General features: G+C 28.1%; 50 protein-coding genes and 1 riboswitch (1 of these 51 running past the window's edge). Of the genes, 40 read left to right on the top strand and 10 right to left on the bottom strand.

Features of this window, described 5'->3' with window-relative positions:
- Together I4V63_RS12625 and I4V63_RS12620 are read left to right on the top strand one after the other, a co-directional pair.
- Positions 1-605: the 3' portion of an NADP-dependent isocitrate dehydrogenase gene (locus I4V63_RS12625; protein ID WP_196001607.1), read on the top strand. It extends 592 nt beyond the left edge of the window; 605 of the gene's 1,197 nt are visible here — the last part of the coding sequence; its start codon lies beyond the left edge, outside the window; it ends in the stop codon at positions 603-605.
- A gap of 137 nt (positions 606-742) precedes the next feature.
- Complete coding sequence (locus tag I4V63_RS12620) at positions 743-919, top strand: small, acid-soluble spore protein, alpha/beta type (RefSeq protein WP_196001606.1); 177 nt, start codon at positions 743-745, stop codon at positions 917-919.
- Positions 920-1,035: 116 nt separating this feature from the next.
- On the opposite strand, the gene I4V63_RS12615 is transcribed toward I4V63_RS12620, so the two are convergent.
- On the bottom strand, positions 1,036-2,265 hold the full coding sequence (locus tag I4V63_RS12615) for an aminopeptidase (protein ID WP_196001605.1): 1,230 nt from the start codon (positions 2,263-2,265) through the stop codon (positions 1,036-1,038).
- A 626-nt stretch (positions 2,266-2,891) separates the two neighbouring features.
- On the opposite strand from I4V63_RS12615, the gene glsA reads away from it, so the two are divergent.
- The 7 genes from glsA (at position 2,892) to I4V63_RS12580 (ending at position 10,470) form a co-directional block, all read left to right on the top strand.
- Positions 2,892-3,812, top strand: coding sequence for a glutaminase A (gene glsA / locus I4V63_RS12610; RefSeq protein ID WP_196001604.1), 921 nt, complete (start codon positions 2,892-2,894; stop codon positions 3,810-3,812).
- 64 nt (positions 3,813-3,876) lie between these two features.
- Entirely contained in the window at positions 3,877-6,489 is a 2,613-nt protein-coding gene (gene polA / locus I4V63_RS12605) for a DNA polymerase I (RefSeq protein ID WP_196001603.1), read from the top strand.
- Positions 6,490-6,498: 9 nt separating this feature from the next.
- Entirely contained in the window at positions 6,499-7,095 is a 597-nt protein-coding gene (coaE, locus tag I4V63_RS12600; protein WP_196001602.1) for a dephospho-CoA kinase, read from the top strand.
- Positions 7,096-7,119: 24 nt separating this feature from the next.
- Entirely contained in the window at positions 7,120-7,662 is a 543-nt protein-coding gene (locus I4V63_RS12595; RefSeq protein WP_196001601.1) for a lytic transglycosylase domain-containing protein, read from the top strand.
- 215 nt (positions 7,663-7,877) lie between these two features.
- Positions 7,878-8,651 (top strand): flavin reductase family protein, encoded by a 774-nt coding sequence (locus tag I4V63_RS12590; protein ID WP_196001600.1) that lies wholly within the window; start codon positions 7,878-7,880, stop codon positions 8,649-8,651.
- Between the two features lie 17 nt (positions 8,652-8,668).
- On the top strand, positions 8,669-9,526 hold the full coding sequence (locus I4V63_RS12585) for a 50S ribosomal protein L11 methyltransferase (RefSeq protein ID WP_196001599.1): 858 nt from the start codon (positions 8,669-8,671) through the stop codon (positions 9,524-9,526).
- A gap of 290 nt (positions 9,527-9,816) precedes the next feature.
- Entirely contained in the window at positions 9,817-10,470 is a 654-nt protein-coding gene (locus I4V63_RS12580) for an NAD(P)H-dependent oxidoreductase (RefSeq protein ID WP_196001598.1), read from the top strand.
- A gap of 420 nt (positions 10,471-10,890) precedes the next feature.
- On the opposite strand, the gene I4V63_RS12575 is transcribed toward I4V63_RS12580, so the two are convergent.
- From I4V63_RS12575 to I4V63_RS12565, 3 genes are read right to left on the bottom strand one after another with little or no spacing between them, the layout of a single operon-like run.
- Positions 10,891-12,174: a serine hydrolase gene (locus tag I4V63_RS12575; protein WP_196001597.1), complete on the bottom strand. Its 1,284-nt coding sequence runs from the start codon at positions 12,172-12,174 to the stop codon at positions 10,891-10,893.
- 34 nt (positions 12,175-12,208) lie between these two features.
- The gene (locus I4V63_RS12570; protein ID WP_196001596.1) at positions 12,209-12,940 is read right to left on the bottom strand and encodes a type 1 glutamine amidotransferase; all 732 of its coding nucleotides are present in this window, start codon (positions 12,938-12,940) and stop codon (positions 12,209-12,211) included.
- A gap of 16 nt (positions 12,941-12,956) precedes the next feature.
- Positions 12,957-14,315, bottom strand: a complete 1,359-nt coding sequence (locus I4V63_RS12565) for a Mur ligase family protein (RefSeq protein ID WP_196001595.1) — start codon at positions 14,313-14,315, stop codon at positions 12,957-12,959.
- 419 nt (positions 14,316-14,734) lie between these two features.
- On the opposite strand from I4V63_RS12565, the gene I4V63_RS12560 reads away from it, so the two are divergent.
- From I4V63_RS12560 to I4V63_RS12550, 3 genes are all read left to right on the top strand, one after another.
- The gene (locus I4V63_RS12560; protein WP_196001594.1) at positions 14,735-15,685 is read left to right on the top strand and encodes an alpha/beta hydrolase; all 951 of its coding nucleotides are present in this window, start codon (positions 14,735-14,737) and stop codon (positions 15,683-15,685) included.
- Positions 15,686-15,760: 75 nt separating this feature from the next.
- On the top strand, positions 15,761-16,318 hold the full coding sequence (locus I4V63_RS12555) for a TspO/MBR family protein (RefSeq protein ID WP_347707732.1): 558 nt from the start codon (positions 15,761-15,763) through the stop codon (positions 16,316-16,318).
- A gap of 85 nt (positions 16,319-16,403) precedes the next feature.
- Positions 16,404-18,587, top strand: a complete 2,184-nt coding sequence (locus I4V63_RS12550) for a type IA DNA topoisomerase (RefSeq protein ID WP_196001592.1) — start codon at positions 16,404-16,406, stop codon at positions 18,585-18,587.
- A gap of 40 nt (positions 18,588-18,627) precedes the next feature.
- On the opposite strand, the gene I4V63_RS12545 is transcribed toward I4V63_RS12550, so the two are convergent.
- The 3 genes from I4V63_RS12545 to I4V63_RS12535 all read right to left on the bottom strand — a co-directional run bounded on the left by I4V63_RS12545 (position 18,628) and on the right by I4V63_RS12535 (position 22,092).
- Positions 18,628-20,784: a diguanylate cyclase gene (locus I4V63_RS12545; RefSeq protein ID WP_196001591.1), complete on the bottom strand. Its 2,157-nt coding sequence runs from the start codon at positions 20,782-20,784 to the stop codon at positions 18,628-18,630.
- A 206-nt stretch (positions 20,785-20,990) separates the two neighbouring features.
- Positions 20,991-21,695, bottom strand: a complete 705-nt coding sequence (locus tag I4V63_RS12540; protein ID WP_196001590.1) for an LrgB family protein — start codon at positions 21,693-21,695, stop codon at positions 20,991-20,993.
- Positions 21,696-21,699: 4 nt separating this feature from the next.
- A complete protein-coding gene (locus tag I4V63_RS12535; RefSeq protein WP_196001589.1) occupies positions 21,700-22,092 on the bottom strand; it encodes a CidA/LrgA family protein in 393 nt (130 codons plus the stop codon).
- Positions 22,093-22,323: 231 nt separating this feature from the next.
- On the opposite strand from I4V63_RS12535, the gene I4V63_RS12530 reads away from it, so the two are divergent.
- The 12 genes from I4V63_RS12530 to I4V63_RS12475 all read left to right on the top strand — a co-directional run bounded on the left by I4V63_RS12530 (position 22,324) and on the right by I4V63_RS12475 (position 34,514).
- Positions 22,324-23,358, top strand: a complete 1,035-nt coding sequence (locus I4V63_RS12530; protein ID WP_196001588.1) for an ABC transporter substrate-binding protein — start codon at positions 22,324-22,326, stop codon at positions 23,356-23,358.
- Positions 23,359-23,470: 112 nt separating this feature from the next.
- Positions 23,471-24,229, top strand: a complete 759-nt coding sequence (locus tag I4V63_RS12525; protein WP_196001587.1) for an ABC transporter ATP-binding protein — start codon at positions 23,471-23,473, stop codon at positions 24,227-24,229.
- Position 24,230: 1 nt separating this feature from the next.
- Complete coding sequence (locus I4V63_RS12520) at positions 24,231-25,022, top strand: ABC transporter permease (RefSeq protein ID WP_196001586.1); 792 nt, start codon at positions 24,231-24,233, stop codon at positions 25,020-25,022.
- A 172-nt stretch (positions 25,023-25,194) separates the two neighbouring features.
- Entirely contained in the window at positions 25,195-26,844 is a 1,650-nt protein-coding gene (locus tag I4V63_RS12515; protein WP_196001585.1) for a tetratricopeptide repeat protein, read from the top strand.
- 215 nt (positions 26,845-27,059) lie between these two features.
- Positions 27,060-28,160, top strand: coding sequence for a 6-phosphofructokinase (locus I4V63_RS12510; protein WP_196001584.1), 1,101 nt, complete (start codon positions 27,060-27,062; stop codon positions 28,158-28,160).
- Positions 28,161-28,410: 250 nt separating this feature from the next.
- Complete coding sequence (locus I4V63_RS12505; protein WP_196001583.1) at positions 28,411-29,190, top strand: serine hydrolase; 780 nt, start codon at positions 28,411-28,413, stop codon at positions 29,188-29,190.
- A gap of 189 nt (positions 29,191-29,379) precedes the next feature.
- Positions 29,380-30,300, top strand: coding sequence for an aspartate carbamoyltransferase (gene pyrB / locus I4V63_RS12500; RefSeq protein WP_196001582.1), 921 nt, complete (start codon positions 29,380-29,382; stop codon positions 30,298-30,300).
- A complete protein-coding gene (locus I4V63_RS12495) occupies positions 30,300-30,731 on the top strand; it encodes an aspartate carbamoyltransferase regulatory subunit (protein ID WP_196001581.1) in 432 nt (143 codons plus the stop codon). Before pyrB ends, I4V63_RS12495 begins: the two co-directional genes overlap by 1 nt.
- Before the next feature lie 5 nt (positions 30,732-30,736).
- A complete protein-coding gene (locus tag I4V63_RS12490) occupies positions 30,737-31,939 on the top strand; it encodes a dihydroorotase (protein ID WP_196001580.1) in 1,203 nt (400 codons plus the stop codon).
- A gap of 33 nt (positions 31,940-31,972) precedes the next feature.
- Complete coding sequence (pyrF, locus tag I4V63_RS12485) at positions 31,973-32,845, top strand: orotidine-5'-phosphate decarboxylase (RefSeq protein WP_196001579.1); 873 nt, start codon at positions 31,973-31,975, stop codon at positions 32,843-32,845.
- Between the two features lie 13 nt (positions 32,846-32,858).
- Entirely contained in the window at positions 32,859-33,596 is a 738-nt protein-coding gene (locus I4V63_RS12480; RefSeq protein ID WP_196001578.1) for a dihydroorotate dehydrogenase electron transfer subunit, read from the top strand.
- A 21-nt stretch (positions 33,597-33,617) separates the two neighbouring features.
- Complete coding sequence (locus tag I4V63_RS12475) at positions 33,618-34,514, top strand: dihydroorotate dehydrogenase (protein WP_196001577.1); 897 nt, start codon at positions 33,618-33,620, stop codon at positions 34,512-34,514.
- Positions 34,515-35,002: 488 nt separating this feature from the next.
- Here the strand turns inward: I4V63_RS12475 and I4V63_RS12470 are convergent, their stop codons facing one another.
- Both I4V63_RS12470 and I4V63_RS12465 read right to left on the bottom strand, forming a co-directional pair.
- Entirely contained in the window at positions 35,003-36,427 is a 1,425-nt protein-coding gene (locus tag I4V63_RS12470; RefSeq protein WP_196001576.1) for an alanine/glycine:cation symporter family protein, read from the bottom strand.
- Between the two features lie 213 nt (positions 36,428-36,640).
- A complete protein-coding gene (locus I4V63_RS12465) occupies positions 36,641-39,349 on the bottom strand; it encodes a transglycosylase domain-containing protein (protein ID WP_196001575.1) in 2,709 nt (902 codons plus the stop codon).
- Between the two features lie 93 nt (positions 39,350-39,442).
- On the opposite strand from I4V63_RS12465, the gene yunB reads away from it, so the two are divergent.
- From yunB to I4V63_RS12445, 4 genes are all read left to right on the top strand, one after another.
- Positions 39,443-40,117 (top strand): sporulation protein YunB, encoded by a 675-nt coding sequence (yunB, locus tag I4V63_RS12460; RefSeq protein WP_196001574.1) that lies wholly within the window; start codon positions 39,443-39,445, stop codon positions 40,115-40,117.
- A gap of 214 nt (positions 40,118-40,331) precedes the next feature.
- Entirely contained in the window at positions 40,332-41,183 is an 852-nt protein-coding gene (locus tag I4V63_RS12455; RefSeq protein ID WP_196001573.1) for an NAD(P)-dependent oxidoreductase, read from the top strand.
- A gap of 57 nt (positions 41,184-41,240) precedes the next feature.
- Entirely contained in the window at positions 41,241-41,468 is a 228-nt protein-coding gene (locus I4V63_RS12450) for a hypothetical protein (protein WP_196001572.1), read from the top strand.
- A gap of 203 nt (positions 41,469-41,671) precedes the next feature.
- Positions 41,672-42,313, top strand: coding sequence for a hypothetical protein (locus tag I4V63_RS12445; protein WP_196001571.1), 642 nt, complete (start codon positions 41,672-41,674; stop codon positions 42,311-42,313).
- 368 nt (positions 42,314-42,681) lie between these two features.
- On the opposite strand, the gene hpt is transcribed toward I4V63_RS12445, so the two are convergent.
- On the bottom strand, positions 42,682-43,209 hold the full coding sequence (gene hpt / locus I4V63_RS12440) for a hypoxanthine phosphoribosyltransferase (RefSeq protein ID WP_196001570.1): 528 nt from the start codon (positions 43,207-43,209) through the stop codon (positions 42,682-42,684).
- Between the two features lie 337 nt (positions 43,210-43,546).
- Here hpt and hflX point away from each other — a divergent pair, with 337 nt between their 5' ends.
- The 12 genes from hflX to I4V63_RS12380 all read left to right on the top strand — a co-directional run.
- Positions 43,547-45,343: a GTPase HflX gene (gene hflX / locus I4V63_RS12435; protein ID WP_196001569.1), complete on the top strand. Its 1,797-nt coding sequence runs from the start codon at positions 43,547-43,549 to the stop codon at positions 45,341-45,343.
- A gap of 296 nt (positions 45,344-45,639) precedes the next feature.
- A complete protein-coding gene (locus tag I4V63_RS12430) occupies positions 45,640-47,094 on the top strand; it encodes an alpha-amylase (RefSeq protein WP_196001568.1) in 1,455 nt (484 codons plus the stop codon).
- A gap of 46 nt (positions 47,095-47,140) precedes the next feature.
- The gene (locus I4V63_RS12425; protein WP_196001567.1) at positions 47,141-48,223 is read left to right on the top strand and encodes a polymer-forming cytoskeletal protein; all 1,083 of its coding nucleotides are present in this window, start codon (positions 47,141-47,143) and stop codon (positions 48,221-48,223) included.
- Between the two features lie 133 nt (positions 48,224-48,356).
- Complete coding sequence (locus I4V63_RS12420) at positions 48,357-49,769, top strand: PLP-dependent aminotransferase family protein (protein ID WP_196001566.1); 1,413 nt, start codon at positions 48,357-48,359, stop codon at positions 49,767-49,769.
- On the top strand, positions 49,757-50,404 hold the full coding sequence (locus tag I4V63_RS12415; RefSeq protein WP_196001565.1) for a YigZ family protein: 648 nt from the start codon (positions 49,757-49,759) through the stop codon (positions 50,402-50,404). The genes I4V63_RS12420 and I4V63_RS12415 overlap by 13 nt, the downstream gene beginning before the upstream one ends.
- A 94-nt stretch (positions 50,405-50,498) precedes the next feature.
- The gene (locus tag I4V63_RS12410; protein WP_196001564.1) at positions 50,499-51,239 is read left to right on the top strand and encodes a YebC/PmpR family DNA-binding transcriptional regulator; all 741 of its coding nucleotides are present in this window, start codon (positions 50,499-50,501) and stop codon (positions 51,237-51,239) included.
- Between the two features lie 576 nt (positions 51,240-51,815).
- Complete coding sequence (locus I4V63_RS12405) at positions 51,816-52,241, top strand: PIN domain-containing protein (protein ID WP_196001563.1); 426 nt, start codon at positions 51,816-51,818, stop codon at positions 52,239-52,241.
- A 32-nt stretch (positions 52,242-52,273) separates the two neighbouring features.
- Positions 52,274-52,359, top strand: a riboswitch (glycine riboswitch).
- Between the two features lie 139 nt (positions 52,360-52,498).
- A complete protein-coding gene (locus tag I4V63_RS12400; protein WP_196001562.1) occupies positions 52,499-53,119 on the top strand; it encodes a trimeric intracellular cation channel family protein in 621 nt (206 codons plus the stop codon).
- Between the two features lie 666 nt (positions 53,120-53,785).
- Positions 53,786-54,472: a TIGR00266 family protein gene (locus I4V63_RS12395; protein WP_196001561.1), complete on the top strand. Its 687-nt coding sequence runs from the start codon at positions 53,786-53,788 to the stop codon at positions 54,470-54,472.
- Positions 54,473-54,712: 240 nt separating this feature from the next.
- Positions 54,713-55,243, top strand: a complete 531-nt coding sequence (locus I4V63_RS12390) for an ECF transporter S component (protein WP_196001560.1) — start codon at positions 54,713-54,715, stop codon at positions 55,241-55,243.
- A complete protein-coding gene (locus I4V63_RS12385) occupies positions 55,236-55,817 on the top strand; it encodes a class I SAM-dependent methyltransferase (RefSeq protein ID WP_196001559.1) in 582 nt (193 codons plus the stop codon). Before I4V63_RS12390 ends, I4V63_RS12385 begins: the two co-directional genes overlap by 8 nt.
- Before the next feature lie 751 nt (positions 55,818-56,568).
- Positions 56,569-57,671 (top strand): ammonium transporter (locus I4V63_RS12380; RefSeq protein ID WP_196001558.1); only part of this gene is annotated, 1,103 nt, incomplete at its 3' end.

Below are 57,671 nucleotides of genomic sequence, written 5' to 3'. Positions count from 1 at the left end.
CATTAGATACTAAACAAGATTTATGGTTTGCATCAAAGGATACTATTTCAAAGAAATACGATCATACATTTAAGGATATATTTAATGAAATTTTTGAAAATGAATATAAAAATAAGTTTGAAGAGGCTAATATAGAGTATTTTTATACGTTAATAGATGATGCAGTTGCAAGAGTTATTAAATCTAATGGTGGTTTTATTTGGGCATGTAAGAATTATGATGGGGATGTAATGAGTGATATGGTAGCAACTGCTTTTGGATCACTTGCAATGATGACTTCAGTTTTAGTATCACCAGATGGATACTACGAATATGAAGCAGCTCATGGAACAGTTCAAAGACATTATTATAAGCACTTAAAAGGTGAAGAAACTTCTACTAATTCGATGGCTACTATTTTTGCTTGGACTGGAGCTTTAAGAAAAAGAGGAGAATTAGACAATAACTTAGAGTTAGTTTCTTTTGCAGACAGGTTAGAAAGGGCTTCATTACAAACAATAGAAGATGGAGTAATGACTAAGGATTTAGCTATGCTTACAGATTTAAAAGAAATAAAAACTGTAAACACATATGAATTCATTAAGGAAATAAGAAGTAGATTATAAATAAAAAGTATAGACTACGTTGTCACTAATACTTGTATTAGCAACGTAGTCTAAACCATATATTGGAGTTGAATATGAGGCATAATTTATTATAGGAAACATAAAATAAGCTTGAAAGCAAAGGAGGTAATAAATAAATGTCTCATAAAAATAATAAAAACTCAAAAGATAATAAGAAATCTGGACAAAAAACAAAGGCTGAATTACAAAAGATGAGAGTAGAAACAGCAAATGAGGTAGGTTATTCTAATGAATCAAGAAAATTAGGTAAGAATCAACCTAGACCAGATAGTGCTCAAAAAATAGGTCAATAGTCATCACTAAAATTTAATAATAAAACTTTAAAGATTAACAATATACATAATAAATGAATAATATAAAAAGAGTGTTTATAATTATAAACACTCTTTTTATATGTCAAATAATAACTTTAATAAGCCCAATTACCGTTAGTAAAGATTTGAATAGTTTCACCATTTTTATTAATTCCAGTGATTTCAAGATCTTTAGTTCCAATCATAAAATCAACATGGATAACAGAATTATTAACACCTATTCTTTCAAGTTCTTCTTCGGAATACTTATCAGCATCTTTTATACAAGATTCATAAGCTCTTCCAAAGGCCAAATGACAAGCGGCATTTTCATCAAATAACGTATTGAAGAAAATCAACTTTGAATTAGAAATAGGTGAATCATAAGGAACAAAAGCAACCTCACCTAAGTATTTAGCTCCATCATCACTATCAAGCATTTGTTTTAGAACATCATATCCAGTTTCAGCAGTGAAATCAACAGCCTTACCATCTTTGAAAGTAATTGAGAAATTATCTATTAAATTTCCACCATAACTTAAAGGCTTAGATGAATAAACTATACCATTTACTCCTGTTTTCTTTGGAAGGGTAAATACTTCTTCAGTAGGCATATTTGCATTAAATGGTATTCCATTAGCATCTCCTTCAGAGCCACCAGCCCAAATATGACCCTCTGGAAGTTCAATATTTAAATCAGTTCCATTTGAAGATTTTAAGTGTACGATTTTAAAGTTGTTATCATTCATAAATTTAATTTTTTCTTCTAAGTAAGCATTATGTTTTTCCCAAGCCTTTACTGGATTTTCAGTATCAACTCTTACTGTTTTAAATATAACATCCCATAATGACTCCATTGCGTTATCATCGCTTACATTAGGGAATACTTTTTTAGCCCATGATAGTGTTGGAACTGATAGTACACACCAACGACATTTATTAGACATTGAATTATCATAGTATTCTTTTAGTGCTGAAGTTCTAGCCTTTTGAGAAGCACCTATTTTTTCAACAGGAATACCTTTTAATCCATCAGGATCACTTGCAGCTATTGAAATAAAGCAAGCTCCTTGTCTAGCATAGTAATTATAACTTTCTGCTTGCCATTCTGGAACATTAGAGATGGTTTCTAGCGAACTATTTTCTAATTTTATTTTAGTTAGCTTTTGATCTCCGTAATGTACTATAACATCTTTAGCACCGGCTTTATATGCTTCTTCTGTAATTAATCTTGCAAATTCTGCAGTTTCAATTGGTGATGAAATAACTAATATATTATCTTTTTGAATATTAACACCTGTATTAACAGCTAGAGAAGCGTATTTTCTTAATAAATCATTATTCATATATGGTCCTCCTTAAAATGTGGAATTATAATTTATAAATATAGTATAACATCATTACGGAAAGTATAGTATTTTATCTTTTAAAAAGCATATATGTTATAAATAAAATAAGTAAAATTAATAAATAGTGTAGTTATATGTAATTTTATATTATGACATGCTTAGCTAGTAAATTTTTTAAAAGAAAATAAAAGTATTTTAATATTTAAATTAAAGAAGATATTATTTATTATTTACAGTATTATTAAGAGTTATTTATAAGACGAACAAAAGCATAGAGGATTATGCATTAAGCTGAATCAAGAAAAGAAGAAAAAGTGATAGGTTAGAAGGGAAATATATTTCTTTGGAAATATTGATCAATATTAGTGTGGAAATGGTAAAGATGAGGTTACAGAATAAATCTCTAATACTTCATTTTTATAAATTTAAATTATATAATAACTTGTAAGAAGTTAATAATATTAATATAATTATTACTGCAAAAATAAAATAAATTTGCTAACTTTTTTGATTAGTGAATTGATGCTGTACAATTTTTAATATAAGTTTAAAATTTAAAGTGTCAGCTAGGTTTATTATTCAAATAAAATAAAGAATTTTACTTAAATGAAAAGGATAAAAAAATGAAAAATTTATTAATTAACTTAGTAGAAAAAAATAAAAAATACACAGAAGAAGGAAAAGTAGCTTCTTATATACCAGCATTATTAAAATCTAAGAAGGAAGATTTAGGCCTTTGTGTATATGATATAAAAAATAATGAGGAATATTGGGCTGGACAAAGTGATGTTAAATTTACAATACAAAGTATTTCAAAGGTTGTTAGTTTAATAATTGCACTTAATGACAATGGAAGAGAAAATGTATTTAAAAAAGTAAACGTTGAGCCAACAGGAATGGGATTTAATAGTATAGTGAATCTTGAAATTAGAAATCAAGATAGACCATATAATCCTATGATTAACGCAGGAGCAATAGTAACAACTTCACTTATATTTGGAGAAAATGAAGAGCATAAAATTCAAAGAATATTAAATTTCTTAAGAAGAGCTACAAATAATCCTAATATCTCAATAAACAAGGAAATTTATGAAAGTGAAAAAGCTACTGGAGATAGAAATAGATCTTTGGCTTACTTTATGAAAAGTTCTAATATTTTAGAAGGAAATGTTGAAGATATATTAGATCTTTATTTTAAGCAATGTTCAATAGAAGCTACTGCAAAGGATTTAGCAAGATTTTCAGCTGTAATTGCAAATGATGGTATTGCACCTTGGAATGATGAAGTTTTAATTTCAAGAGAGATATGTAGAATAGTAAAGACTATTATGGTTACTTGTGGAATGTATGATGCTTCAGGAGAATTTGCAGTTCATGTTGGCGTTCCAGCAAAATCAGGAGTAGGTGGAGGAATAATAGCTGCAGTTCCTAGAAGATTTGGAATAGGTATATATGGACCAGCGTTAGATTCTAAGGGAAACAGTATTGGTGGAATACATATATTAAAAGATTTATCAGAAGAATTAGAACTTAGTATATTTTAATATAAATATGTTATAATTACTAAATAATAGTTAAAAATATAAAAGTAAAATACTGGAGGAAAGAATGGAAAGATTGCTGATTTTAGATTCAAACAGTTTATTAAATAGAGCATTTTATGCAATACCACCTTTAACAAATAGTGAAGGAATTCATACAAATGCTGTCTATGGCTTTACAAATATGTTATTTAAAATGAAGGAAGAAATTAAACCTGATTACATAGTTGCGGCTTTTGATAGAAAGGCACCAACATTTAGACATAAAGAATATGAAGATTATAAAGCTGGTAGAAAAAAGATGCCTCCAGAATTGGGAGAACAATTCCCTCTTGTAAAAGAAGTACTTAATTTATTAGCTGTTAATATATATGAGATAGATGGTTTTGAAGCAGATGATATAATCGGTACATTAGCTCAATTTGCAGAAAAGAATGGGATTGAAGTATTTATAGTTACAGGAGACAGAGATGCTCTACAACTTGCAAGTGATAATATTAAAGTTGTTATTACTAAAAAGGGAGTAACAGAGACTGCTGTTTATAATAAAGATGCATTTATTGAGGAGTTTGGAGTTACCCCAACTCAATATATTGATGTTAAAGGTCTTATGGGAGATAAGTCAGATAACATTCCAGGAGTACCAGGGGTAGGAGAAAAGACAGCATTTAAGCTTATTTCTACTTATGGATCAATGGAAGGCGTACTTTCACATATAGATGAAATTAGTGGTAAAAAACTTAAAGAAAATTTAGAAACTTATAGTGAACAAGCGATTTTCAGTAAAAAGTTAGCTACTATTATGACAGAAGTTCCAATAGATTTTGATTTAGAAGATATTAAAAGTCAAGAAAATTATAAAAGAGAAGAACTTAAAAAATTATTCTTTAAGCTTGGAATGAAGTCTTTATTAGCAAAACTTCCAGGAGATGATTTAGAAGTTGAAGAAGAAGTAGCAAAAATAGAAATAAATGAAGTAACTACAATAGAAGAACTTAAAGAAGTATTATCAGTAAAAGAGGGAATAGCTTTTATTTCTTATAGTACTTGTAACTCAAATATTTATTCTAAAATAGAATTAGATAAACTATATATAAACTATGGTGATAAAGTTAGTTTAATAGATTTCAAATTAATAAATATGGAAAATTCTAATGAAGCAATTAATGTACTTAAAGCTTTTATGGAAGATGAGAAAGTAGAAAAAGTAATTCAAGATGGTAAAAATTTAATCACAATATTAACAAAGTACAATGTTGAAGTAAAGAAATTTATATTTGATACAGTAGTTGCAGCTTATCTTATAGATTCAGCTAAATCAAACTATCCTTTAGAAGTATTAATAAATGAATATTTAATGAAAGAAGTAAAAGGTGAAGGTGATGAATTAATTTGTAATGCTATGGCGAGTATGAAAGAGCTTTACGAATATTTAAAGGATAGGATAGATAAAGAAGGAATGGATGAGCTTTATTATGAAGTGGAACATCCTTTAATATCAATTTTATCAAGCATGGAAGCTATAGGGTTTAATGTGAATAGAGAAAAACTTGATGAACTTGCAGTTAAGTTTAAAGAGGAAATATCTAGAACCGAAAAAGAAATATATGAGCTTTGTGAAGAAGAGTTTAATATAAGTTCACCAAAGCAATTAGGTAAGATTCTTTTTGAAAAGTTAGACTTACCAGTAATTAAAAAAACTAAAACTGGATATTCAACTAATGCAGATGTATTAGAAAAATTAATGGATAAGCATCCAGTGATAGAAAAGATTATTTATTATAGGCAAATAACTAAACTAAACTCTACTTATGTAGAAGGATTAAAGAATGTTATAGACGAAGATGGTGCTATTCATTCAAGTTTTAATCAAACTGTTACAACAACAGGAAGATTATCAAGTACAGAGCCAAATCTTCAAAATATACCTGTTAAGTATGAAATGGGAAGAGAAATAAGAAAAGTATTTATACCACAGGAATCTACTGATGTATTATTATCTTGTGACTATTCTCAAATTGAACTTAGAGTTCTTGCTCATATGTCAGATGATAAAAATATGATAGATGCATTTAATCATCATAGTGATATTCACACTAAAACTGCTTCTGAAGTATTTAAAGTACCAGTAGAAGAAGTTACATCTCTTATGAGAAGTAGAGCTAAAGCAGTTAATTTTGGTATAGTTTATGGAATTGGTGATTTTAGTCTGTCTCAAGATTTAAAAATAACTAGAAAAGAAGCTGCTGAATATATGGAAATTTACTTTGATAGATATCCAAAAATAAAAGGGTATTTAGAAAGTGTTCAGGAAGAAGCTAAAGAAAAAGGTTATGTTTTAACAGTATTAAATAGAAGAAGATTTATTCCAGAAATAAAATCATCAAATAAAATAGTAAAAGCTCTTGGAGAAAGATTAGCAATGAATGCTCCAATTCAAGGGAGTGCTGCTGATATTATTAAACTTGCTATGGTTAAGGTTTATAACAGAATAAAGAAGGAAAATTTAGCAAGTCAAATGATTCTTCAAGTACACGATGAACTTATTTTAAATGTTAAAGAAAATGAGTTAGAAACTGTTAAAGTATTAGTAAAAGAAGAAATGGAAAATGTACTAAAGATGTCAGTAATGTTAGAAGTAGATACGAATATAGGAAATACATGGTATGATGCAAAATAGGGGGTAGAGATGATAAAGATAGGATTGACTGGAGGAATAGGGTCAGGTAAAAGTACAGTTTCATTTATGTTAAAGGAAGCTGGTTTTGAAATAGTTGATGCTGATATTGTTGCTAAAGAAGTATTAGTAAAATATCCGGAGATTTTAGAAAAGGTTAAAGTTGAATTTGGTGCAGGTTTCTTTGATTGGAGAGGAGAGTTTCGTAGAAAAGAGTTTGGTAATCATATTTTTAGATTTCCAAAGCAAAGAAAAAAATATGAAGAAATAATTCTTCCATATATAAAGAATGAAATTAATGATAAACTTGATGAATTAGAAAAGAAAAAGAGAAGTATTGTAATTTTAGATGCACCTACTTTAATAGAGAATGATTTGCATAAAGATATGGATTATGTTATCTTAGTTTGGGTAGATAATAATACACAAATTCAAAGAGTAAGATCAAGAGATTCATTAATGAGAGAAGATGCAATTAATAGAATTAATTCTCAAATGCCTTTAGATAGAAAAAAAGATTTTGCTAATATAGTTATTGAAAATAATGATACATTATCAAAAACTAAAGAACAAGTTGATTTACTAATTGAATTTTTAAGGTCTATTTAATCTATTTCAAAGTAGGGAGAGGGAATGAAATTTAAAAAAATTATTATTTGGTTGATTGTTTTATTTGTATTATTAACTGGAGCGAGATATTTTGTAAAAGAATATATTTATCCATATAAATATAGTGATATAATAAATGAGTATAGTACCAAATATAACTTAGATCCATATTTAGTATTAGCGGTTATTAAAACTGAAAGTAACTTTAATGAAAATGCGGAATCTATTAAGGGAGCAAAGGGATTAATGCAAATAATGGATTCTACAGGAGAATGGATAGCCGGAAAACTTGAAATTGATAATTTTGAGCCTGAGATGTTATTCGAACCAGAGACCAATATTGAATTTGGATGTTGGTATTTAAATAATCTTCTGGTAGAATTTGATGACTTAAGCCTAGTGTTAGCTGCATATAATGGTGGGAGTGGGAATGTAACTAAATGGCTTAATGATCCTGAATACTCTAGTGATGGTGAAAACTTAACATATATTCCTTTTAAGGAAACTAAAAAATATGTTGATAAAGTAAGTACGAGATATAACGTATATAAATTTATTTATGAGTAAAAGGAAGCCGTAAGGCTTCTTTTTTAGTTAATAGTTAAGGAATAAATTTAGTTAAGCTGAATTTGAAAAAGTATATTATTAAGAAAGTTCCTTTGGGGTTTCCTACTACTATTAATTCTTAACTATAAACTCTTAGTTAAATATAAATTGCTTCGCAATTTATCCAAACTGTGTTATAATCGTTTAGATAATTTTTGAAAAAGGTGTGAAATGATATGAAAGAAAAGGTAGAGTTTAAAGGTAGTGTTATTTTAAACCCAGTACCAGTTGTTTTGATAACATCTAAAAATAAAGAGGATAAAGAAAATGTTTTTACTGTAGCATGGACAGGAACAGTATGTACTAAACCCCCTATGTTATCAATATCTGTGAGACCAGAAAGACTATCTTATGAATATATAAAAGAAACAATGGAGTTTACAGTTAATCTTCCAAGTAGTGATATGACAAGAGCTGTTGATTACTGTGGTGTTAGACCGGGACGTAAGTTTGATAAAATAAAAGAAATGAATTTTACGATGGTAGAGGGAACAAATGTTGATGTTCCATATATAAATGAATGCCCTATATCTATTGAATGTAAAGTAAAAAGTATAACTCCCCTTGGAACACATGATTTATTTATTGCAGAGGTAGTAGGATCACATGTGGATAAAGATTTAATGGATGAAAAAGGTAAAATTCATCTTGAAGAAGCTGATTTAATTACATATTGTCATGGAGAGTATTTCAAAATGGATACAGAAGCCTTAGGAAAATTCGGATATTCAGTAGCAAAAAAGCCGATACATAAAAAAGAAAGTTTAGGGAAAAAAGAAGTTAAAGCAAAAGTAGACAATATCGAAGAAAAAGAAGGCAAGCAAAGAGATACATCTAAAAAGAGTTTTAAGAAAAAATCTGTGAAAAATAACAAGAATACTAAGAATAAAGGAAAAAGGAATTTTAGTGTAACAAAAAATACAAAGAAATTAAATAGTAAAGTTAAATAAAGAAATGAGGATGAAAAATGTTTATAATATCATATAGACTTCCATATGAAAAATTAGATTCAACTATAGAAGAACTAGCAATAAATGACATATATAATGTTTTCTATGAAAATCCATTAGAAATTACTACTGATGATTATGGATATGGATATATAGAAAGAGAAGATGAAGAAATAATTTTAAAGGTTGCTTATGAAGAGCAAGAAGGCTTAGAAGAGTTTAAAGAAAAGTTAAAAGATATATTAAAAATGGATTATATAAATGTAGAAGAAAACAACAATGATTATACTACATTTGATTTTCCAGCTATTCATTTAGATGATAAGTATGTTATAGCTGCTCCAGAAGAAGAGTTTGAAGGGAAAACAAAGATTAACTTCATATCTCAAGGTGCTTTCGGAACAGGACTTCATGAAACTACTCAAGATATATTAAAGCTGATTTTAAATGAGCTAGAATTAAAAAATAAAACTGTTTTAGATATTGGAACAGGATCAGGTATACTTTCAATTGCTGCAGCTATAGCAGGGGCAGAAAAGCTTGTAGCAGTGGATATAAGAGATGTTGAAGATGAGGTAATGCTTAATGCTTCATTAAATAATTTAACTAATATAGAAGCTGTAGTAGGGAATATATTAGATGATACTGACTTGGTTAAAGAAAGTTTTGATTGGATATTCATAAATATCGGTGGAGAAGAAACTAAGATGTTTATGGAATACATAAAAGCTCATTTAAAAGAAGATGGAAATTTATTAGTTTCTGGACTTGTAGAGTGGAGTTTTGATGAAGTTAAGAGTAATGTTGAAAGTTATGGATTTAAGCTTATTAGTAAACATCAAACTAATGAATGGGTAACTGCAATATTTAAATAGTGATAACTTAAAAGTAACAAATTTCAAATTAATGAATAAATAAGCTTATATTGAATTGAAAATAGAAATTTTTTTTATTAGACTGCTGACACTTTGTTAACAGTCTTTAATTTTATACTAATATTTAATATAACTAAAAATATATTAATTTATTGCATAGAGTTTTTTAGAATGATAAACGAAAGAGGAGAAGTACAGCTGAAAAAATCCTACAGTAATTTTACTGCAGGATTTTTTAGTTATTAAATTTATATAAAAAGTAAATAATATTAAAGAAAAGAGGTGTATATATGAAGAAAAAATTATTATATATAAGTGTTAATTCAAAACCAGAAGAATTGTCAGCGTCCAAAACTGTAGCAAGAACTTTTATTAATAGTTTTTTAGAAAAGTATAGTGATTTTGAGGTAGAAGAAATAGATTTATATAAGGAACATATACCAAGATTAGAATATCAATATTTTAAAGATAGAAATTGCGTAATTAGTGAAGAAGATGCGAAGAAATTACCTGAAAAGGATCAGAAAGAAATAAGAAGAATAAGAGAGTTATGTGATCAATTTATAAGTGCACAAATGTATGTAATAGCAGCTCCAATGTGGAGTTTATCATTTCCAGCACCCTTAAAGGAATATATTGATTGTATAGTTCAAGCAGATAAAACAATTTCTTTTGAAGAAGGAAAAAAGCCAAAGGGATTATTAAATGATAAGAATAGAGCATTAGTATATATAGAGTCTTCAGGGGGAAATATACCTTGGATATTAGATTCTATAATGGATAATGGAGAAAATTACGTAGCTAAAATAATGAAGTATATTGGAATTAAACATGTTCAAGAACTTAAGGTAGATGGAACAGGTACAAGCGAAGAAGAACGAAAAAAAGCTATAAAAAATGCTGAGGAAAATATTAATTCAATATTAGTTGGAATAGATTTATAGTAATTAATGATTATAGTTTTTTATAAAAACTATAGTAGATATTAAAAAGACAGTGAGAGTATATAGGTTTGTGTTTTACACAAATCTACATACTCTCCCGAAAAGAAAGGATTCTATTATGATTTATATAATAGACAGTATTCATATTAATTCTATTTAAATTTTGAATTGTTTTTGTAAAAAGGTCTTAATGAATTTTTTATTTATTAATACCTTTCAGGGTGTTGAGAAAGTGTCAGTAGTTTTTAATTTTATACAAATATATAACATAATTTAAAATAGATTAATAATTTTGATTATATTTTGAAGCTTAATTTTTTGCACAACTAATAATAAAAAACCCCTCTGTTTTTTAAACAGGGGGTTTTCAATAAACTAATAGAAACTTTTAAGGAATTTTGATATTAACTTATTACTATTTTAGTATCTTGAGTATCTTCCTCTTCTATTTCTTCTACGTCTCTTAGAGTTCATCATTAATTTTATTGTAACAATTAGTAATACAATTATTAAAATAATTATTAATAAAGAAAGAACGTATATTCCTATATTAGCTTTTAATAGTTGCCCAGTACTTAGTGTGATAGACCCCTTAACAGTTTGAGTATAAGCACCACTAGTATAAGTTAAATCAACATTGTTATTTGAAGCAACTTTCCAAGCATTTAATTCGTCTATTGGTACTTCTAAATTAGAATGAGTATCATTAAAGCTATTTTGATAATACTCAATATTCTCATCTAAAACAACTGGAGCTGTAATAGTTTTTGTTGGACCAAAGAATCTAAATAATTTATAGCTTAATTCAACAGTAGATACTTCATCTCCAGCAGATTTATAAGTAGTTTTTTGTGCATCATAACTATAATCAGCAATTGATTGAGTATCATTAAATACGTTCATTCCATCAGCTCCATATAGAGAACCTAGAACTACAGTAATTAAATTTCTTCCATTTCTGTTATAGTATCCTACAAAACAATGTCCAGCCTTAGTTTCATTACCAGTTTTACCACCAATATTACCATCAACGCCAAGTATTTTATCTCTAGTTTCGATATAAATTGTTTTGCCGTCTAAAATAACAGAAGTTTTGTCTATTCCCATAGCTTCTCGTACCCAATTATTTGCATAAGCAGCTTTAGCAATTAAAGCTAAATCGTAAGCTGTAGTAACATTATGACTATTAGCGTCTATTTCTAAACCATTAGGATTAACGAAATTAGTGTTTACTGCACCAAGTTCTTTAGCTGTTTGGTTCATTAATTCTGTAAACTTCTCTACAGAACCAGAAACTGATTCAGCCATCATAACAGCAGCATCATTTGCTGAATAAACCATAACAGCATTCATTACTTCATTAGCAGTTAGGGTATCACCAGGTTTTGCAGTATTACCAATAAAGTTATTTAAAGTTGTCTCTCTTAGTGAAACTGAGTTTTCAGTGTAAGGAATTAAATCATCTTTACTTTTGCTTTCAGCAAATAGTAGTGATGTTAATAATTTAGTTGTACTTGCAGGTGAACGTTGTTCATCAGCATTTTTTGAATAAATAATTTCGCCTGTATCTAAATCCATAGTAATAGCAGATTCCCCAATTATTTGAGGTTCAGTTGCAGCAAATACATTAATAGTATTAAAGAAAGGTACTACTAATGATAAGCATAGTGTTAGAACAAAAGCTCTAAAAAATTTCTTTGACATATAATCTCCCCGTCCTTCTTATAAGTAAATATTATTATTTTTGTTTGTTATTTAACCTGTTAATCATTACTTCTTTAGCTTTTATTTCTAAAGAGTCATCTAGTCTTTCTAAAGCAACTTCTGAGTATTTCATTTCTAAAGCTGTTTTAATAAATCTATCTGCCAGTTCAGGATTTTTTGCAAGTAATGATCCATGGAAGTATGTACAATAAGTATTCTTATATATACAGCCTTCATATCCATCAGACCCATTATTACCATAACCATGAACACATTTTCCAAGTGGCTTTAACCCATTAACATAAGTTCTACCAGAATGATTTTCAAATCCAACATAAGTTTCATTGAAATCTTCATTGTAAATAACAGTATCTCCAATAAATCTAGTATCTCCAGCTTCAGTATAAATATCTAATATGCCTAAGCCTTCGATTCTTTCACCATTAGGAGCAGTATAGAATTTACCTAATAATTGATATCCACCACAGATAGCTATTAGAACTTTACCGTTATTTATATACCTTGATAATTCTGCTTTTTTATTATTCATCAAATCAGAAGATACAATTGATTGTTCAAAATCTTGGCCTCCGCCAAAAAATACTATATCATAATTATCTGCATTAAATTCATCATTAATTGAAACATTAATTATATTAACTTTAATTCCACGATTTTCAGCTCTGTGTTTTAAAATTAATATATTTCCAACATCACCATATACATTTAATAAGTCTGGATAAAGGTGACAAATATTTAATTCCATAATAGCCTCCTAAACACTACCAAAGGTTTTTTATATAACCCTTAGAATGTAAATACTTTCTGTAATTTATCATTGCTGTATAAGTTGCAAGGATATATATTTTTTTGTTTTTACCATTTTTTATTTGTTCAGTTAAGTTTTCGTATTCCTCTTCAATAACAAACTTAGATGGAGAAATACCAGCTGTTTTTAGTCTTACTGCCATATCAAAAGTTCTAAGCCCTGATATATAAACTTCATCTAGAGGTACATTATTTAAGTTTTCAAAATTAACATCCCAAATCCAAGAAACATCTCTACCATCAGCATAATTATCATTTAGTAAGAATACACAAGAGAAAGAATCTTTGTTTAAGCAAAGGGTATCTAAAGCTTGATTATATCCAGCAGGATTTTTAACTAAAATGATTTTTGCTTCTTTATCATCTATATTTATTATTTCTTGTCTTCCAAAACTAGAACTTTGATTTTCTAAAGATTTTTTTATACAAGCATCATCAATATTAAGTTCTTTTGCTATTGAATAAGCACAAAGGGCATTATAGATGTTATATACACCAGATTGACCTAAGAAAATTTCAGTGTTACCAAATTTAACAGTAGAACTTTCAGCTGTTAACTCTACAATTTCGTCTACACCATACTTAATAGCTGGATGAGTATAACCACAGCCTGTACAGTAATAATCTCCTAAATGATTATATGTAACAAAGTTATAACTATAAGGGGTTTTGCAGAATTTACAGAATTTTGAATCTGCATTAACATCAATAGTTTTATTTTCATTTATTGGTGTTTTAAATCCATAAAAAACTAATGGGTTTTTTACATCAAGCTTTCCAAGTAATGATTCATCACCGTTTAAGACTAGCTTACTTTCTGGCACAAGAGTTATACCTTCTAAAATTTTAGTTAATGTAGTATAAACTTCTCCATATCTATCAAGTTGATCCCTAAATAAATTTGTTACAGTAATTATTTCAGGATTAATATACTTTGTTATAAATTTTAAATTAGCTTCATCTACTTCTATAATTGCATATTTATTTTCATCCTTATTAAAGAACTTGTAGTTTTCAACAAAAGTAGTAACTATACCAGGGAAGAGATTGGCCCCTGTGTTATTAGTTATTACTGGATAACCTTTTTCTTTAATGATGTTATAAATCATGCTTGTAGTAGTAGTTTTACCATTAGTTCCTGTAACTAATACAACTTTATATCCTTTAGATACAGTTGCTAAAATATTATTATCTAACTTTAATGCAACTCTACCAGGAAAAGTAGTACCACCTTTTAAAATGGTTTTAGTAAGAAATAATGTGAACTTTGTTGCTAATATACTGAGAATTGACTTAATATTAATTTTCTTCACCACCTACAATAGTTTATTTACATTATTAACAATAATATTGAACTATAATCATTTAAAAGTAATATTATAGGAAATTCCTTAACCTATTAATTTAATAATAATAAAATTATATAATTGAAATTAACAAAATTGTTAAGGTATAAATTTCATTAATTAAAGTATACATTTAGTGTGTAGGTTAGGGATTTAGAGGACCAATTATAAGTTAAATTATAATATTACTATAAAGATTATATCAATACTAAAATAGTATATCATAAACTTACATTTTAACAAATGCATCTTAACAGGATATTTAAATTAAATTAAAAAATTTTAGGATAAATTATATAAATATGAATAATTGTTTAACAATCCACTATAAAATATTGACAGTGAATTTGTGTGAGAAGATAATATATTAGAAAACTAAATAGGAGATGATAGTTTTGAAGAAGTTTTCGTTTATCGACAAAGAAGGTAAAGAAATTAAATGTTATAAGTGGGAAGTTAAAGGTGAGGTAAAGGGAATAATACAGATTTCACATGGAATGACTGAGTATGCTTGTAGATATGATTATTTTGCAAATAAGCTTATAGAACATGGATTTATGGTATATGCACATGATCATAGAGGACATGGAGAAACTTCTAAGGAGGATGAAGAAAGAGGATATATAGCTAATAATGAAGGTTTTGATATGCTTGTTGAAAATGTTAAAGAGCTTACAGATATAATAAAAAAAGAAAATGAGGAGTTACCTTTAATATTATTTGGGCATAGCATGGGTTCTTTCGTAAGTCAAAGATATATTGAATTGTATGGTAAAGAATTAGATGGAGTAATATTATCGGGAACAAATGGAAGACCTGATTACATAACAAAATTAGGAATATTAATTTCAAAAGTTGAAATGATGATAAGAGGAAGAAAAGCCAAGAGTAAGATGATGGACAAGTTATCATTTGGAAACTTTAATAGAAGTTTTAAACCTAATAGAACAAATTATGATTGGCTATGCTCTGTTGATGAGGAAGTGGACAAATATATAGAAGACGATTATTGTGGATTTATTTGTACGACATCATATTATTATGATTTAATAAGAGGATTATGGAAGATTAATAAAAAAGAAAACTTAGAATTAATCCCTAAAGATTTACCAGTATTAATTTTTGCTGGTGATAAAGATCCAGTTGGAGATTTCGGTAAAGGTATAAAAAGATTATATGAATGCTATAAAGAATTAGGGATACATGACTTGAAATATAAATTATATAAGAATGGTAGACATGAAATGCTAAATGAAAGTAATAAAGATGAAGTTATTTTACATATATTAAATTGGACGAATAGAATCGTAAATGTTAATGAAAAAGTGACAAATTAAAAATTATATTACTCATAAACATTATTTACTGTTAAGCAACATATATTTTATTAGTAAATAAAAGGGGTGATGTTTGTGAGAAAAAAGAAGAAACCTAAAGTTAAAAAGTCGGTTAATAGAAGAAAGAATATATTTAAAGAGATATTTTGCGTTAATGGAAAGTTTGAATTTATAGGTTTATTAAAAAATATTATGATGCCTGTTATTGGGAGTTTGATAGTAGGATTTTTTACTAAAAATTCAATGAATATATATGATGCATTAAAAAAAAGTATTCTTACACCGCCTAATTTAGTTTTTAGGATAGTGTGGATTGTTTTATATACTTTAATGGGAATTGCTGCTTATAGAATATATATGCATAATAAGCAAGGAAAAGATGATCATGGGGGATATTTTGATTATTTAGTACAGCTTTTAATAAGTTTTTTGTGGGCAATTATATTTTTTAATTTAAGGTTATATGGTATTTCATTTATATTAATAAGTATTTTATTAATACTTATAATCATAACTACAATTAAATTCTTTAAAAATGATAGGATATCGGGAATATTGATGATACCTTACATTTTATGGATTCTATTTGCAGGATATTTATCATTTTATATTTGGATATTTAATGAAATGTAATTAATAAAGTTTGAATTATAAAAATAAATAGGATAAAATATAAATCTGGTAATGATGTAAATACGAATTTAAGGAGAAGAGTATTTTGAAGAAAGTAATAATAGCAGAAAAACCATCAGTTGCTAAAAATATAGCGGATGCATATAAAATAAAAACTAGAAGAGATGGGTTTTATGAAGGCGACGATTATTTAGTTACTTGGGCTTTTGGTCATTTACTTCAATTGTATGATGCAAAGGATTATGATGAAAATATGAAGGGATGGAGAATGGATAAATTCCCTTTTATTCCTGAAGGTTTTAAGTATAAAATAAAATGTGATAGTAGTAATAGGGAAGTTGTTGATAAGGGTGCAGAAAAACAAATAAATATTATTAAAGGATTAATTGACAGAGATGATGTTGATGGGGTAATTTCTGCAACAGACTTTGATAGAGAAGGTCAGGTTATTTCAGATGAATTATTTATCCATTATGATATAAAAAAGCCTATTTATAGACTTCTTCTTAATGAATGGACAGAAGATGAAGTTAAGAAAGGAATGTCAAATTTAAAGCTTAATAGTGAAATGAAACCACTTCAAGATGCTGGAATAGGAAGGCAGTTGGCGGATTGGACAATAGGTATTAATTTGACGTCTGTTGCAACATTAAGATATGGTGCAAGTGAAAAAAAGACAATTAATATAGGGAGAGTTTTATTACCTACTTTAAAGATAATTTATGATAGAGATAAAGAAATTGAAAACTTTAAGGAGTCTTCATATTATAAGTTATTAATTAATTTGAAATCTAAAGATAATATAGAATTTGAAAGTCTTTATTATGAAAATGCTTCTGAAAAGTTTGAGAAAAAAGAGTACTTAGACAATTTAAGTAAATTATTGAAAGAAAAACAAGCAGTAGTTGTAGAAAAAGAAATTGAAAAGAAAAGGGAATATCCACAAAGTCTTTTTAACCTTTCAAATTTGCAAGGATATATAACTAGTAAGTATAAAGGCTGGACTTCTGATAAGGTGTTAAAGGTGGCACAAGGGTTATATGAAAAGAAACTTATAACATATCCTAGAACTGCAAGCAGTGTTTTAGAAGAAAGTTTAGTTGATAAGGCAAAAAAGGTTCTTGAGACCCATAAAAAGGGGTTGCCTTATGAGGATCAAATAAAATTCATTCAATCTAAAAGAGTTTTTGATAATTCTAAGGTTGAGAGCCATAGTGCTATTACTCCTACATATGTAATACCAAAGGGATTAAGTACAGAGGAACAACATGTTTATAATGCTATAAAAAATAGATTTATAATGCAATTTATGCCTGTTGCGCAGTTTGAAGAAACAAAAATAACTTTAAAGGTTCATGATGAACAAATAAAAGGTGAATTTGTTTCTAAAGGGAAGGTAGAAATAGTTAAAGGATGGAGAGTAGTTGAGAAAATAGAAACTAAGGATACAATTTTACCTTTAGTTGAAAAGAATGAAAGCTTAGCTATAATTGATAGCAAGGTTAACAAAGTGACAAAGAAGCCACCTAAGTACCATACAGAAAAAACACTTTTAAGAGTAATGGAGACTTGTGGAAAGTCATTTAAAGATGATAAAGACGAAAGTTCAGATGATGAGAGTAATTCGGAAGAAATGATGCAAGCTATTTTAAGTGGTTTTAGTATTGGAACTCCAGCTACTAGAGCTGAAACTATAAAGAAGCTAAAGGATATTGGATATATCAAAACTAAAGGAAAAAGCCTAACTACAACAGAACTTGGAAGAACCATAGTAGAAATTTTCCCAGCAAAAGAGCTTTTAGACCTAGAATATACTGGAAGGCTTGAGAAAACATTATCTGATATTGAAAGAGGAAAATTTAAAAAAGAGGATTTTTTAAATTTAATTTATGATTTTACAAGAAGTTCAGTGGAGAAGATTAAAAATGATAGCTCAATGCTTCATAAGTTTAAAGTTGAAAAGCCTGAAGGGGTAGAGGAAATTGGTAAATGTCCTGTATGTGGAAATTCAATTATAGAAGGCGAAAAGGGATATGGGTGTGTTAATTGGAAAAATGGTTGTAAATATACTATTTGGAAAAATGATAAATTTATTGAATCCCTAGGTAAAAAAGTAACAAAGGAGATGGTTCAACTACTTCTTAAGAATGGTAAGGTTGGATTTAGAAATCTTAAAAGTAAAAAAGGAACTTTATTTTCTGCGTATTTAAGATATGAAAAAGATGAAAAAACAGGATATTACAATTGGAAATTTGAATTTATAAATTAAAAAAAGCTTTGGCAGTATTTAGCTGCTAAAGCTTTTTTTATTAAATATCTTTTGCAATAATTACTCTGTTTTTTCCCAGAGTTTTAGCCTTATATAGAGCTTTGTCAGCAATATTAATTATTTCTTTTAAAGTCATTTTAGATGGATTTAATTTTGCTACACCAAAGCTAGCGGTAACATTGATATTGTTTTCAACATTATTTTCTGTATATTTGATAAAAAGGTTTTCTATGTTTTTACGTATATTGTCTAAAGTTTCTAAGTAATTATTATTACAATCATTAATAAGAGCAATAAATTCTTCACCACCATATCGTCCTAAAACATCGTTGTCGCCAATAGACTTTCTTAAGGTACTTGAAATAGATATAAGAACATCATCGCCTGTTTGGTGACCATAAGTATCATTGATTTTTTTGAAGTTATCGATATCTATTAACACTAAATATTTATTATCTTCGTTAATAGTTAGCTTTGAATCATTACTAGATATATTAGTAATAGCCATTTCTTTAAGTAGCTTTAATTCAGTATATGATTTTTGAATTTTATCTAAAACAGTTCGTCTATTATATATTTTTGTTAGCATATCATAATTTGCATTGTATTGTATTTCATTATAATAGTGTGAATTAACTAAAGCAATTCCTAAATAATTTGAAATTATTTTTAATTTATTTACATCATTTAAGTCATATTTGTTTTTACAGTAGGATTGTATTGTTAATATACCTATTACATCTTTACTTGCAATAATTGGAACAAATATCATGGATTGTGTAGAAGTTGTGATTGAACTTGTTTGACTATAGGAAGAGTACTTTAATAGTTCATTATAATTATGTAAATATTTGTTACAATCCTTAGAAATATCGTTAATTAAGATATCTTGCTTGTTTTTAACCGAATAAATTCCTAAGCATATTTTATCTAATGAAGAAGAAGCAATTTCTACTCTTTTACCAAACTCTACACTAAGTTCATATTTAATAGAGTTATTATTAATTATACCAATTGATAATATATCAAAATCAAATAAAGTATTGACTTCTTTCTCTAAAATACTATAAATGTTTTCAAGTTTTAAAGAAGAAGCTAGCTTCTGGCCTATTGTATATAGAGCTTCAGTTTCATTAAAGAGTGTTTTATATATTTTATTTTCTTCATTTTGAACGGTCTTACTTATTATTTTAATACTTTCTAATTTTCTATTAGAAAAATCATTTTCTAGATTATTAAGCTTTTCTAAGTAGTAATATGCATTTTCATAGTTATTAAGATTCCTATAAGATAAATGTAGATTTTTATAAAGTCGTCTCATATTTCTTAATGAACTTACATTAACTATATTTCCTTCAATATTTTTCAATTTATTAATAATTTCAGTGTATTTTTTTTGTTTTAAAGCTAAATCTGACCAAAATATATATGTATCATTTAGAAAGAGTGAATAGTTTCCATCTATACATAGTTTAATACTTTCTTCAAATTTTTCCTCTGCAAGATCATAAATATCCGTTTCTGTATATATACGAGCTGATAGAAAATATATATATGGAACTACACTTATTCTATGTTGTTTTGCTAAAGGTAAAGCCTTTTTTAAATTAATCAAGGCTTCATCATATAATTTACGTTCAATTTGGCATTCGCTTAAGTTAACTAGCATAGATAATTCATTAGTTTTGTTTCCTACATTAGGTAGTCTTAAGGCTTTTTTAAATATATCCTCTGCTTCGGAATATTGTTCTATTTCTAAATAAAGAATTCCCATTGTACTTTTTATTGAACATAATCTTTGAAAGTTACCGGTAGATTCAGCTAAGTCTATTCCTATATTTGCATATTCAATGGCTTTATCAAATCTTTGGCAATTACTATAAAGCCCAATAAGTAAAGCTATTGAAGATAGGACTCCATCATCATCAGCTTGCTCCTTGAATAAAGTTATAGCTTTAAGATTTAACTTTATAGCAACATCAAAATTCCCTAAGTCATATTGAATCCAACTATAATTATAAAGTATGTTTGGATAAACTTTATTTAATCCATTTTCTATTGTATATGCTATTAAATAATCATAGATTTTTATAGCTTTTTTAGGATTTAAATTGCGAATTTTATTGCAAAGATTTAAAATAAATTCTTCAGCATTTTCAGTATTACCAAGTTTGTGAATTATGTTTTTTAAAGTCATTATATACCTCGTAATATATAATATTATACTATGTTAATAATTACTAAGATGATAACATATATAATATTATTTAACATTATGTTAATATTTTATCATAATATATATTTCTATAAAATATATAATTGAAATGTATTAATTAGATTGAATAAATTTATATAAAATAAGTCATAGTAATCAGCAGATACTATGACTTATTTTATATAAATTTATTTAATTAGTATTGAAAGCAGAGAATAACATAGAGGTGCTAAAAATACTGTTATTATACCAGCAACTCCGATAGATAATGAACTCATGGCACCTTCTTGTTCTCCAATTTCTAAGGCTTTTGAAGTTCCAACAGCATGAGAAGAAGTTCCTAATGAAATACCTCTAGCAATTGGACTATTAATTCTTAATATTTTAAAGACGGTAGGACCTACAATTGCTCCTATTATTCCAGATAATATAATAGCTAAAACAGTGATTGAAGTAACACCACCAAGTGTATTTGTAATTTCTATTCCTATTGGAGTTGTTACACTTTTAGCTAACAATGAAATTGTTAGACTATTATCTAATCCTAAGAAAAAAGAAATTGAAATAACAGATAATACACTAACTAAACTACCTACGAATATTCCCGAAAAAATAGGAAGAAAGTTTTCTTTAAGTAAATTAAGGTTTTTATATAATGGAACAGCTAGAACCACTGTTGCAGGTCCAAGAAAAATATTTATAAATTGACCACCTTGATTGTAAGTGTCAAAATCTATATTAAATATCTTTAAAAAGCCTATTACGATTATTGTAGCAATTAAAAGTGGGTTAAAAAGTGGAAATTTGGTTTTTTTATAAATAAATAAACCTATTTCAAATGCTATAAGAGATATAAATATTCCAAAAAACATGTTATTTGTAAATATATCCATTTGTTTATGACTCCTTTTTAGTAAGTTTATCGCCATTATCATTTGCTGATTTTTGTTTTTTCTTGCAAATAAATTCTACAGTGAGTGCTGTAACTGATAATACGATTATTGTTGTTAGTATACATAATAAAACTATTTTTAATATACTGCCTTTTAGATCACTAAATGAAGTCATTAATCCTACCGATGCAGGAATAAAGAAAAAAGCTAAATGATCTAAGAAGAAGTTAGAAAGTGTTTCAACCTTTTCAACTTTTAATATATTAGAAGTTAATAATAAAAATAGCAATATCATTCCAATAATGTTTCCTGGAATAGGAATATGAAATAGTCCTGAAATGATTTCACCAGCAAAATAAATTGAAAGGATCAAAATTGATTCTCTAAAAAATTTCATGAGTAATCCTCCTTATAAATCTAAGTATAAAATTTAAAAAGTTTATTGTTATATAATATAATATAAAGTAATGTTATGTCTATATGGTAAGAAGTATGTTTTATAATAGAGAAATCTTTGAAATTATGAAAAATAAATAGATGAAACGATTGCAGAAATTAACAAAAAATAATCATATATCATAATATAAATCATAATAATATAAACAATTTTATCTAAAAAGGAGTAGGTATGAATAAAACTTTTAAACGTTTTGCAGCTATATTCAGTATAGTTGCTTTAGTAGGATCTACATTTATTGGTTGTGGGAAAAATAATTCATCAAAAGAAAGTACTGATGATACAAAGTTACAAACTGTTAGATTAAATGAAGTTGTAAGATCTGTATTTTATGCTCCAATGTATGTTGCAATAAGTCAAGGTTTTTTTGAAGAAGAGGGACTTGATGTTGATTTATCTACAGGTCAAGGTGCAGATAAAACTATGCAACAATTATTAAGTGGAAACGCAGATATAGGCTTTTCAGGACCAGAACAAGTTGTTTATATTTATAATCAAGGAAGAGAAGATTATCCAGTTGTATTTGGACAATTAACACAAAAAGATGGCTCATTCTTAGTTGGAAGAGCAGCTGAAGAAAATTTTGATTGGTCAACATTGAAAGGTAAAGAAATAATAGGTGGTAGACCAGGTGGAATTCCAGAAATGGCCCTTGAGTATGTACTAAAAGAAAATGGATTAGATCCTGAAAATGATGTAAGCATGGTTACTAATGTTGATTTTACAGCTACTGCAGGTGCTTTCAAATCTGGCACTGGCGATTATGTTGCATTGTTTGAGCCAACTGCTACAATGTTAGAAAATGATGGTGGTGGTAGTATAGTTTCTTCAGTAGGAGAACAAGCAGGAAATATTGCTTATACTTGTTTCTATACAACTAAATCATATATGGATAAAAATCCAGAAATAATTCAAAAATTTACAAATGCAATTTACAAAGGTCAATTATGGGTTCAACAACATACAAGTGAAGAAATTGCTGACTCTATTAGTTCATTTTTCCCAGGAACTGACAAAGATGTAATAGTTAAAGTAATAGACAATTATAAGAGTATAGATGCATTTTCAGAAACTCCTGAAGTAAGTGAAGATGGTTTAAATAAACTAATGGATATTATACAAGGATATGATTCAAGCTTGATCCAAACAAGACCAGATTTTAATGTGATTGTAAATAACTCCTTTGCAGAAGAGGCAACAAAATAAGCTAATACTATAAATAGTTTAGTTAGTAGTTAAAAATTAGAAAAATTAATTTAAGAAAATAAACAAATAACTACTAACTATAACTATAAAATTATTATGGGGTGGTGGTAAAGTGAGTCTCTTAGAAATAAGGAATATAAATATGAACTATCATACTATGGAAGGAGTTACAGAAGCGATTAAAAATATTAGCTTTTCAGTTGATGATGGTGAATTTATAAGTATAATTGGTCCGTCAGGGTGTGGAAAATCAACATTGCTTAATATAATAAGTGGGATATTAACTCCATCAAGTGGAGAAATTAAATTTAATGATCCAGATGTGAAAAATAATCTAGATAAAATGGGATATATGTTTCAAAAAGATTATTTGTTTCCATGGTTATCTGTTAGAGAAAATGTATTATTAGGGCTTAAAGTTAAGAAAATATATACAAAAGAAAACATAGAATTTGCAGATGAATTACTAAAAAGTTATGGGTTGGAAAAATTTCAGTCGCATAAGCCAACACAATTATCTGGTGGTATGAGACAAAGGGTAGCTTTAATTAGAACCTTAGTTTTAAGACCCGAAATACTATTGCTTGATGAACCATTTTCTGCATTAGATTATCAAAGTAGATTAAAAATGACAGATGATGTTTATGAGATAATTAAGAAGGAAAAGAAAACAGCAATAATGGTAACACATGATTTAGGTGAGGCTATCGTAATGTCCAAAAGAGTAATAATTTTAACTTCTAGGCCAGCTTATATAAAAGATGATGTAAATATAGAATTTAAGAATAAAGATGCAACTCCTTTCGATAAAAGAAAGGAACCAGAGTACAATGAGTACTTTAGAAAGTTATGGGGGGAGTTGGATAATTAGTATGGAAAAAGAACATGAATTGTATTTAAAAAAAGTTAAGAGGGATAAGTGGAAAGTAAGAATAATAAGAGCATTAATTCTAGTAGCATTTATTGCACTATGGGAAATTGCCGCACAATTAAAGTGGATAGATCCATTTTTAACTTCAAGTCCCAGTAGAATTATAAAATCATTAGTTAGCTTTATAAATGAAGGTACATTATTTAGGCATATATGGGTAACTTGTTATGAAACTATAATTGGATTTACGCTAGGTACGGTTTTAGGAGTAGCAATTGCAATATTATTATGGGCATCAAAAACAGCATCAGAAGTACTTGATCCTTATTTAGTAGTATTAAATGCATTACCAAAAGTAGCACTTGCTCCAATAATTATCTTTTGGGTTGGAAATGGTACATCAGCAATCATAACAATAGCATTGCTAATTTCAATTGTTACAACAATAATAAGTGTTTTAACAGGGTTTAATGAAGTAGATAAAGGAAAAATGCTATTAATGACTACCTTTCAAGCATCAAAGTGGCAAAAATTAAGATATTTAGTTTTCCCAGCTTCTGTACCAGTTATCATTTCTGCATTAAAAATAAATGTTGGACTTTCTTGGGTTGGAGTTATCATGGGAGAATTTTTGGTTGCAAGAGAAGGATTAGGGTTCTTAATAATATATGGTGGGCAAATAGCTCAATTAGATATGGTTATGATGAGTATAGTAATTTTATCTGTAATTGCCTTTATAATGTACGAGATAGTAGCTGTAATAGAAAATAGATTAGTAAAAAAAAGACAATAATTTTATCTAATAATGGCAAATTAATTAATTAAAAATAAAGTATTTAATAATTTGCCATTTTTAATTACATAAATTAGTGGGAAATATCGAATTCATAAATTAATATTTGAAAAAAAACTAATTTTTTGTTAGAATTATTGTTAGGAATATTTATTAAACAAATGGAGGGATTATGGAAAACAAAAAAAATGACTCCTTAAATGTTAGTAAGAAGTCAAATAAAAACAAATATGTTGAACCAATAATTACGATAAGTCTTTCTATTTTATTTGCTTTTGTAGTGTTAATATCAATACAAAGCATGATGGGAACAAAGACAATTACAATAACGAATAATAAAGCAGAAGAATATTACTACGATGGTAAGTATGATGAAGCTATAAATGAATATATGACAATGCAAAAAGAAGATGCATGGCCAATTTGGACTGTAAGAGCAGCTGAAATATACTCTATCCAAGGCGATACAACTCAATCAAATAACTTATTGAAAGAAGCGATAGTAAAAAGAGATAAGTTAATACTTGAAAGCGGAGATGAGTATTTAGAACAGGATAAAGAATTAATTAATGAAGTAGTATTCACTTTTTATATGAATAATGAGTTAGAGCAAGCAGAAAGTTTTGGTGAATATTATTTAGAAACTTATAATACATATAAACCTTTATTAAAAACAATGTTTGCTATTTATTTGGCAAATGATCAAAAAGACTTAGCAAAAGGAATAGTAAACTCTTATCCAGTTGATAAGGATAGTGCTTATGATTTAGCTACTTTAGCTAAGATGCAAATAATGATTAATGATTATGATAATGGTTTAGAAAACTTAAGACTTTCATATGAAATTGATAAGAATGAAATAAAATTATATGATGTTATAATGGAAGTTTGTCAATCTGATAAAGAAAAGTTATTGAAGGAAGTAACAGAATTATCAGAAGAAAATCCAAAAGTTGAAGTTTATAAAATTTGGATTAATTTAATTAATTCATTTGATAAAAATGATATTGATTTTAGTAAAAATGTGATTAACGAAATAAAAAATAATATAAATACTGATGAATTAGAAGAAGATTCATATGTAGATTTATATAGTAAGGCTTGGGATAACTATAGTAAAGGTCAATATGATAAAGCAAAAGAATTTGCTAATGAAGCTATATTGGCTAATCAGCAGTATGAAAATACTTATGGAATATTAATGCCTAATATATTAATTGATACAGAAAATTCAGATAAAATTGAAAGTTATATTAGAATAGCTATATTTAATGAACCATATAATTATAATTTAATTATGAATATTGCTAAATTATATGAAGCTAAATTGCTTGATTTAGAGAAGGCTAAGTATTATTACGATTATGCGTTAACGTTGAATAAAAATAACACCGAAGTATATTATGATTTAGCATTACTAAACCTAGATATAGGAAAAGTTGATGATGCAATTTTAGAGTTAAATAAAGCAATAGATATCGATAAAGATAATGGAGATTATTACAGAGCTTTAGGTGCTATTTACTATAATGAAAAAGAATATGATAAAGCTATTGAAAATATAAGAAAAGCATATTCATTGAACGAAAAAGATATTTTAGCATTAAATAATGCAGCATGTTATTACATTACAGTAGATAAAGATGTATGGAGAGCATATTCAAATATTGAATCAGCATACAATGATATGCCAAGTTCCATAGATAGCGCATCAAAAGAATTAATTACAAATAATTATAATGCAATTAAAAAAGTATACGATAAGTATGTTAATGATGAAAATATAACAATAGATGTTCAAGGATTAGAATTAGCATATTAGTAAAAATGAGAGATAGTGTAAATACTATCTCTCATTTATTTTTGTAGAAAAGTACAAATTGAAAAAAACCCTTTCCAGTTATTTGAATATATGATATTATATTATAAGAGGAAATATTCTGAATTTTATGAAAAACTATGTAGTAATAGGTAGGCTATAAGGAAAAAATGCTGAAAGGTTATTAGTTTAAGTAGATGGGTAGGGAGGAATTTAAAATGGAACAAAAAATTAAAAAAATAGCGTTATTAACAGGTGGTGGAGATTGTCCAGGCCTGAATGCCGTAATTAGAGCCGTAACAAAAACAGCAATATTAAATTATGGTATCGAAGTAATAGGGTATAAATTTGGATATAGAGGATTATATAATAATGATTTTGTTTCTTTAAACTTAGATTCAGTAGCTGGTATACTACATAGAGGAGGTACCATTCTTTATAGTTCAAATAAAGATAATTTATTTGATTATCTCGTTGAAGAAAATGGGGTAATGGTAAAAAAAGATGTATCTGATGTAGCAGTTGAAAATCTAAAAAAAGAAGGTATTGATGTTTTAGTTGTAATTGGCGGTGATGGAACATTAACATCAGCTAGAGATTTTGCTAGAAAAGGTATCAATGTAATAGGTGTTCCTAAAACTATAGATAATGATTTAGCATCTACTGATGTGACATTTGGATTTAATACTGCAATAGATGTGGTTACAGAAGCTTTAGATAGACTTCATACAACAGCAGAATCACATCATAGAATCATGCTTTGTGAAGTAATGGGAAGAAATGCAGGATGGATAGCATTAGAATCAGGGATAGCAGGTTCAGCAGATGTAATTCTTTTACCAGAAATACCATATGATATTAATAAAATTGCAGCAAAAGTAAAAGAAAGAGAAGCGGAAGGAAGAAACTTTACTATAATAGTAGTAGCGGAAGGTGCGAAACCTAAAGATGGAGATATTGTAGTATCTAAAATAGTTGCAGATAGTCCAGATCCAATAAGATTAGGCGGAATAGGTAATAAGTTAGCTGATGATTTAGAAAAGCTAATTAAAGAACATGAAGTAAGATGTACTGTTTTAGGACATGTTCAAAGAGGGGGTAATACTTCTACTTATGATAGAATTCTTTCAACAAGATACGGTGTAGCAGCTGTTGAATTAATGATGGAAGGAAAGTTTGGAAGAATGGTTTGTTTAAAAGGAGATACTATCACTAGTGATACATTAGAAAATGTAATAGGGCAAAATACTAAGAAAGTAAATCCAGAGGGAGAATTAGTACAAGTTGCTAAAAAGATAGGAATTTCTTTTGCTGAATAATAAGTAAATATTAAAGTATATAAATAGTGACAAATGCAAAAAATGATTTTATAATGTACAATTATTTTTTGCAGAATTGTCACTATTTTTAAAATTAAGACTATAAGTATTAAAAATAAGTTAGATAGATTTGATGAGTGTACAAAAATGGAAAAAAATTTAAAGGAATACTTCAAAATATTCTGACAATATGATATACTTATATTAAAGCAAGAGAAATTTATTGAATCAGTGGATTTAGGAGGGTATTATGAAAGAAATAAAGAAATATTTAGAATCAAGAATCGGGAAATATAGTTTCTTTTTTGAAGATTTAAAAAGTGGTTATGTGTATGGATACAATGAAAACGTTTCTATGACTGCCGCAGGATGTATGAAACTTCCAATAGCTGTTTCGTTAATTAAAGCGGTAGAAGATAAGAAAGTAGACTTTATGGATAAAGTTAAAATCCAAAGTGGAGATAAGGTTTACGGAACAGGAATTATTCATGAATTTAATGAAAGAGAATATACAGTATTTGAGCTTCTTGTAATAATGCTAATACAAAGCGATAATACTGCAGCAAATAAAATTATAGATATAGTTGGAATGGAACAGATTAATGAAGATATAATTGCTATGGGATTAAAGAATACAAGATTAAATAGAAAAACGAATGATGAAAGGATTGTAATTACTGATGTTGAAAATATAACTACTGCATATGATTTATCAAGGATATGGAAACATTTAGCCAATGGAACATTCTTATCAAAAGATAATGGTCAGATGCTTATAGATATATTAAGAAGACAACAAATTAAAAATAAGTTAGCATTATACATTCCTGATGATTTAAAAATAGAAATATCAAGTAAAACTGGAGATAAAAAGGGTGTCGAGAATGATACTGCATATTTAGAATTACCAAAAGGAAAATTTACATTTACTGTATTATCTGAAGATATACCAAATAGTGTTTATGGAACAGTATCTTTAGCGAAATGTGGTAAAATGATGTGGGATGGGGTAATGAACAACTGGAATTAAATTGCATTGACAAAATTTGAATGTAATGTTATTCTAACAAAAAAGAACCTTTAAAGGAATCCGAGAGATTCATAAGGAAGTTGTAATAATACCCATATTATAAGATTACTATACCTTCCTTAAATTTTAAGGAAGGTTTTTTGTATTCTTTAAATTTAACACAGTGATGTTAAAAAGGAGTGACTATAAATGATAAATAAACATTTAATAAGCCCCATGGATTTTTCTAAAGAGGAGCTTAATGAAATTTTTGAATTAGCTGAAAAAATAATTTCAAATCCAAAAGAATTTTCGCACATCTGTGATGGTAAAATCTTAGCCGCACTTTTTTATGAACCAAGTACAAGAACTCGTTTTAGTTTCGAAGCTGCTATGATGAGATTAGGAGGGAAAATATTGGGGTTTTCCGAACCAAACTCAAGCTCTAGTGCAAAAGGAGAAACATTAGCAGATACTATAAGAATGGTTTCAATTTATTCAGATATAATTGCAATGAGACATCCTAAGGAAGGGTCAGCAAAGGTCGCAAGCATGTATTCATCAGTTCCAGTTATAAATGCAGGAGATGGTGGGCATCAACATCCAACTCAAACATTAACAGATTTGTTAACTATTAAATCACAAAAAGAAACATTAGAAGGACATACAATTGGATTATGTGGTGACTTAAAAAACGGACGTACAGTTCAGTCTTTAATCATGGCTATGTCTAGATATAAAGATACTAAATTCATACTTATATCACCAAAAGAATTGGTAATTCCAGAATATATAAGAGAAGAAGTACTAAAAAGAAATAATATATCTTTTAGAGAAGTAGAAAATATAGAAGAAGTAATCGGAGAATTAGACATATTATATATGACAAGAATTCAAAAGGAAAGGTTCTTTAATGAAGAAGAATATTTAAGATTAAAGGATTGTTATATATTAGATAATGAAAAAATGAAAAAGGCAAAGTCAGATATGATAGTAATGCATCCACTTCCAAGGGTAAATGAAATTGCAACAGAAGTTGATAGTGATGACAGAGCAGTATATTTTAGACAAGCAGAATATGGAATGTATGTAAGAATGGCTTTAATAGTTAAGTTGTTGGAGGTAATGTAATGCTACAAATAACTAGTATAAAAAATGGATTTATGTTAGATCATATAAAAGCTGGTATGGGTGTTAAAATATTTAGATATTTAAAGTTAGATGAACTTGGACATCAAGTAGCATTAATTATAAATGCTGATAGTAAAAAGATGGGGAAAAAAGATATAATAAAAATTGAAAATTTAGAAAAAATAAATTATACTGTGCTTGGGTTACTTTCTCCAGGTATCACAATAAATGAAGTGAGAGATGAGGTTATTGTTAGTAAGATTAAACCAGAACTTCCTGAAGAAGTTCAAGATATATTAATATGTGAAAATCCTAATTGTATTACTTCAGTAGAAAGTTATATACCACATAGCTTTAAGTTATTAGATAGAGAAAAAGGAAGCTATAAATGTGAATATTGTGAACAAATTATAAATCCAAGTGAGGTATAAAAGTTATGAATTTATTAATAAAGAATGCTGACGTGATAGATGCAAATGAAAATTTTCAAGGTGATATATTAATAATAGATGGAGTAATAAATCAAATTGGTAAAGAAATAAATAAAGATGGTATTGAAGTGATTGATGCAAAAGGATATACAGTGATGCCATCTTTTATAGATACTCATGCTCACTTTAGAGAACCAGGGTTAACTCATAAGGAAGATATAGAAAGTGGTTCTAAAGCTGCAGCAAAAGGAGGATATACTGGAGTATGCTTAATGGGAAATACTAATCCGATTTGCTCAACAAAGGAAGTAGTAGAGTATGTTAGAAATAGAGCTAAAGAAGTTGGATTAATTGATGTTCATCAATGTGTATCAATTACAGAAAACTTTTGTGGAAAGTCTATAGAGCACTTAGAGGCTTTTAATGATGATAAAGAACTAGTGGCTATAACTGATGATGGCGTTGGGGTTATGGACTCAAGTGTTATGATGAAAGCTATGCAAAAAGCAAAAGAAAATAATTGGATTATAATGTCTCATGCTGAAGATAAAACATTTTCTAAAATAGATATGAGAATTGCAGAAGATTTAATGACTATAAGAGATTTATATTTAGCTAAAGTAACAGGTGCAAGATTACATATGGCTCATGTAAGTACAGTTGAATCAATTAATGCAATAAGAAGAACTAAAAATGAAGGTGGAAATGTAACTTGTGAGGTTACACCACATCATATAGGATTAACAACAGATATAAGCAATTATAGAGTAAATCCTCCAATAAGGGAAAAAGAAGATGTTAATGCAATAGTAGACGGAATTAAAGATGGAACTGTTGACTGCATAGGGACAGACCATGCTCCTCATACTGAGGAAGATAAGCAAAAGGGTGCTCCAGGAATGGTAGGATTAGAAACTGCATTTAGTATTTGCTATACAGAATTAGTAAAAAATAACAATATTTCTATAAATAAATTAAGTGAATTAATGTCTAAAAATCCGGCTAATATACTTAAAATGAACAAAGGAACAGTTAATGTTGGAAAAGATGGAGATTTAGTATTAGTTGATTTAAATAAGGAAGTAATAGTTGATAAAGAAACATTTGTATCTAAAGGTAAGAATACTCCTTTCCAAGGAAGAAAATACTTTGGAGAAGTTATAAAGACTATAAGAGGCGGAAAAGTAATATATAGTAAAGAAGTTTAATGTTATCATAAGTGTAGAAAGGTGAAATTAAAAATGAAAAGTTTAATAATGGATAAATTATATAAAAGAGTTGAAGAAAGAGGAGTAGTATGCTTAGGATTAGATACTGCTGTTGAATACATACCTAAACATATTTTAGAAGGAAGATCAGTAGAAGAAGCAATAGTTGAATATAATAAAGCAATTATAGATGAAACTTTAGATGTTGTAGCATGCTTTAAAGTTCAAATAGCATATTATGAAGCTTTAGGATTAGCTGGTCTTATAGCATATAAGAAAACATTAGAATATTTAAGAGAAAGAGATGCTATTATAATTGCAGATATAAAAAGAGGAGACATAATGGCAACTGCAACTCAATATGCTAAAGGGCATTTTAGTGGAGATTTTGAAGCAGATTTTATTACATTAAGTCCATATATGGGAATGGATAGTATAGAACCATATATGCCATATATGGAAAGTGGAAATAAGGGTGTTTTCGTACTAGTTAGAACTTCAAATCCAGGTGCTGAAGATATAGAAAATATAGATACAAAAGATAATAGTAAGGTTTATAAAGTTGTAGGTGATAAGCTTACTAAGATGGGTGAAGCTGTAAAAGGCGAATGTGGATATTCAGCAATAGGTGGAGTTATTGGATGTACTCATGTTGAAGAAGGAAAGGAAATAAGAGAAAGATATAAAGATATGTTTTTCTTAATACCTGGATATGGTGCACAAGGTGGAAAGGCAGAAGATGTAGCTTTATACTTAAGAGATGGAAATGGTGGAGTTGTAAACTCATCAAGAGCTATTCTTTTAGCATATAAAAAGGAAAATAAACCAGAAGAATTTGCTGCTTGTGCAAGAAGAGAAGCTATAAGAATGAGAGATGAAATAAGAAACGCAGTTAATAGTCTTTAGGAGGATGGAGTTTATGAAGTACACACAAGGAAAAGTATTATTAAATCAAGAAATTCAAAATGGAATCTTTAAGATGATTGTGGAAGATAAGAATGAAGCAAAAGCAGGTCAGTTTTATATGCTTAAGCATAATGGAGCAACTCTTCTTCCAAGACCTATAAGTGTATGTGAAACTAATGGGGAAACACTAACTTTTGTTTATGCTGTTGTAGGTGCTGGGACTAAGGAATATGCAGAATTAAAAGTGGGAGATACAATAAGTTTAAATGGACCTTTAGGTAATGGATTTAACTTAGAAGAGGACTATGGGAGAGTTGCATTAGTAAGTGGAGGAATTGGTACAGCGCCAATGTTAGAGCTTTCTAAAAGGCTAAGAGAAAAAAATAAAGATATAAAAATGGATCTTTATGCAGGGTTTAGAGATGATGTGTATTTAATAGATGAAATAAATGAATTTGTTGATAAAAGCTTTGTTTCTACGAATACAGGGAAATATGGGCATAAGGGATTTGTAACAGAAATATTAGATTTAGATAAATATGATACAGTATTATGTTGCGGTCCTGAAGTTATGATGAAAAGAGTTGTAGAAATGTGTAAAGAAAAGCAAGTAAAAGTATATGTTTCAATGGAAAAACATATGGCTTGTGGCGTAGGGGCATGTTTAGTGTGTACTTGTAAGACTAAAGATGGAAATAAAAGAACTTGTAAAGATGGTCCGGTATTTGATGGATACTATGTAGAACTATAATAGACCAAAGGAGAAGATAAAATGTTAAAAGTTAATATAAATGGATTAGATTTTAAAAACCCAGTAATAGCAGCATCAGGAACCTTTGGTTTTGGAGCAGAATATAATAATTTTTATGATGTAGGAATTTTAGGTGGTATTTCATCGAAAGGATTAACTTTAAATGAAAAGGCAGGAAATGATGGAATAAGAGTGTTTGAAACACCATCAGGAATGATGAATTCAGTTGGACTTCAAAATCCAGGAATAGATAGATTTATAGCAGAAGAACTTCCAAAGATGAAAGCATTAGGAACTAACATTATTGCAAATGTTGGTGGCGGATGTATGGAAGATTATGAAATTGCATTAGAAAAACTTAGAGGAACAGATATTGATATGATAGAGCTTAATATATCATGTCCTAATGTAAAGAGTGGAGGAATGGCTTTTGGAATTAAATCAGAAGTTGCTTATGAAGTTGTTAAGAAAGCTAAAGAAATAGTTGATAAGCCACTTATGGTTAAGTTATCTCCTAATGCAGAGGATATAGTAGATATGGCTATTAAATGTCAAGAAGCAGGAGCAGATTCGTTATCTCTTATTAATACATTAAAGGGGTTAGCAATAGATCCATATAAGAGAAAAGCTGTATTTAATAATGTATATGCAGGGGTATCAGGGCCAGCAGTTAAGCCAGTAGCTCTAAGAATGGTTCATGAAGTTGCTAAGGCAGTGGAAATACCTATAATAGGTTTAGGTGGAATAACAACAGGGTTAGATGCTATAGAATTCATGATGGCAGGTGCATCAGCAATTCAAATAGGAACAGTGAACTTCTTTAATCCAATGGCAGGAAAAGAAATTATTGAAGAAATGGAAGCATTCTGCAGAGAACAAGGTATTAAAGATATTAATGAAATAGTAGGAATAATATAAAGTAACATAAAATAGAGCTATAGATGTAAATACATTTATAGCTCTATTTTAATAGTGTATTAGTAAAAGTTATTTTATTTTTATCAATTTCACATTTTTTTATTGTTTCAGAAATGTACTCTTTGAGCTCTGACTTCAAATTAGGTAAAAGTGATATTATAGTATGTTTAACAGTAATTTTAATAAATAAAAAATAAATACTATAGTAAAAAATTAATAATGCATATGATAATATATTGCCTATTGATTCGCCGAAATCCGTATATATGACCCATTTTTGTAATACAGTACAATTATACAGTAAATATTACATAATTTACATATAGTTATAAACAGATTAGTTTATTTAAGATGCTATTTAGTTCGGAGTAATTCAAATTGTGCAGTGGGGGATAAGAAAAAATAAATACATATAACATTATGCATAAGTGTATTTAGTAGTTGCTAAAAAAGCTTTATCAAAACTTAGGTTTTGATAAAGCTTTTCTTTATGCTATATATTCTTGATCATCTTTTTGCCATTCTTCAACTTCGTCACCAAGTTCTTTTATAGAAGAGGCATAGAATACAGGATCTTTTCCGGCTTTCTTTTGAGCTATATAATCATTAAATGCAGATATAGCAATCTTACTTAACATTACTATTGCAATTAAGTTTAAGATAGCCATTAAGCCCATAAATACGTCAGCCAAGTTCCAAACTAAATCCATTGATGCAATTGATCCAAATAGAACCATTGCAGCAACTAAGATTCTATAGATATATAAGTATATCTTCTTATCAGAGATAAATTGTATATTAGTTTCACCATAATAGTAATTACCTATAATTGAACTGAAAGCAAATAATAATATACAAATAGTTATAAATGTTCCACCCCAAGAACCAACTTGAGAAATTAATGCCATTTGAGTAAGTTCTATTCCTTTTACTGATCCATCTAATGGCGCTCCTGATAATAGAATAATAAAAGCTGTAGAAGTACAAATAATTAATGTATCAGTAAATACTCCTAAAGTTTGAATTAATCCTTGTTTTACAGGGTGAGATACTGTAGCAGTAGCTGCTGCATTTGGAGCAGATCCCATACCAGCTTCGTTAGAGAATAAACCTCTTTTTATACCTTGTAATAAAGCAGCACCTATACCACCACCAACTACTTGCTTAAATCCAAAAGCGCTTTCAAATATTGTTTTGAATAAGTTAGGTATTTCTTTGAAGTTAATCACTATAATGAATAATGCAATAACTATATAAGCAACAGCCATTACTGGAACTAAAATACTTGAAATTTTAGCTATTCTATTTACTCCACCAAATATTATTATTAATGTTAACACTGTTAATATAATACCGATTAGTAATTTGTTTGCATTAAATGATGAATTAAAGGCAGCTGCAATTGTGTTAGATTGAACAGAGTTAAATGCAAATCCAAAGCAAACAATAATAAGAACAGAGAATGATACACCCATCCATTTTTTCTTTAATCCCTTTTCCATATAGTATGCAGGGCCACCTCTAAAGCTATCACCATCTTTTACTTTATAGATTTGAGCTAAAGTTGATTCAATGAAGGCTGAAGCTGAACCAATTAGTGCAATAAGCCACATCCAAAAAACGGCTCCAGGACCACCTATAGCAATTGCAGAAGCAACACCAGCTAAATTACCAGTACCAACTCTCGAAGCAGTACCTATACAAAATGCTTGGAATGAAGAGACTTGTCCTTTAGTTTTTCCTTTTGAATTAGTACTTTCACTAAGTAATTTAAACATCTCTTTAAAATTAGTAAATTGAACAAATTTAGTTTTAAATGTGAAATATACTCCGATTGTTAAGAGCATTGCAATAAGAATATAAGTCCAAATAAAATCATTAATAGATAAGATAAACTCATTTATAAAATCCATATATTTTCCCCCTTAATTATAAGATAATTCCAGTTCTTTTCTATAGTATACAATAAAAAAAAGAAAAATGCAAGAAGGGAGATTGAATTATTCAAAAAAGCACTTTTAAAATACAAAAATGATATTATTATTGAAAAAAATGAATATAGATGCAGGATAAAATTCATAAAACTAAAAAATAAAAGCAGTACTTCGTACTGCCTTTATTTTTTATTAATTAAATATTCCGTTTATTATATCTGTTATAGAGTTTCTTTGTGCATCTGTATCAGAGTCAGGAGTAGTAGTAGCATCATCATTAGTAGTATCGTTAGTATCATCGTTATTACCAATATCCTCATCAGGAGTATTAGTAGTAGCTTTTATTTTAAGCTCTACAGTTTCACCAGATTTAATTTTTTCTGTATATGAAACTAGTGTGTATTGTCCTGATGTAATATTACCAGAAACTGAAAGACCATCGAATGAGTATTTAATTCCTCTGTTATTTAATATAACAATAGCATCTAATAAATCCATATTTGCTCTTAACCCTATTTGAGATAAGTCAATATATTCTTCTGCTTTTGTATTATCTTCTTCAGTTGGTACAACAAAAGGATAATCATCTGCATTTGGATTTGCATTAGGTTTTTTGATAAATACTTTATTTACTAGAAGGCTTGCAGGAGTATTTTTAGTAGCTAATTTGTTATTTGAGCTATTTACAGCAATACTAACGTGAACATCGCATACTGATTTTGGCTCAGTTCCTTTAATAAAGTATTCAGTTTTAACTCTGTTACCTCTTTGGTCCTGGTAGCATAAGTCAGTAGGAGACTTACCAGAATCCTTACAAACAGTAGCTTGAACTAGACCAGAAGGAGCTTCTATATCTGTATATTCTAAGCCTTCATGAGCTACAGCCATTATTTTTCCAAATAAAGATGCAGCGCTAGAGCTCTTACCACTCATTCTCTTTGGAGCATCATATCCAATCCAAACAGATCCAGAATAGTATGGAGTTACTCCAGCAAACCAGAAATTATCGGAAGAGTTAGTTGTACCTGTTTTACCAGCCACAGGAATATCACTAAATTCTGCACTACTAGAAGAACCTTTTAAAATATCATAAAGAATATATGATGTTTGAGGTGAGAATAAATTAATTGCCTCAGGTTCATTTTCTAATAATACATTACCACTAGCATCTTCGACCCTAGTGTAAAGTATTGGCTCATATCTTACACCATTATTTCCTAAAGCACCATATGCTGAAGCTAAAATAGTAGTATTACCACCATCTCTATTTCCTGTTGGTTGTTCAAATTGACCAAGTGCTAATGCTGACATTGTATGAGATTCAGGTGCATATTTAAGACCAGATTTTTCACCATAATCTATAGCAGTATCTAAACCTAGCATATCTACAGTCTTAATTGATGTTAGATTTTTTGAATATGTTAACGATTCTCTTGCAGTAACATATCCAGCCATAGAGCCATTAGCATTTTTAGGTATTACAGATCCAAAATTATACTTCTTAAGTATTTCATCAGAAACTGAAGTATCATCAAGTGGAGTACCTGCAGTTATTAGTTTTGTATCAATTGCAGGTCCATAAACTGTTAATGGTTTAGTAGTTGAACCGATAGATTTTAGATCAGAATAAGCTCTATTAAGTGAAGTTGGTGGTTGATCTCCACGACCTCCCACAAGTGCTTTAACTTGACCAGTTTTATAATCTATTATTGTAGCTGATGCTTGTAATAATGGAACACCGTAACTGTCAGTTTCATCAACAGAAGTATCATCTACTTGTAAGTTTGTTCTATCATTTAATATTTCTTGTACTGCATTTTGCATTTCAACATTTAGTGTAGTGTAAATTTTTAATCCGCCGTTTACTAATAATTTTTTTGCTTCGTCTTCTGTATACTTGTACTTTTCAATTAAATCATCTTTTACTTGTTCAATGGCAGGATATACAAACCATTCATGATTTACTTGAGAATCGGTATTTAGTTTTTTGAAATTAAAGTTATTAGCTTCAGCATCAGCATAAGCAACATCAAATTCTTCTTGAGAAATATAGCCTAACTCAAGCATTTTATTTAACACTGTTTTAGTTCTGTTAATATATCCATTAGGATAATTTGAAGCACCGGTATTATAAGCACTATAAGTAGTAGGGGCTTGGGTAATACCTGCAATATAAGCACATTCAAGTAGTGTAAGATCTTTAGCACTTTTACCAAAGAAATATTTTGAAGCAGCTTCTACACCATAAATATGACCACTTAAAGGGATAGTATTTAAATAAGTTCTAATAATTTCTTCTTTGCTTAATTCTTTATCTAATTGAACAGCTAAAACTATTTCTTTTATTTTTCTATTAATTCGATCTATCGGACTTGACTCTGTAGCAGCTTCTGATGATAAAAGAGTATTTTTTATTAATTGCTGAGTAATAGTAGAAGCACCATGTATTCCATTTTGCTTACCTAATATAACCATTACATCTCTGGCAGCAGCGCCTAAAATTCTCTTAATATCAATACCACCATGACTCATAAAACGTTCATCTTCTATTGATATATATGCATTAATTAAATTTTGAGGCATCTCATCATAAGAAATAATATATCTGATTTCAGTTGATGGTACGTCATCTATAAATTCACCTTGATCATCATATACCATTGATGGTTGATTTAAATTATAAATAGCATTTACATCTAATGAAGGTGTTGTTTTAATTACAGCGACTACATATCCAACGCCTACAACACCGATTAATAATCCTAGAATTAATATTGTAAGGAAAAAGTATTTAAAAAATCTTTTAATTTTAGATGGCTTCTTTTTTAAGGTTTTTTTCTTGTTTTTTGTTTTAACTACTTTTTCTTTTGGACTTTTTGATTTATTAGAATCTTTAGCCATTAGTTCCTCCTTTTATTTATATAAAATATAATATTCTATTCAATTATAGCATATTAATTGTAATAGTAAAATAATAACTATTAGGGTGAGAGTATGAAGTATTATACAAAAAAACCTAAATATCATTATAAAATAGCTACTAAGCGAAGTAAATTTCCATATGGACTGTTAATAATTGTTTTGCTTATTATGTTGTTTAATGGAGTTTTTTATATGTTTAGCAAAAGGATATTAACATCTGTACTTAGTGTTGGCGAAGTTAAGATGAAGTCTGAAGCAGTAAGAATTATAAATGAAGAAAGTGTTAAGGTTTTTTCTGATAATTTTAATTATGAGGATATTATAAATATAGAAAAAGATAGTGAAGGAAATATAACTATGATAAGAGCAGATACTGCTAAGCAAAATTATTTAGCGTCTCAAGTTGTATTAAATTGTGATGAAAAGTTATCTGAACTTGGTGATTTGGGGGTTAAAATACCATTAGGGTATTTAACTAATAATATTATGTTTTATAACATAGGACCTAAAATTACAGTAAAAATGCAACAAGTAGGTAATATAACTACATCATATGAATCAGAATTTGAAAGTGCAGGAATTAATCAAACAAGACATAAAATTTATTTAAATGTAGAGGCAAAAATAAGAGTTGTTGTACCATTCCATAGTGATGAAATAGAAGTTACAACTCAAATTCCAATTTCTGATACTATAATAGTAGGAAAAATTCCAGACACAGCAATAAATATGAATGGATCTAATTAAAAATAAAAAAGTGGTGTAATCCACTTTTTTATTTTTAAGAGATATACATATATTTGGTTATAAAAAATGTAGTATATTAAATTAAATAATAAATTTGAATATGATTTTAAGTTCTAATTAAATTTATTATTTAATTACTAAATTGATTTAATGAAATTTATGACATATAATAAAAAAGGAAATAAAAATGGAAATAAAAAGGAGGATTGGAAATGTGAATATAGCATGGATAGGAATAGGGGTCATGGGAAGTTATATGGCAATAAACTTAGCTAAAAATGGACATAATGTTTTTGCTTTTAGCAGAACAATTTCTAAGTGTGAACCTTTAAAAGAATTTGGAATTACAGTTACAAGTACTATTAAAGAATGTGTAGAAAATGCAGATGTAGTATTCACTATTGTAGGATATCCAAAGGACGTTGAAGAAGTATATTTAGGTGAAGAAGGTATATTTAAATACGCAAAAGAAGGTACATATTTAATTGATATGACAACTTCATCACCATTATTGGCTAAGAAAATATATGATTTAGGTGAGAAGTTTAATATTTTAGATGCGCCTGTTTCTGGTGGCGATATTGGAGCAAAGAATGCAACTTTATCAATAATGGTCGGTGGAGATAAAAAAGATTTTGATGAAATGTATGGTTTATTTGAATGTTTAGGTAAAAATATAATTTATCTTGGGGAAATAGGAAGTGGTCAAAATTGTAAGGCTTGCAATCAAATTGCCATAGCAGGAACAGTTGCAGCTGTGGCAGAATCTATTATTTATGCAAAAAAGGTAGGACTTAATACGAAAACTGTTTTAGATGCTATATCTAAGGGGGCAGCAGGAAGCTGGCAGATGCAAAATAATGGATATAAGATGATTGAAAAAGATTATGCACCAGGATTTTTCAATAAGCATTTTATAAAAGATATGAAAATTGCTAAGGAAGTAATGGATGAAAAAGGAGAAAATCTTCCTATACTTAATAAAGTACTTGAAATGTATGAGGAATTAGCTAAAGATGGGCTTGAGGATATGGGAACTCAAAGCATTATTGAAAAATATTTATAAATAAAGTGTAACAGAAAAAATAATATAAACATTTGAGAGGGACATAAAGCGATTTAAGTGGGAATAATTGGAGAAGATAGAGATATTCTGAATGAAAGTTATATTGCTAAAACTTTAAGAAGTGGAAAGTTAAGGGGGTATGCTACTCCTGCTGCATTACAAAGAGACCTTTACGTTAAGGGTTATTCATTGGATGTTATTAAAGAAGCTGTAAATGAATCAAATATAGACAGGCAAGATATTGCTTGTATAATAGCTGAAAACCAATATTATGATGAAAGATGAGGAATCAGGAATATAAGAAGCTATTTAGAAGAACAAAACTTTACTGACAAAGAAGTAAAAAACACAATGGAAGAACTAAAAAATACAATAGAAAAAAATAGAACAAATAACGAAGTTAACAATGTTTCAGAACCAACTCAAGAAGAACAAATTCAATATGGATTAAGTTCAGTTGGTTATTAAGATAGAAGGGGGATTTATTTATGAAACAAAGTGTTAAAGAAAAAAGTATTTTTGCAATAGGAGTAATAGCTATAATATTAAGTGCTATAATGATAATTTACGGAATTTTTATTGCTGTTGACTATCATAAAACCGATGCTAAAACAGAATATACAGAAGAATATGGATTATTTAGAACAGAAGCAAATCCAACAACAGGTGATGGGATTATAACTAATGAAGAAAACACAGAATTACTTTATGGTGATGATGGTTATTTAGTAACTTGTACTAAATGCGGAGTTTCTTTCTTTGACAATAGACATGATGAATGCCCAAAATGTGGTTCTTATAATTTTAAATTAGCAGTATTTTCAAGTGATGAATTATTATCTATTGAGCTTAAAGATTCTAATTTTAATACAATTCCTAATGATGAAAAAAGAATAGTAGTTCAAGGTATAGGTGGATATGATTTGTTGCTTAGAGATGTTAATGAAAATTGTAGAATAGTTGGCCATTTAATGAATGATTATACAAAAGCAGACTATCTTATTCAAAGCGAATATTACAAAGATTTTTTTAGATTTACCGAAGATTGGTACGAATATGATAGAGAAGATATGTTAGAAGTAATGGATAATGAGGTTCAAAGAAATATATATACTTTATTAGGGTTCTAAAATAAAGGGCTGGATCAGTTTCCAGCCTTTTATTTTTGTATAAGTAATTTAATATGCTTACCCTTCCACACTAATTTACTTTGTTTAATTAGATAGTCATACAACTCCATTTCTAGCTTACTTTCTTTGTTAAATGTTACTTCCTTCAAGAATTCAGCAGATAGCAAATGATTCATATAGGAGGCTAAAAAAGAATAGTGAACTAATCAAGATTTGGAATGAAGAATTTTATGGTCGTGAAGTAAATGAAAAGGGAAATTAATATATTTTTAGAAAAAGGGTACAAATTGGGTATAAATTTTAATGATAAGTGAGAATGAAAAGCTAGTGAAGTCATTGTAATCACTAGCTTTAACTATGTTTATTAATTATTTAGTTTCCCAGTTAAATACATAAGGAACATTTCTATAGTAACCTTCGTAGTCTAATCCATAACCAACTACAAATAAATCCTCTATTTCAAAGCAGCAATAATCAGGTTTTAAATCAACTTTTCTTCTAGAAGGTTTATCAAGTAAAACACAAGTTTTAACAGACTTAGCACCTAATTTTTTTACGTGGTTTATAACAAATTCCATTGTATATCCAGTATCGATAATATCATCAACTATTATTACATCAAGGCCTTCTATATTATCTGGAATATCATTAACAACAGTTACAGTACCAGTACTAACTTCACCATTGCCATAACTTGAAGTTGTCATGAATCCAACTTTTGCTTTTAAATCTAAAGCTTTAAAGATATCAGCTCCAAAAACAAAACTTCCTCTTAATAAAGGTAATATATAAACTTCTCTACCTTCATAGTCTTTTGTTATTTCTTCACCAAGTTCCTTTACTCTAGCTTTAATTTGTTCTTCAGAGAAAAGAATGTTACGTTTTTTATCTTCCATGTTAAAACCCTCCATTACGATATCATTACTACATTATTATATGAAAAAAACTATTCTAATAATCAGTTATTAAAAAGAAACTAAAAAATAAATTTTTTAGACAATATTTTTAATAATAATATAAATATTAGCAAGTTTTTATGAGTTTTGCAACTTAAAATTTGACAACTATTAAGAGATAGAATTATTTACATTTAAATTAGAATAAGATAAAATATAGTGAAATATGGAATTGAATAAAATTTCATGAAAAATTATATGTTTATATATCATGGGGAAACATATTAATGAGTTTACTTACCAGATATATAAACAATTTTTAAATTGAGGTGAAAATATGATATATGGAAATATAGATGGAGTAAAAAAATCTGCTATAGAAGAATTAGATAGATTATATAAAGTTAAATGTCCAAAGGATGAAGTTTGTTCAAGGGAAATAATTGAAGTTATTTCTAGAGTATCAGCATTTATTGAAAGAGAAGTAAGTGTTGCAATTGATAGAAGAGGAAACATAAAATCTATAGCAATTGGCGATTCAACATCTGTTGAAATTGAAACTTTAGATATTCGTGAAAAGAGGCTAGCAGGAGTAAGAATTATTCATACACATCCAAATGGAATGAGTAATTTATCAGCATTAGATATTAGCGCATTAATTAAATTAAAGCTGGATGCTATTGTAGCAATTGGAATTTATGAAGGTAAGATATTAGATTGTTCATTAGGTATGCTTACTGTAACAGATGATAAGCTAGATTATGAGGAAGATGGTAATATACCTCTTGATAAAATTACAAAGATTCATATTTTAAACAAAATAAATTATATTGACTCTTTAGTAAAAGAAAAGGAAATAATTGAAGATAATGAAGAAAAGGCAATCTTAGTTGGTTCAGATACAAGAGAAAGTTTAGAAGAACTTAAGGAACTAACAAAAGCTTGTGATATACCAGTACTTGAAAGTGTATATCAAAGTAGAAGTAAAATTGATGCAGCATTTTATATAGGAAGAGGAAAGGTTCTTGAAATTGCTCAATTAAGGCAAAAGTTAAGAGCTAATGTTGTTATATTTGATGATGAATTATCAGGTTCACAAGTTAGAAATTTAGAAGCAGCTATTGGAGCTAAAGTAATTGATAGAACAACACTTATACTTGAAATATTTGCAAGAAGAGCAAAGTCTAGAGAAGCTAAAATTCAAGTTGAACTTGCTCAGTTAAAGTATAGAATGAGTAGACTTCAAGGTTTAGGAACAATAATGTCAAGAACTGGTGGGGGTATAGGTACTAAGGGACCTGGAGAAAAGAAACTAGAAACTGATAGAAGACATATAAAAGAACAAATATATGATTTAAATGATGAATTAAAGAAAATCAAAAAAATAAGAGAAACTCAAAGAGAAAAAAGAAATAAGGAAAGCATTCCTAAGGTATCTTTAGTTGGATATACTAATGCAGGTAAATCAACATTAAGAAATGCCCTTTGTGATGTAGCATCACAAAAAGAAGTTGCAGGAAAAGAAAAGGTATTTGAAGCAGATATGCTGTTTGCTACATTAGATATAACTACTAGAGCAATAGTTCTTAAGAATAAAGGGATAATTACGCTAACAGATACAGTTGGTTTTGTTAGAAAGCTTCCTCATGACTTAGTAGAGGCATTTAAATCAACATTAGAAGAAGTTATCTATTCTGACCTTTTATGTCATGTTGTTGATACATCAAGTGATACGGCTTTAGAGCAAATTAAAGCTGTTGAAGAAGTTTTATCTGAATTAGGAGCTAAGGATAAGAAGACATTATTAGTTTTAAATAAAATTGATAAGGCTACAGAAGAACAAATAGAAGCAATTAAAGAAGCAACAGCAGAATATGATACAATAGAAATTTCAGCAAGAGAAGGTATTAATTTAGAAGAATTATTAATGCTTATTGAAGAAAATCTTCCTTATAAAATGAAGAAGTGTGAGTATTTAATTCCATATGATAGAAGTGATATGAGTTCTTTCCTTCATAGAAATGGAAGAGTCTTAGAAGAAGAGTATAGAGAAAATGGTACTTTTATGATTGTTGAAGTTGATGACGAAAGTTATAATAAATCAAAGGATTACATCATAAATATAATAATGTAATAGTTAATAAGAGATTACTTAAGATTAAAAAATTCTTAGTTTTAGTATAAGTGTCCATGAAGATGAGTTCATTATATACTAAAGATGAGGTGAGATTATCCATGTTTGTAACAATGAGATAAATTAGTTTTAAGTAGTCTCTTTTTAACATAGGCCCTAATATTGTTATTTTAAAAATATGAATTATTCTAATAATACCATAAAAACTATTCATAGGTACTTAAATGAATAATTGATATTTAGCAATATTAGGGCCATCTTTTATATAAACTAAGGTGAATTATGGGGGTATTTACATGTTTAATGGAACTATGATGCAATATTTTGAGTGGTTCTTACTACCAAAATGTAAATTGTGGAATGAAGTATTAAATGAAGCAGAAAATTTGAAAGAGTTAGGAATAACTGCATTATGGCTTCCACCGGCATATAAAGGAATTGGTGGAATATATGATGTTGGATATGGAGCGTATGATTTATATGATTTAGGTGAATTTAATCAAAAGGGAACAGTTGAAACAAAGTATGGTAGTAAGGATGAATATCTACAAGCAATTAAAAAATTACAAGAAAATAATATTCAGTGTTATGCTGATATTGTTGTAAATCATAAAATGGGTGGAGATGATGTTGAAGAAGTTGAAGCAAGCGAAGAAGAATTTTTTAATAGGAATATACCTATTAGTGGAACGAAGGTTATCAAAGCTTGGACAAAGTTCAACTTTACGGGAAGAAATAATAAGTATTCGGATTTTAAATGGGATTGGAATGATTTTGATGGTATTGATTATGATGATAAAACAAAAAGAAATAGTATATATAAATTTTTAAGTAAAGAATGGAATAAGTATGTTGATAATGAAAATGGAAATTATGATTATTTGATGGGTGCAGATTTAGATTTTTCAAATAGAGAAGTTGTTGAAGAATTAAAATCATGGGGAAAATGGTATTTAGAGTTTACTGATATTGACGGATTTCGGTTAGATGCAGTTAAGCATATTAGTTATGATTTTTTTGTTGAGTGGCTTACGTATTTAAGAAAGGAAAGTGGAAAAGAATTATTTGCTGTAGGTGAATATTGGCACCCTAATGTAGATGTTTTATTAAATTATATAAAAAATACTAAAAATGTAATGTCTCTATTTGATGTTCCTTTACATTTTAATTTTTATGAGGCATCAAGGAGTAATGGGGATTTTGATATGAGAAATATCTTTAAAGGAACTCTTGTTGAGAGAAATTCGACAAAGGCGGTAACTTTTGTAGATAATCATGATACACAAATCGGTAGTGCTCTACAATCTTGGGTAGAACCATGGTTTAAGCCAATTGCATATGCATTAATATTATTAAGAATTGAAGGATATCCTTGTGTATTTTATGGAGATTATTATGGGATTCCAAGTTCAGCATATTATGGAGTTGGAAAATGTCTGGATATTTTATTGAAAATTAGGAAAAGATTAAGTTATGGAGAACAATATGATTATTTTAATGATAAAAACATAATTGGATGGACTAGAGAGGGCATAGATGAATATGAAAATTCTGGGTTGGCAGTTTTGCTTACTAATAGGTTAGGTGGAGAAAAGAAAATGTATATTAGTAAAAAATATGCTGGTAAAAAATTTATTGATGCGTTAGGGGGAAGCGAGGAAGAAATTTTAATCGATAATGAAGGTTATGGCAATTTTAAAGTAAAAAATGGAAGTGTAGCAGTTTGGATTATGAAGAATTTTACATTATAATGTGATATACTATAGTGTATAGGAAATTTTAGGAGGGAAATTATTAATGAGGGTAAATTTAAAGCGCTTTGTACTATTTGCTATTGGTTTTTTATTAATAAGCAGTTTTTCATTTAGTGCTTATGCTGATACTTTAGATAGTGCGTCAAATAAGTTTTTCACGGATAATAATATTAATGAAACATTAGATGCTCAATCTGACGTATATGCAATAGGAAATAATTTAAAATTTGCAGGGAGGGTTCAAGCAGACATTCTTGTAGCAGGAAATAACATTACTATTGAGACAGAAAATGTAGGGGGAAGTATTAGGGTTGCCGGGGCAACAATATCAATTAATTCAAATGTAGAAAGAAATATAAATGCAGCAGCAGCTAGTATTGAAATCAAAGATGGAACAAAAGCAAAAGGGATATATCTGGCAAGTGGAGACGTGAATTTTAACGGAGAAGCAGAAGATTTATTTGTTAATGCTGATACAGTTACAATAAATGGAACAATTACTGGTAATGTAAAAGTTAATTGTAGTAAATTAATAATTGGTGAAAATGCAAAAGTAGATGGAACATTTGAAGTAAGAGCAGAAGAGGATCCTATTATATTAGGAAACTTTGATAATAGCAAAATCAATTTTAGCAAAATCAATACTGATTATGACAATGAGAGTTTATTTGCTGGAATTAATATTGTAGGAAAAATTATAAGTCTTATAACTGCAATTGTTTTTTGTGTGTTAATAACTTTATTTTGTAGTAGATATAACAATAGAGCATGTGAAAAATTAGAACATAGGGCTTGGCTACCATTCTTAATTGGATTTGCAACTTTAATAGTTTTGCCTATAGCTGCAATTTTATTATGTATTACAGTTGTTGGAATTCCTATTTCGGTAATAAGCTTAATTATTTATGGAATACTAATATATTTAGCACCAGTATTCACAGGTATTATCTTTGGTAGGTTTGTATTAAAAAATATGAATGCATATCTTTCAGCAATTATATTTACGCTAATTGTTAAGGTAATTACATTCATCCCTTATGTTGGTGGGTTTACAGTGTTTATTTGTATTTTGCTATCATTAGGTGTATTTATTCAAAATACATTTGAAGCTATTGGTGATAAATAGTTAGTTAAATAGTTGGTTGTATCAGATAAATTTATTTTCTGATACAGCCTTTTTATTTGACCTAGGATATTAAATTTTTTATAATAAATTGTATGAGTACGATTTGAGGTATTAATTTATTGGGAGAGAGAAGATGGAAAAGTATAGTATTGATTTTAATGATTATGAGCCTAAATATGTTCAAATAGCAGAAAATATTAAAAAGTTAATTAATTCTAGAATTATTAAAGATGGAGATAAGCTTCCTCCTATAAGGGAATTGTCTAAGTCTTTAAAAGTTAATAATGTAACAGTAGTAAATTGTTATAATAAGCTTGTTTCTGAAGGTTATGCATATCAGAAGATGGGTTCAGGAACATTTGCTAAAAAGAGAGAAATAGTAGATTACTTTAAGAAAGAATATTCTAAAGAAATAAAGTTAATAAAAAATAAATATGATAGCAATATTATTGATTTTACTGGTGAAAGCTCAAGAATAGTTAATTTCCCAATAAATAAATTTAAAAAGGTTATTAATGAAGTCTTAGATAGAGATGGAGCAGAAGCTTTGATTAAAGAAGAAGCTTTTGGATATTCACAATTAAGAAGTACAATTAATGAAGTATTTTGGAATAATTCTTTAAATGTTGAAGATTTATTAATTGTATCAGGAGCTCAGCAAGGAATAGATATTGCTTCCAAGGCCATATTAAATATTAATGATAATGTTATCGTTGAAAAACCAACTTATGCTGGTGCTTTATCAGTATTTAAGTTTAGAAGGGCTAATGTATTTGAAATACCAATTGAAGAAGATGGTATTAATATTAAAAAGTTTGAAGAAGTTCTTAAGAAAAATAAAATAAAATGTTTTTATACTATGAGTTATTTTCAAAATCCAACTGGGATTAGCTATAGTAAAGAAAAGAAGCTTAAAATCTTAGAACTAGCTAATAAATACGATTTTTATATAATAGAGGATGATTATTTATCAGAATTAATATTTGATGAAAATATAAAACATGAACCTTTTAGAGTTTTAGATACTAATGATAGGGTTATTTATATAAAAAGTTTTTCGAAAATATTTTTGCCAGGTATAAGACTTGGGTATATAATATGTCCAGAGAAATTTAGAGAAAGTATTCAAAATTCGAAAATAAATACGGATATAGCTACATCTACACTAATGCAAAGAGCATTAGAGAGGTATATTAAAGAAGGCTATTGGATTGGCTATATAGATGACTTAAAAAATGGTTATATAAAAAGATATGAGTTAATGAAAAAGTTAATAAATGAAAAACTTAAGGGTCATGTAATATTTATGGATCCAAGAGGTGGATTAAGTTTTTATTTAAATATAAAAAATAAAAATATACAATCAAAAGAATTATTTTATAAGTTAAAGGAAAAAGGTGTTTATATTACTCCAGGAACGATATTTTATAGAGGATTAAATTTAGGAGAAAGTTATTTTAAAATAGGATTCTCGCAAGTTAATGAAGATGAAATATCAAGGGGAATTGACATTATTAAGGAGGAGTTAGATCAGTGGCATATATAACGATTAGAGAATATGGTGAAGATAGTTTTATTGAAAAAAAATCAGAGTTTATTGGATATGCTAAGAGGGTAGAAAATGAAGAAGAAGCAAAAGCTTTCGTAGCCGAGATAAAGTCAAAGCATAAACAAGCAAGACATAATTGCTGGGCGTATGTTATAGGTGAAAATATGGGGATACAAAGATATAGTGATGATGGAGAACCACAAGGAACAGCAGGTATTCCAATATTAGAGGTAATGAAAAAATCTGATATAACAGATTGTGCAGTAGTTGTAACAAGATATTTTGGTGGGATATTACTTGGTGCAGGGGGACTTACTAGGGCATATACAAAGGGAGCATCTATAGCATTAAAAGCTGGTGGTGTAGTTGAGAAAGTTCAAGGTGTGAAGGTTTCTTTACATTTAGATTATGATATGATAGGTAAAGTGCAATATTTTTGTGGACAAAATAATTGGCACATTGAAGATACAGAATATACTGATAAAGTTATAGTTCATATTTTAGCAGAAGTTTCAGTTGCAGATGAAATTGAAAAAGAAGCTATAGAAGCAAGTAATGGAAAGATTATTGTTGAAAAAAGTGAAGAAGATATTTATTTTAAGGAAGAAAATAGATTGTTTAAAATTTTATAATTCATATATTTACACAAAAATTGTTTAATATTTTTCATTATGATATAATAATAAGGATTTTTAGATTATTTATAAGATTTAGGAGGATGAAATAATGTCAGGACATTCAAAATGGCATAATATACAAAATAAAAAAGGTAAAGCAGATGCTAAAAGAGGGAAGATCTTTACTAAAATAGGTAGAGAATTAATGATAGCTGTTAAAAATGGAGGACCAGATCCTGATAACAACCCTAAATTAAGAGATGCAATAGCAAAAGCAAAGGCCTCAAACATGCCAAATGATACAGTACAAAGATCAATAAAGAAAGCTTCAGGTGAATTAGGAGCAGTTGATTACGAAAGAATCGTTTATGAAGGATATGGACCATCAGGTGTTGCTGTTATAGTTGACACATTAACTGATAATAAAAATAGATCAGCAGGGAATGTAAGAAGTGCTTTCACTAAAGGTGGAGGAAATATGGGAACTACAGGATGTGTAGGATTCATGTTCCAAGAAAAAGGTGAAATTGTTATAGAAAAGGGAGACCTTGACGAAGAAGAATTAATGATGATGGCTTTAGATGCTGGAGCTGAAGACTTCAACTCAGATGAAGAAGAAGTATTCATAATCACAACTGCACCAGAAGAGTTTGGTACAGTAAGAGAAGCATTAGAAGCTGAAGGATTAGAGTTCTTAGAAGCAGCAGTTAAAATGATTCCAGATACATATACTGAAATTGATGAAGATGCAGCTAAGAAGTTCCAAAAGATGTTAGATTTACTTGAAGATGATGATGACGTTCAAGAAGTTTACCACAATGCTGAATTCCCAGAAGGATGGGATGAATAGAGGTTTTGGGCGACTTTGATAGTTGTCGAAAAGTGTGAAAATTGAATCGACTATGGAATACTAAGGAAAATCATAGTCGTTTGGCTATGAAATACCTTTGGTTGTTACTGATGTAATAACCAAAGGTATTTTAATTTATGAGATATTTAATTTAAATACTTCATAAAGTTGTATAGTAAGAAATTTCATTTTAAAAAATCATGTTTGTCAGCATTCCATTTAGCGTTAGAATATTTAAGCTATAATAATGATCTTAGATAGGTTGCTTCTAAATCCCCATACTTTTCAAAAGCAGAAATATCAGAAGCATTTGATATTACTTCAATAAGTGAATTTTCAAAGCCAGTACCTATTTTATTCGTATGGACTTAAAAAATTTACATTAACAACTTATTCTATTAGGATAAATATTGTGAAATAAAAGTGAATTTATAAATTAAATTAAAATATTTTATTATATGCTATATTAAGATTAGCTTTAGATAATGACTTGTTAGTTTTAATGGATAATGTCTTCAGTCAATGAAAAAGAATTTGTATAATAGCGACACAATAAAGATAAAAGGAGAATTAAAAATGAAAAAATATTTATTAGATACTAATATTATTATTAAACTTTGGGATGATAACTCAATGCTTTTAGAGAAATTAATAGAGGAAAATAAAGTTGTTATATTAAAAGAAGTTTTAGAAGAACTGTCCATTAAAGAGAAAAAAATATATAGAAGGCAAGAAGTTTTAAGTGAAAGGTTTTGTAAGCTTTTACCCTGTAGTATTGAAGTTAAAAATAATGATATTAGTGGCTTCTTTATGATATATGATTACGAAATAAAAGGAAAATTTGAAAATAATAATTTATCAAAAAATGATTTATTACAAATAAATGCTTGTTATATTGATGAGAGTTTAACTTTAATTACAGAAGATAAGGAGTTATTTAATATAGGTAAACATATTTTAAATGAAAATAGAATTAAAAGCATTTTAGATATTGAACTATAATTATGGATATATTATAATTTACAGGTATTTCGTTGAGAAATTTGGGAGATACTGTGTATTTACAGAGCCGAAGGGGAAAGTGCGGCAAACTCTCAGGCAAAAGGACCAAATTTTGAGAAAACTCTGGAAAGTCTAATTAAAAAAAGGACACCGACGAAGCAATCTTAAATGTAGTAGGAGAATCTTTCAGGTAAAAAGACAGAGGCGCAATTATTTTAATAATTAGTCTATTGGAAAATAAATGAGGGGGATTTTTTTTGGACTACATAACGATTTTTGAGTATATTGGAGTTTTTGCTTTTGCCGTATCAGGAGCAATAGTAGCTATTGAAGAGGAATTTGATGTTTTTGGAATATATATAATTGCAGTAATTACCGCAATGGGTGGAGGCGTACTTAGAGATATTGTTACTAATGTTGGTATACCAGTATTTTTTACAAGCTATATGACTCTTCCATTTATTATTGCTGGAACTTTATTTGCAATATTTTTTAAGGGAAGGCTAAAGTACAAGAATTTATTTGTTTTCATAGATGCTATTGGACTAGCAGCATTTTTTGTATCTGCAGCAGTTAAAGCTATTGGTAGCAATTATAATTATATGTTATTTATATTCGCAGCTAGTATAACTGGAGTCGGTGGTGGTGTTTTAAGAGATATTATAACAAATAGAAAGCCACAAATATTTAAGCATGATATTTATTGCGTTGCAGGAATTATAGGTGTTACTTTATTTTGGGTTATTTATCCGTTTATTGGAATAAAGGTAGCACAATTTATTGCTATAATGGCAATAGTAGTTATAAGAATGGTAAGTTATTATAAGACTATTAATTTACCAGTAGTATGTAAAGAAAGTGAATTCTTAGAGGTTTAACCGGAAGTTTAATTTATAAAAGAATATAAAAAGACTAATATTAAAATAATAGTAAAAGGTATGAGAAAACTTATTTCTCATACCTTTTCTTAACAAATATAACTTGTGATTATGAATATAAGTAATATATAATTTCTATTTAAAGAAGCTTTAAGGCTTCTTTTTTTATAAAAGTATTTATAGTGATTTAGTGAATTCTATAGAATAGCTTTAGTATATCAAGAAAATTAAAGAAAAATAGGCCATTACTTTATATAAAGGCAATAAATCGTAAAATATTAAAAAATAATTCTATAAATAGAGAAAAAGATAAGTTGATATAAGTTAATAAATACTATATTATAAATTTACAACAAATGTGTAAAGAGATTATAAAAAGTACATACAAAGATAAAAATACATATGCTTTTTTGTGGAAGAGAATTAATAATACTATCAACACATAAAATAAAACTAGGATATATTAGAGTTGTATATAATTTAAGAGATGGTATTTAAGAGAAGTAAATAAGATTTTGACATAAGATCTTAATGAGAAAATTTTAAGTAAGATGGATATTGAAAAGCGGAATGGTGTATTACCAAAGGTTACATCAAGTCATATAAGTCAGCTTTTAGATTTAAATAGTATAGAATAATAAATAAAACATAATGGAGGAAAATAAAATGGAATATAATATTTTTGGAGGAAATTTACCGGCTGTAACAATAAGATTAAATCAAGGGGAAAGTATTTATACACAATCTGGTGGAATGACTTGGATGACAGAAAATATAGAAATGGATACGAATATGAAAGGTGGATTATTTAAAGGGTTAGGGCGTATGATGTCTGGTGATTCAATATTTATGGCAACATATACAGCTAAACATTATCCCGGAGAAATAACAATTTCTTCATCTTTTCCTGGTGAAATAATAGTGTTAGATTTATCTGATGGAAGAGAATATGTATGTCAAAAAAGTGCATTTTTATGTGCAGAACAAGGCGTTAACCTTTCACTTACAACTAATAGAAGTGTAAAAGGTGGATTCTTTGGAGGAGAAGGTTTTATAATGCAAGAAGTAAGAGGTAGAGGTAAAGTATTTCTTGAAATTGATGGTAGTGTAGTAGCAAAAGATTTAGCACCTGGAGAAAAATTAATAGTAGATACAGGAAATATAGCGGCTTATGAAAGAAGTGTTAAATATGATGCGAAAATGGTAAAAGGGTTTAAAAACATATTATTTGGAGGAGAAGGACTATTTTTAACGACTTTAACTGGTCCAGGTAGAGTATATCTACAAACTATGACAATGCCAAGTTTTGCTGAAAGAATAATACCTTATTTACCAGCATCAAGGAATAATTAAATATTTATATTGAAATAGCAGTCATTTTCATAGCTCTTTCTTTTATGCATTTGAATACCGCTATGTATACGTGAGATATTTGAAATATTAGAAATAACTAATTAAAAAGGATAATAGAAATTAAAGATGAAAATAGAAATATATCTCCATGCCTAGGTTGTTGAGAAAAATTTAAAATGATACAATTTTGTTAATAAATGATTTCTGAAAAATGGAAATAAATTATTAGGCGGAGTTTTTATGAATAAAAAAACAAGGGATTTGGTATGGGCTGCATTATTTCTTGCAATGGGTATAGTTATACCATATATTTTTCATGTAACTAGCTTATCAGGACAAATATTTTTACCTATGCATATTCTAGTTTTATTATGCGAAGTAATATTAGGAAAAAGATATGGTTTGATTTTAGGAATATTATTACCTTTTGTTAATTCAGTACTTTTAGGAATGCCATCAATATTTCCAACAGGGGTTGCTATGGCATTTGAACTTGCAACATATGGAGTACTTACAGGATTATTATATAAGGATAAAAAGTGCAATATATTTCTATCGTTAATTGTAGCTATGGTTGTTGGGCGAATGGTATCAGGAATAGCAAATTATATATTGTTAACAGTAGGAGGAAATGGTTTTGTATTTACAGCATTTTTAACTACAACTTTTATTAAAGCAATACCAGGAATAATTATTCAGCTTATATTAATACCTGTAGTATTAAGGGCTGTAGATCATGTAAAGCAGGAAGAAGTAGCGATAAATGGATAATAGAGAATTTTTTAATAGTTTGGCTTATAAGTGGGATGAAATATGTGATCATGATGATAAAAAAATAAGAGAAATACTTGAATTATCAAATGTAAAAAAAGATTCAAAAATTCTTGATATAGGTACAGGTACAGGTATATTAATTAGTTATTTGCTAGAAAAATTGCCATCAAAATTAGTTGGTGTTGATATTTCAGAAAATATGATAGAAGTAGCAAGGAAAAAATATAAGGATGAAGATGTTAAATTTATAGTATCTGATATTATGAATTTTAATGAAGATAAATATGATTATATATTTATATATTCAGCATATCCTCATTTTAAAGATAAGGAAAAATTATTTGAACATTTATCTGAATTATTAAACGAAAATGGAAAGGTCATAATAGCTCATTCTCAAAGCAGAGACGAAATAAATCATGTACATTCTAAAAGTGATATAGTGAAAGAAGATATATTATTATCTGTAGAGGATAATTCTAAAATAATAAATAAATACTTAAAAATAGAAAAAACTATTGATAATTCTGAAATGTATTATATAGAAGCTATTAAAAATATGGTTATATAAAAAAATTAAATGTATAGTGTTTTTATATTAACTTTAATTATAAAAAATATATTAAATTGATAGACCCAATAAAACTAAGTGTTTTGCTCAGTTTTATTGGGTCTAATTTGATTTATAAAAAAGTATCTTAAGGAGTTTGTAAGAAAATTTTAATTTAAAATAAAAGAATATTAAAATTGAAGTTGAAAATTTAGAAAGAGATTTTAATGGAGAAAATTATGTAATCGGAAGTGGAATGATTTGATTATTGATATTAATAATTGTTAATTTATTAGGAAAAACTTGGACAGTGTTTTGAAAAAAAGAGAATTGATATTTTTAATATTATTTGAGTGAGATTACTAATATCAATTTTAATAGGAAGAAATTACATTTATAAAGATGAAAAAAATGGAATTTTTTATAGTGTAAATCAAGAATTATATTTAACTTTAGAATATTTTAATAATAAATTAGTTAATACTAGTAATTAAATTATTTATATAAAATAGCAGAGATAATGAAGTGAAATTTTTAAATTTAGTATGTAATTTTTTGAGTTAAAAAAACTATGGAAATAGCCCAAATTAAGCTATTTCCATAGTTTTTTTACTTGTTTATAAATATAAATTCAATATAGAATATTAGAAAATTGAGAAAATTTAAAATAATTCAACTTATTGGACTGACGTTGACAAAATTAAATGGATTTTGATATACTCCTGTCTGTGCTATTTCAGCATAAGAAAAATTTGTCGAAAGGAGGGGTATTATGATTAATAATGGAGATGTGGCATTCATGATTTTAGCTACAGTACTAGTTTTAATTATGATACCGGGGTTAGCATTTTTTTATGGAGGTTTAGTCGAAAGAAAAAATGCTTTAACGATCATGTTTCAAATTTTTATAGCAATAGGTATAGTATCATTGTTATGGATATTTGGTGGGTTTAGCTTAGTATTTGGTAGTGACATTGGAGGAGTTATTGGTAATCCACTTCAATACTTTGCATTCAAAGACATTACGTTTGCTATTAATGAAACATACAACAGTACAACACCATTTATAATGTTCTTTATGTATCAATTAATGTTTGCTATAATAACGGCACCATTAATGACAGGAGCATTTGCAAATAGGTTAACTATAAGTGGATGGATAAAAGTATTAATTCCATGGATGATAATTATATACTTCCCAGTAGCTCATTGGGTTTGGGGAGGCGGATTCTTAGCTAAGATGGGATTCGTAGATTTTGCTGGAGGAGCAGTAATTCACATTACATCAGGTTTTGGATGTTTAGGTGCATTATGTGTACTAGGTAAAAGAAAGTATAAAAATGAAAAAGGGCCATTTAATTTAGGACTAGTTGCAATTGGTGGTGCTTTACTATTATTTGGATGGTTTGGATTTAATGCAGGTGGAACTTTAGCAGCAGCAGATACAGCGGCAATAGTTGTTACAAATACTGCAGTTGCAGCAGCTACAGGAATGATAGTTTGGTTAATATTGTATGCTATGCATAGTAAAAGAGCATCTTTCTTAGAGATGATAATAGGTGCAATTGCGGGACTTGCAACAGTTACACCAGCATCAGGATATATTGATCCATTAGGAGCACTTATAATAGGTGCAATAGCAGCTGTAGTATGCTTCTTCTGTGTAGAATTCGAAAGAAAGAAGTGGGATGATGCACTTGATGTTTGGGGAGTTCACGGAATGGGTGGATTTATAGGTACAATATTAGTAGGAGTACTTGCAAACCCAAGAGTAAATGGAATATCTGCTGGATTAAAGCAATTCTCAATACAATTAATAGGTTGCTTAATAATTGTTGTTTATTCAATTGTAATGACATACATAATATTTAAAGT

This window comes from Clostridium sp. 1001271B_151109_B4 (assembly GCF_015670405.1).
In the GTDB taxonomy this organism is placed as follows: Bacteria; Bacillota; Clostridia; order Clostridiales; family Clostridiaceae; genus Clostridium.
Note: the sequence above shows the minus strand (reverse complement) of the source record. Positions and strands in the feature narration are given on the sequence as shown.

Bases quoted from the DNA above. Each gene is read 5' to 3' on its own strand.
- I4V63_RS12620 (WP_196001606.1), top strand. From the start codon at position 743: ATGTCTCATAAAAATAATAAAAACTCAAAAGATAATAAGAAATCTGGA.
- I4V63_RS12615 (WP_196001605.1), bottom strand. From the start codon at position 2,265: ATGAATAATGATTTATTAAGAAAATACGCTTCTCTAGCTGTTAATACA.
- glsA (WP_196001604.1), top strand. From the start codon at position 2,892: ATGAAAAATTTATTAATTAACTTAGTAGAAAAAAATAAAAAATACACA.
- polA (WP_196001603.1), top strand. From the start codon at position 3,877: ATGGAAAGATTGCTGATTTTAGATTCAAACAGTTTATTAAATAGAGCA.
- coaE (WP_196001602.1), top strand. From the start codon at position 6,499: ATGATAAAGATAGGATTGACTGGAGGAATAGGGTCAGGTAAAAGTACA.
- I4V63_RS12595 (WP_196001601.1), top strand. From the start codon at position 7,120: ATGAAATTTAAAAAAATTATTATTTGGTTGATTGTTTTATTTGTATTA.
- I4V63_RS12590 (WP_196001600.1), top strand. From the start codon at position 7,878: ATGAAAGAAAAGGTAGAGTTTAAAGGTAGTGTTATTTTAAACCCAGTA.
- I4V63_RS12585 (WP_196001599.1), top strand. From the start codon at position 8,669: ATGTTTATAATATCATATAGACTTCCATATGAAAAATTAGATTCAACT.
- I4V63_RS12580 (WP_196001598.1), top strand. From the start codon at position 9,817: ATGAAGAAAAAATTATTATATATAAGTGTTAATTCAAAACCAGAAGAA.
- I4V63_RS12575 (WP_196001597.1), bottom strand. From the start codon at position 12,174: ATGTCAAAGAAATTTTTTAGAGCTTTTGTTCTAACACTATGCTTATCA.
- I4V63_RS12570 (WP_196001596.1), bottom strand. From the start codon at position 12,940: ATGGAATTAAATATTTGTCACCTTTATCCAGACTTATTAAATGTATAT.
- I4V63_RS12560 (WP_196001594.1), top strand. From the start codon at position 14,735: ATGATAGTTTTGAAGAAGTTTTCGTTTATCGACAAAGAAGGTAAAGAA.
- I4V63_RS12545 (WP_196001591.1), bottom strand. From the start codon at position 20,784: ATGACTTTAAAAAACATAATTCACAAACTTGGTAATACTGAAAATGCT.
- I4V63_RS12540 (WP_196001590.1), bottom strand. From the start codon at position 21,695: ATGGATATATTTACAAATAACATGTTTTTTGGAATATTTATATCTCTT.
- I4V63_RS12535 (WP_196001589.1), bottom strand. From the start codon at position 22,092: ATGAAATTTTTTAGAGAATCAATTTTGATCCTTTCAATTTATTTTGCT.
- I4V63_RS12530 (WP_196001588.1), top strand. From the start codon at position 22,324: ATGAATAAAACTTTTAAACGTTTTGCAGCTATATTCAGTATAGTTGCT.
- I4V63_RS12520 (WP_196001586.1), top strand. From the start codon at position 24,231: ATGGAAAAAGAACATGAATTGTATTTAAAAAAAGTTAAGAGGGATAAG.
- I4V63_RS12515 (WP_196001585.1), top strand. From the start codon at position 25,195: ATGGAAAACAAAAAAAATGACTCCTTAAATGTTAGTAAGAAGTCAAAT.
- I4V63_RS12510 (WP_196001584.1), top strand. From the start codon at position 27,060: ATGGAACAAAAAATTAAAAAAATAGCGTTATTAACAGGTGGTGGAGAT.
- I4V63_RS12505 (WP_196001583.1), top strand. From the start codon at position 28,411: ATGAAAGAAATAAAGAAATATTTAGAATCAAGAATCGGGAAATATAGT.
- pyrB (WP_196001582.1), top strand. From the start codon at position 29,380: ATGATAAATAAACATTTAATAAGCCCCATGGATTTTTCTAAAGAGGAG.
- I4V63_RS12495 (WP_196001581.1), top strand. From the start codon at position 30,300: ATGCTACAAATAACTAGTATAAAAAATGGATTTATGTTAGATCATATA.
- I4V63_RS12490 (WP_196001580.1), top strand. From the start codon at position 30,737: ATGAATTTATTAATAAAGAATGCTGACGTGATAGATGCAAATGAAAAT.
- pyrF (WP_196001579.1), top strand. From the start codon at position 31,973: ATGAAAAGTTTAATAATGGATAAATTATATAAAAGAGTTGAAGAAAGA.
- I4V63_RS12480 (WP_196001578.1), top strand. From the start codon at position 32,859: ATGAAGTACACACAAGGAAAAGTATTATTAAATCAAGAAATTCAAAAT.
- I4V63_RS12475 (WP_196001577.1), top strand. From the start codon at position 33,618: ATGTTAAAAGTTAATATAAATGGATTAGATTTTAAAAACCCAGTAATA.
- I4V63_RS12470 (WP_196001576.1), bottom strand. From the start codon at position 36,427: ATGGATTTTATAAATGAGTTTATCTTATCTATTAATGATTTTATTTGG.
- I4V63_RS12465 (WP_196001575.1), bottom strand. From the start codon at position 39,349: ATGGCTAAAGATTCTAATAAATCAAAAAGTCCAAAAGAAAAAGTAGTT.
- yunB (WP_196001574.1), top strand. From the start codon at position 39,443: ATGAAGTATTATACAAAAAAACCTAAATATCATTATAAAATAGCTACT.
- I4V63_RS12445 (WP_196001571.1), top strand. From the start codon at position 41,672: ATGAAACAAAGTGTTAAAGAAAAAAGTATTTTTGCAATAGGAGTAATA.
- hpt (WP_196001570.1), bottom strand. From the start codon at position 43,209: ATGGAAGATAAAAAACGTAACATTCTTTTCTCTGAAGAACAAATTAAA.
- hflX (WP_196001569.1), top strand. From the start codon at position 43,547: ATGATATATGGAAATATAGATGGAGTAAAAAAATCTGCTATAGAAGAA.
- I4V63_RS12430 (WP_196001568.1), top strand. From the start codon at position 45,640: ATGTTTAATGGAACTATGATGCAATATTTTGAGTGGTTCTTACTACCA.
- I4V63_RS12425 (WP_196001567.1), top strand. From the start codon at position 47,141: ATGAGGGTAAATTTAAAGCGCTTTGTACTATTTGCTATTGGTTTTTTA.
- I4V63_RS12420 (WP_196001566.1), top strand. From the start codon at position 48,357: ATGGAAAAGTATAGTATTGATTTTAATGATTATGAGCCTAAATATGTT.
- I4V63_RS12410 (WP_196001564.1), top strand. From the start codon at position 50,499: ATGTCAGGACATTCAAAATGGCATAATATACAAAATAAAAAAGGTAAA.
- I4V63_RS12405 (WP_196001563.1), top strand. From the start codon at position 51,816: ATGAAAAAATATTTATTAGATACTAATATTATTATTAAACTTTGGGAT.
- I4V63_RS12395 (WP_196001561.1), top strand. From the start codon at position 53,786: ATGGAATATAATATTTTTGGAGGAAATTTACCGGCTGTAACAATAAGA.
- I4V63_RS12390 (WP_196001560.1), top strand. From the start codon at position 54,713: ATGAATAAAAAAACAAGGGATTTGGTATGGGCTGCATTATTTCTTGCA.
- I4V63_RS12385 (WP_196001559.1), top strand. From the start codon at position 55,236: ATGGATAATAGAGAATTTTTTAATAGTTTGGCTTATAAGTGGGATGAA.